Source organism: Candidatus Ancaeobacter aquaticus (assembly GCA_030765405.1).
Classification (GTDB): Bacteria; Auribacterota; Ancaeobacteria; order Ancaeobacterales; family Ancaeobacteraceae; genus Ancaeobacter; species Ancaeobacter aquaticus.
The window spans coordinates 1-57,671 of sequence record JAVCCP010000060.1; the positions used below are offsets into that span (position 1 = coordinate 1).

Below are 57,671 nucleotides of genomic sequence, written 5' to 3' on the forward strand. Positions count from 1 at the left end.
CTTACCATGGCTTCGCATAATTCGTTACCTCCTTATACGCATGGTTTGGTTCCGTGCCGGTGGTTAGCCATTACACGTGCTGGATTGTCCAGCTTGCTTATATTAGCTTTTCTTGGCGCACTCATATACCATCCTTTTTTTATATTACAAAATAGTATCCTACCTGATATTCACCCTTGCTACAAACAAAAAAGAACCGGGTAATCTCACGGATTTTCCCGGTGCTGCATATATTTCTATTCCAACAATCAGCAATACTATTTCCCGTATAATACTTTTAACTGCTGCATTGTTGGATTCTTTTCATAAAACTCGCCCTGAGGACCTATATATCCATTTTCAGTCTTCTGAAGCACGATCGGCGTATAGGTTCCATCAGCACTAGGAACGTTAACAACAACTGTCTGCTGAGAATCAGCAGTGGCAGTTGGCTCTACAACTACTGTTTCAGGAGCAGCTACTACGGGAGGTGAAACAACCATATATCCTGATGGGTTACTTCTATAATAAGCTCCACTAGAATAATAGTATCTGTTATTATTAACACTAAAAGTCCTGTATCCTGCAGGGAGGGTTCTGATAACGGCACCTCGAGGAGGGTTTACCATAACATACCCGCCTACTCCCCTTCTATAATAGCACCCCTCACCATAATAAAAACCCAACCCGCCTATAGAAATATTCACATAATTTTGTGGTATGTTTCTGACGCTTCTATAATGACGTTTGTGGTGTGGATTACGGTGATGACTTTTATGATGTTTCTGGTGTTTTTGAGGTTGATGGTGCGAATGCTGTGAGCTTTTTTTAGACTGCGACCACCCTGCCGCGAATACTGTGTTTGCACCTACAAGAAACGTTGTACTTAATAGTGCAACCGTAAAACACTTGCTTATACACTTTGTCCTGCCGTTCATGTTCGCCTCCTTCTGCTATCAATGCGTTCGGTTACATTATTAGACAAGGATAGATGTTAAAATGTTCCTTTTATTTATTTCTCTACACACTTTCTATTCGCTTCGCAACAACATATCAGATCATCGGTCAAACCATGAAGGCTAATTGATATTTTCTCAGTGCTTTATCCTGTACCTTCGCCTCCTGAACATATGTACTTAATTCAGCCCAGAATTCTTTACTGTGGTTTTTGATACGTGTATGCACTAGTTCATGCAGGATAATATAGTCTATTAATATATCAGGAAGTTTTACCATGTACATATTCAAGCTGATATTATTTTTAGCCGAACAGCTTCCCCATCGCGTTTTCTGTCTGCGTATAGAGACTTTATTGTATTGAAAACCATGAAGGACGGATAATTCCTGCAATCTGCCGATAAGCTTTTCTTTTGCTCTGACCGAATCAATCTCTTTTCTGTCAACTGAGCTTGCTTCATACCCTTCTTTCAGTTTCCTTAGTCTTTCGGAATGTTTTTGTATCCACGGTATCTTTGGTTTAATTATACTTTTCGCGCGAGCAAATGACACCCATACGGGGACAGACACGCGTACCGGCTCATTCGGTTTTACCGCAATGCGGATAACACGCGCTCTTTGACTCTTCTTAAAAACAATCTGTCCTACACCTTCAATTTCAACGCACTCAGATCCCATACATCTCCATCACACTGTTAGTCGACAATTTCTGTCTTCACTTCACCCAAAATACCGCCTGAAACTATAAAAAATGGGGACAGCCCTTTTTTTTAGTCTGTGCTCTCAAAAGTGATTTCCATTCCATCATATGCTAACTCTATATTATCAGGCAACTCGGCATTTGTCTTCTCATGTTCTAATCGATGGCACATATGGATGAAATATGTCTGTTTTGGCCGGAGTTTTTCGACCATTTCTACCGCTTCAGCCACATTAAAATGCGTTGAATGTTTTTCATGGCGCAAGACACCGAGAACAAGGACATCTAAATTCTGTAGTTTTTTTATAGATTCCTCGGGAATACCGCTGCAATCAGTGAGATACGCAAAATTATCGAACCGATACCCATTTATCATGATCTTCCCATGACAAATATCGATCACTTCTATAGATATCCCTGAGATACGCACATTGTTTTCAGTCTCAAAGAACTCAATTTTCGGGACACCACCACCGATCTGTGGCGGATTAAATGCGTAGCCAAAAATCTTGTTCAACACCTCCAGTGATTCTTTCGATGCATAACATGGTATAGGATCAGGTTGCAACTCATTATACCTTCTCACATCGTCCAAACCAAAGATATGGTCTGCATGATGATGAGTAAACAATATCGCATCGATTCTCTCTACCTTATAACGTATCATTTGCTGCCTGAAATCCGGTGTTGTATCAATAAGAATGTTCAACCCGTTAGACTCTACGAGTATTGATGAACGAAGCCTGTTATTCTTTGGATTGTTTGATGTGCATACATCACAATCACACGCTATAACCGGTATACCATGAGATGTGCCGGTACCTAAAAATGTTATTTTCATCGCCATGTCCTCTCGTTTCTTATACACCGCGTCGGTGGAAAATCCCACCTACCACGGTGGGTGAAGGGGGTATTTATATTTTTATTGCCAGAGTTGGGCATATCAACTATCCTTTATTATACTTATTAAGGTAAATAAATCATTAATAATATATGCGGTGTTCGTTTTGCGCATTGCAGTTCTCGTTTTTTTCACAAAACGCTAAGCGCTAAAAGCTAATCGCTATTAAATGGAGGCATTATGTTTAGAATATTACGTGCACACATGAAAAAGGTGTTTTGGGTATTAGTGTTTCTTATTATTCCCGCTTTTGTTTTTTGGGGTGTCGGCGGTATGTTTAATGATGAAAGCCGTAAACCTGTCGGACGCGCATTTGGTAAAAATGTTACGCTTTCATCATACCTTAAAACACGTAACGCGTGCATGCTTAATGCGATTATAGTATATGGCAAGAGGTACAATGATCTTGCACAATATTTTGATTTTAACAAGCAGACATGGGATCGCATTGTCCTCCAAGAAGAAGTAAAAAAACTTGGCATTACAATCAGTAATGATGAACTTGCGCTGCAGCTACAGAAATTATTCAGCGTAAACGGTGAATTTAGCAATGCACGCTACCAGCAGTTTATTAAAAGTACCGGTGTTAATCCTCTTACTCTTGAAAAGAATGTCCGCAGTACCATGGCTATCGGCAGACTAACCAGAACAATCGCTGATACCGCTATGGTAACAAAAGAAGAGGTAAATGAAGCCCTCGGACGCATCAACCAGAAACGTACCGTAGATTACGTTCTCCTCAACGATACATCATATACAAAAGATAATATTTATGTGTCAGTTGATGAAACAGAGCGGTACTACACTGAAAACAAACACGAATTCCGTATACCGGAAAAAATAAAAGCTGAATATATCTTTATCAGTTTTGATGCATTTAAAAAACAACACACAGCAAACAATAACGAAGCACGTACATTCTATGACCGGAATAAAGAAGTGTTCACAGATCAGAAAACAAATAAAATACTGCCGTTTAATAAAGTAAAAAATGAGATCGCCATGCGACTTCTCGAACAAAAAGCTGTTGATAGCGCATTTGAAAAAGCCACTGACATATCTATCACACTTCTCCGCAATCCCGATCTCACAAACGCCGCCTTAGAGCATGACGCTGAGATAGAAGAAACCGAATACTTCACGCTTAACCAGGAACTCCCCGGTGTCCCTTCATCGCGTGATTTTATCACTACTGCTTTTGAAACACCGGTAAAGAAGATGAGCAATGCTCTGCGTACCAAAGAAGGATTCTATATCATTATGCCTATGGAAAAGAAAGCGTCCTATATTCCAAAGCTTGAAGATGTAAAAGAAAAAGTTGCTGAAAAGTTGCAAAACAAGAAAAATACAGAGCTACTTTCCAAGAACGCTCAGAGCATCAGAGATCAGCTCGACGATAAAGTGAAAAAGGAAAAGCTTCCCTTTACTGACGCAGCTAAATCACTTGGACTCAACGTATCAAAAAGCACACCGTTTAAATTAAATGAAGAGGTTAAAGAGCTCACTGCATCAATTAAAGAAAATGCATTTAAGACATATAAAAATACTGTCGGAACGCCAGTGAGGACAAAAGACGGTTATGTTGTCGTATACGTCGATACTGTTGAAACACCCCAACTGAGCACATTAGAAGATCAGAGAAAAACTGTCAAAGACGAGTTATTAAATATTAAACGAGATAAAGTGCTTTCACAGTGGTATCGGTCACTCTACAAAAAAGCAAAAGTCGTTGATCTCACAAAGAAGAGAAAAATTCCTATAAATAACTCGTAATATCTTCGGGATATTTAATGTTTCTCCACCGCCCCGATAAATCGGGGCGGTGAGAGGTGACAAGCAGTGAGGATAATTCAAAGCAACCTATAAGCCAATAATGTCTGCAGTTCTGCCACATTTACTGCAGGCATTTTCTTTTATCCCAATTTTCTCAGCAGCATATCCCGACCGAGATACAAGAAGGCTTGAACAATCCGGACAATAGGTACTATCCCACGAACCACCACCAACGTTGCCAAGATATACATACATCATTTTCTCTTTTGCTATTTTGTATGCCTCTTCCAAAACAGAAACAGGCGTTGGCGGGAGAGATAATTTATAGGTTGGAAAATACCGTGAAAAATGGAGCGGTACAGACGGACTCAAATGATCACATATCCAGTCGCGTAACTTTTCAAAATGCCCCGGGGAATCATTCAGTGTCGATATGACTAAATTGGTTATTTCAACATGACAGCTGTTTGCATAACACATTTCGGCTGTACGGAGTACCGGGTCTCGTGATGCACCACACATATCTTTATAAAAGCTATCGTCCATTGATTTGATATCGATATTTACTGCATCTATATAAGGAAGAAGCTCTAAAAGCGGTTCTTCCTTAACATACCCGTTTGTTACCAACACATTCTTTAAACCTTTGCTTCGCGCAATTTTAGATGTTTCTTTGACATACTCATACCATACAAACGGTTCAGTATAGGTATATGCGATTCCAAAAGATCCTTCTTTTTGTGCGGTTTCCACTATTTTATCCGGCAACACCTCTTCTGAAGGAGCATCAGGATTTTGAGATAATGTCCAATTCTGACAAAACGTACAGGCAAAGTTACACCCCTTTGTGCCAATACTTAAGATCTGATGCCCCGGATAAAAATGATAGAGCGGTTTCTTTTCGATCGGGTCAAGGCCACACGAGGTAATCTCTGCATAGATCGCGCTGTATAACACACCGCTAACATTTCTTCTTACTTTACATAAACCGCTTTTGCCTTCATTAATAACACAATTATGCGGACAGAGCCTACAGCGCACAATCTTGTTATCAGTTTTTTCGTAAAATAGCGCTTCTCTCATAAACTCTCCGTAATGCAAGCAAACTATATTAATTATCAATAACCTCAGGAATCATTAACCCTGCACCAGATAAAACTGTTATCTCAGGTTCTGAATCGAAATTACTTCTCTCTTTTTCTAATGCTTCATCGATTGTTTTAGCGTAGATAAACTCCGTTTTATCGACATCGCTTTTCGGTAAGTCCGAAACAAGATACATCCTTACATCAGTTGGTAATAAATGCCAGAAACCGATCTTACAGGTTATATCATTTACAACACAGAGTCCTCCTATACCGTGAGAACACGCACCCACACAGATGATTGCCCCACCCTTTCGTACAATAAGCGCGGCAGGAGGAATAATTTTTATCAGCTGGTACAAATTAATCGCTTCCGGAAAACCTTCACTCGTTACAACAATATCCGCCGAACTGGTCTTTACATGCCCTATCTCACGACACTGTTCCGATCCGAGACGCTGTGCAAAAACTGGATCTCCCGCAAAAACCCCTGCAACGGTCTTATCAGGATTCATCACCACGTTTACCATAAAACTTTTTCCGCACATTTCGGCAGATTTCTCTATGTGGTCTCTAATAATATTATTTTCATTTTTCCCTAACTGTACGGACGGATGGTTCATCATAAAGTGATTTTTCGCAATACTTGTTATATCGGCACATCCCGGAAAGATCGCTTTAAGACCTCCGGAAAAACCTGCAAGAAAATGCGGTTTTATCTGGCCGATCAGTATGCTTATATCCGCATCTTTTACAACACGGTGTATCTTTATCTTATTTTCTAAAGATGCGCTATATACGCACAGTGCGCGTCCAAGCGCAGTATAGCCAATCAATGCTCTGACACTTTCAATGTCTCCTTTTACAAAAGATAGAATTATTTTGACTATTTTCTCCGGCATTGCCACAAGAGAACGAGCAAAATGCTTTACCGCTTGTTTCAAAAAATACTTTCTCTCTTTTGAAGGAATAAAACCTACAACAGTCAAGCTCTCATTATCTCGTGAATTGTGATTAATAACACGATATTGTTGGCACATCTCTTTATTGATACCGATAGAAGCAGGATCAGAACATTGGTGATTACCATTTGCAATAATAATCGTCACATTACTTATAGGGACATACGAGAGTTCGCTCAACACTGATCGCAAAACCTTCTCCTGCGGAAATAATCGCGCTGAATCACTCACAATGATCGCAACCTTATCGGTCTTTTGCACACATTCTTTTAAAGGAATACTGTTAATAGGATCTTTGAGGCTGGCTATAACATTTTGTTCGATATTTTCAATAGTAGGAAGAGAGTTACATGTGTATATGATGACATTATTTGATGGTGCGGACCATTGTATGTTTTCTTTACCGTACGGTATTGAGAGTTCGCTCATGGGCATTATTTCTTTGCTGTTGCAATGATAAGCATAACCGGCATACCCTTAAAACTTTTCTTATGGGTAATCGGTTCAAACCCGATCTTACCAAAGAGATCTTTGAATTGACGCGAATTAAGATGATGCACATCACCTTCAATGAATGTTACGATACCATCATAAATCATTCCACCAAGAACGTTATCCTTGTACCCGTCAACAATAAGCGCTTTTCCCCCCGGTTTTAAAACACGGTACATTTCTCGGGCAACTTTCTCTTGGTGCGGATAATGATGAAATGAATTCGAGCAGGTAAGGTAGTCAAATGAGTTATCCGCATACGGCAAATGCTCTGAATCAGCTATTTTTATTTTCATTCCTTTAATGGCATCACTATAATGGAGGTGTTCTTCCCTTTTACCCATAGCGTGTTTGATCATTTCATGCGAAAGGTCAATACAGCAACAGGTGCTCTCCGGTGATTCAGCTGCAAACCTAAACGCGAGGACACAGGTCCCGCAACCGACATCAAGTATGTGGTGCGACGCGACAAGATCGATCTCTTTCATGATAAGGTCATGTGAATGTTTAAAAAGTATGTGCTGTAAAATACTGCTATCGTACCCTGCAGCCCAACTGTTAAATTGATCTTTTGCCGCTTTTCTTATATTCTTTGATCGCGTAATATTTTTTTCAGTCATAGGTACTCCCTGCGTAACACTATTACATTATTTTCGGCTATTATGAGATAATATCTTTAAAATCAGTGAGACCACTTCTTCACGTGCAAAGGGTTTCTTTATATAATATTCGTTGCATCCATGCTGAAAAAACTCTATATCACAATACTGCTCGTCCTCATCAAACTGCCCGCTCATGAAAACATATTTTGAATCAGGGCTTATTTTCTTTATTTCTTTGGACACATCGACACCATGCATTCCCGGTAATATCAAGTCGATAAAAATCAGGTCATAATGCACCGTAACTATTTCTTGTTTTTTTCATTCAAGGCTTTCCGTGTAACTTCTAGGAGCTCACCCTTTGCAAATGGCTTATATAGATAATATGTTTTCCCACCTGCTTGAATAAATTCTGCTTCTTTAAATATCGGGTCCGTTTCAAAGTTTCCCGTCATAAATATCTGTATCGAATCAGGACTGATAGCCGTTATCTCTTTACACGTCTGGACGCCATCCATACCCGGCAAAACAAGATCAACAAATATAATGTCATATTTATTTTTCTTTATCTTTGCAAGTGCTGATTCAGCGTCATACACAACATCGATCGCATACCCCTCAGGGCCAAGTTCTTTTTGAAACGCGGTGCCAATAATCGGAGTATCATCAATTACCAGTATTTTTTCTCCAGCCATAACCGTATCTCCCCACATTAGATATCGCTTGATATCGTTTTTTTACCCAACAAAACCCCTGCGGCTCTCGTTAATTCGTCCGCTTCAAGTGGTTTCCTTAACCATGTTTCAACACCGCCCGCAGCAATAAATTCATCTAGATATTTGACTATTTCCCCCGGATAGCCGGAAATGAGCATTACAATAGTTGCCGGCAGGATTTTTTTTACCTTTTTGCACACTTCAACCCCATTTGTTCCCTGCATAACCAGATCAGCAAATACCAAATCAGGTTTTTCTGCCCGAACAATGTTGAGCGCTTCATCTTCGTTTATCGCGGTAAAAACAATATATCCTGCTTTCTCCAGTTCTTTTACTGATGCGCGGAGTACAATCTTTTCATCGTCTACAACTAATATTTTCTTCTTACTCATACACCCCCCTCATTATCACCGACATAACACTATATTAATTCAAAGCAGGCAATCGCACAATAAATACCGTACCTTTACCAACATTACTTTTAACGGTAATTGTCCCGCCGTGATTTTTCACTATAGTATTCGTAACTGAAAGACCGAGCCCAACACCTTTTCCCGGTCGTTTCGTTGTAAAAAACGGATCAAATATCTTATCCAGACTTTCTTTCTTGATACCACTGCCCGTATCTGAAAAAACTAATTCTATATACTTTCTCTTTCCTTCCACAATAACCCGCGTGCAAATAGTAAATATACTTCTTTCTGACATCGCATCACAGGCATTATTTATAATATTTAACACCACCTGCTGCAATTTACTGGTATCCCCTTGCACTCGAGGCATACTTTTACAATATTGTTTTTTTATTTTAATTCCTTTTATTTGTAATTGATGCGAGCTAAAACTTAAGGTGGTATCAATAATTTTATTACAATCCACCTTGCTTTGCGCACCTTTTGATTGCCTGACAAACGCATTCAGGTCACGGATTATCTGCGACATATGTTCGCATGCGTTTTCCATTAGCTTTAAATCTTTATATTCTTCAGAACCCTTATTCTTTTCGTTCATGTACGCTCTTAGAAGGCCAAGGACACCGGTAAGTGGACTATTTAATTCATGGGCAACACCCGCCCCAAGCTGTCCAAGCGCTGCAACTTTCTTTGTTTCTATAAGCTGATCTTGCGTTTCTTTGACCTTTCTGTACGCTTTATACAGTTCCTTCGCCTTTAGCTTCGCTACTTTTGCAGCTGTCACTGTTTCTATGAGCTGCTTATCTTTTTTCTCCAGTTCAAGACGCTCCGTAACATCTCTGAAGAATCCTACCAGATAGTCATGAGTCCCTATATTCACTACCGTACCTGTCACATCGGCATAAAATACCGTACCGTTTTTTCTTTTTACCGGAACATTTGGTGCTGATGTTGTTTCACTGCGGACCATTTTTTCGAACTGATTAATAACATACGGCAGGTCTTTCTTTGGATGCAAGTCTTTTACAGATGTCTTTAATAGTTCATTTTTCGCATACCCGGTCATACTGCACATTGCCTGATTAACGTCAATGTGCTTCTTGCTTGCCATATCAGCGACAACAATGCCCTCTCCGGCACAGTCGAAGAGCGCCCTAAAACGTTCTTCAGAGTCCCGCAACGCGTCTTCAGCCTCTTTTTGTTCTGTTATATCCCTGAAAAAACCTACCATATATTCATTATTGAGAATGGACATAACGGCTCCAGTTACATCAGCATAAAATGTCTTTTTGTTTTTCTTCAATACAAGCAGGTTTCTGGCAATATTTATCTCTCCTGTAGACAGTTTTTCGAACTGTTCCAGCATATACGGCCCATCAACCTTAGAGTGAATGTCCGTAACTTTCATTTTGCTTAACTCTGCGGCAGAATATCCCAGCATTGTGCATATCATTTTATTTGCGGCAATAAACTTGTGTGTTTTTGCGTTTGCAATAAGGATACCTTCTACAGCGCTGTCAAAAAGTGTTCTAAAACGCAATTCTGACTCCCTCACTGCTTTCTGCGCTTCTTTTTCCTCTGAAATGTCACGGACCGTCGCCTGCAGCATTCCTTTTTCTTTATAATCCATCCGCGTCAAGAGCACCGTTGCATAGAATTCTTTCCCGTTCAATCTTTTATGTGTCCATTCAAAGAAATGTGATCCTTTCTTAAGCGCAATTGACATCATTTTCTGGGCTTTTATAGAAGATAACTGACCGTCAGGCTGATATTCTGACGATAATGTCGAGGGATGTTGTTTGGTGAATTCTTTTTCATCCTTACAGGAAAAGATTTCGATCGTTGACTGATTTCCCGACAGAAATCCTTTTTCCGGCGTGAGCGTCATGATCGCATCACGTGAAGAATTAAAAAGTGTTTTATAGCGTATTTCACTGTCAATTAATGCTTTTTCTGATTCTTTACGGAATGTTATGTCCCTCACAATAGCGATCATATATTCTTTATCAAGCACGGTATAACTGACATTGTTCTCTACAGGAAATTCTGTCCTGTTTTTGCGTGTATGGATCCCCTCTATTATCATCGAAGGTTGATTTAGCATTTGTTTTCTCAACGACTTTAGCGCTTTTAGCGAAGGAATCGTTCGGGGAGTAACGTCCATGACTCTTTTCTTTAGAAGCTCATCTCGCGAGTACCCCAAGGATCTGCACGCTTCTTTATTGACATCATAAAATTCAGCGGTACTTGGATTTATTATAAATACAGAGTCATTAGATTGATCAAGAAGATTTTTGAAGAGCAGAAGTTTCTCTTCAGCTTTTTTTCTGAACGTTATATCTTCAAAACTCTCAATACCGCCTATTACCGTACCGTTTTCATCTCGATAGACATCAACATTTTTTGCTATTGTTAGAAGCTCGCCATCTTTTCTTTTTATAATACATTCTTTTCCATAGATCGGTTTTTTTATTTTATCATTTAAGAGGGCACACTCTTCTTTGCAGGGGTAATAGGTAAAATAAGTACACTTTTTTCCAACAACTTCAGAAGCGCTGTATCCGGTAATCTCATGTGCTCTTCTATTCCACGATTGCACCTTTTTATCCAGCCCAACCGTAAATATTGCGCTTGGGGTAACATTGTATAACTGTTCAGCATGCGCTTTTTCTCTTCTCAATTCATTTTCTGCGTGCACCTGTTTTGTTATATCTTCAACCAACTCAATCGCAGCAATGACGGACCCTTTCTCATCTTTTATGGCTGAAGATACAACACGGTAATGACGCATACCTTTGGCGGTCGGTGTATCAGAAATCGCTTCGTGAACTTTCCCGTCCTTGAGCGTTTTATGCGTCGGACAGAAAGAACAGATATGTTTTCTGGGCGGAACATTAAACCCCTCGTAACATAGAGGTCTTTTTGCGACATTTACTTTCGGAAACCACTTTTTCATCTGAGCATTCAGCGTCAGGATCTCCATCTCGGGACTTATGACGGAAACACCAATACCGATATTTTCAACCACATTTCTGAATTTCTGCTCTGATTCCCTTAACTCATTTTCTATCTGTCTCTGTTTGGTTATATCATTGACGATAGTAACAAATCCTAGTATTTGCCCCTTCTTTACTATGGGCATTCTTTCTGTCTCAATAAAATATTCCCTACCTTTGATTCTCAGGTGTTCCTTTCGAATTATGCATTTCTTATTTCTGAGCATTTGACCATATTCGTCGAACACCTTTTTGGGGAGAAATGGAAATACTTCAAATAGAGTTTTCCCGATTGGACTACCGGATAAAAGACCAATCTTCCTGTTATATTTCAAAAATGCACTACTTATGAACTGTATCCTATGATGAGTATCCGTAATGTGGAACATGATCGGAATTACGTGGATGACATCTTGAGCAAACCAATTGGGATGTGCTGTCTTATCTTTCTTTGCCGGTTTTTGTTGCGAAGATCGTTTTACCATAGTAGCTCTTTTACTTTTTATACTGTTTCCGTATATGATCTATGCGGGGAACCACACCACGCATCAAGCGCCCGAGTATATCTGCACCGGTAATAATTCTTTTTTCTTCAAGCCAGTATAAAATCAGATCATTATCGATAACATCGTCTTCCGCATGTTCTTTATGCACCTTAAGCTTTTTTATCACATCGCCTAATTTCATTTGTAATGATTTTACAATTATCGGCCGGTGACAATACCGGTACGGATTAGGTCGATCTTTTTCATACATCGCATGACGTAAAAAACCGTCTGCGTCCAAACACATGAGAGGCTCATTCTCTTCGGTTGTAATAATAACCCATTTCTCTTCTGAGGCATGTATTTTCTGTAAAAATGGATCATTATGTGATTTTTTAAATTCAGGAAAACTCGGTAACCCGTCAACATCAGGAAGACTTATAATACTCTCTGGGTTAATAAATTCCCCTTCCTGCGATGTAAATATATCATCTAATGCGAGGAAATTAATTGCGCCAACACCTTCCATATGACTGATGTCAGATGACTCTGCCTGAGCATGTTTTTTTATTAATATTTTTAACTCTTCTTCCTCAAAGTAATCGATACCTTCTTTACCTAATAGTTTATCCAGTAAAATAGCAGTCGGTCTCGCAACAGGATAGAGAAGTATTTGATAGAAACGAACCATAGGGACAAGAAGCGCTCCAACTCTCAGTGCATGCCGGGTAAGATATGCCTGCGGCATGATCTCACCAAAAATAGTGATGACAAACGTTGAGAAAAGAAACGCCCATACACCGGTAAGCACTGAATCAGTAAATAATGTCAAGAGTACGTTAGCGCTAACATTGCCCCAAAGCAAGGTGCTCAGCAAAAAGTTTGAGTCTTTACGCAGTTGCATTATTTTTATTGCTTCAGGATCTTTTGCTTCAGTCTCAACTTCAAGCTTTAATCTGCTTAATCCAAAAAAACCTATGGTAAGACCAGAAAACATTGCTGATTGAGATAAACAAACAAAAATCCCAATCCATAACATTATCGTCATATATTTCTCTTTCCCTAAATACTTACATTACTATTTTAGCCCAACAGCTTTTTCCCACTCAGTTATGGTCATATCAAGCATGTTTTTAGCTTTCATATTCTTTGGGATAGCGTTTTGTGCAAGCACAACATACGGAGTACACACTATCGCGCACCCGACATATCCTTCAGGAATCCACTCAGTTCTGTATCCGACAAAAATCTCTTTATATTTAACATTATTGTCATCTCCGCATCGTATATTCTATTTCATTAACAGGAATCTATCAAACAAATTAATAGTATTGTTATACCAATGCGATAATGTCCTCTTTTACCAAAGTTAATATTAATATAGAGGGCACTGGAGCAGCTATCCCTGAACCATCAACATTGCTTATACTTTTACCGTTTGGACTATATTTATATTTGAGAAAAAGAAAAGCCATCATCAAAGACTAAGCTTAAATAGTATAACCAGAAGTTCTTGGCAATCGATTGATTAAGATTTAAGAAATAGAAGTATTTTTGGTTCTTCGATCAACATGTTTTATAGTCCCCGCATATATTCGTTTCGTAAGTCTATCTTTCCACTCAACGCATCATCAATAAGAGTAACGAAGTTACCTTTATCATGAGGGAACCGTCCTTCAATGGGTAAATAATTTGACGCGTGATTAGTGCGAAATATTGTTTTCTCTAATTCTAAGCCGGATATTATGTCTCGCGTTTCCCGTAACAATTCCTGCGCATTTAATTCTTCAAACTCTCCGGTTTTCATTTGGCCATAAAGAGATGTGCCCGGAACAAGCATGACAGACAAAAACGAAAGATACCGCGGCTGCATTTTATTTAATGCGATTATGGTATCTCTCGCATGTTGGTTAGAATATTTTTTTCCTCCTAAACCCAAAAGAACAATTACTGAAGATTTTATTTGTGCATCGTTTGCTTTTTTTACCGCTTCAATCATTTCATTTGCCGTTGATTTCTTTTTACAGCGACTTAGAATTTCCTGATTACCGCTTTCTAGTCCAATATATATTAACCTTAATTTATTATCATATAATTCCTTTAATTCTTCGCTACTTCTTTCAGTAATATTATATCCGTTAGCATAACTTGCAATTCGTGTTGTTTTAGGAAACACTTCGTGGATTTTCTTTAAGATAGGCACAAGAACATTATTACCTACAACTAATACATCTCCATCTATCAAAAACACTCTTCGCGTATTCTTATATCTTTTACCACCTTTTTCAATGTCGGAGTAAATTTCATTAAGTGGTTTTAGATGAAATGGTTTTCCAAGGTATGCACCACAAAAAGTACATGTATTTGATGAACACCCTGTTGTTACCTGGAGAAGAAAACTATCCGCTTCTGCAGGAGGTCTTATGATCGGTTCTATTAATGCCATACACATCCTTTTCTGCTATTGTACCATAAAAAAAGAGTCGGGAAATTAATTCCCGACTCTTTTTCACATCTATGTAAATCAACTACTTACTTTTTTTTCTTTGCTGCCGGTTTCTTTTTCGCTACAACTTTTTTCTTTGCTACCGGTTTCTTTTTCGCCACAACTTTTTTCTTCGCTGCAGGTTTTTTCTTTACTGCTGGTTTCTTTTTCGCTACAACTTTTTTCTTTACGACTTTTTTCGCTACAACTTTTTTCTTCGCTGCAGGTTTTTTCTTTGCCTTTGCCTTTGCCATTATAACCTCCTTTATTTGGTTAATGGTTAAAAGGTATTTCCTTTTCCTTCAAAATACATTTTAGCATTGTTACGTATTTTTGTAAATAAATATTAACTTTTTTTGTTTTTATAAAAATATTTTTTGTTTGCAAAATTATTTTTGAAATATTTCTATTATTTTTTAGAATGTTACGCCAACACGAAACGTTAATGCTAACGCATTTGGCGTTTCGCCTGTTCCGCCGGGACGAATAATAAACTGCGCATCAGGCTGCACAAACATCCAGTCGTTAACCATAACACGATACGTGAAGTCTATTGAGATTTCATACGCACGCGGCGTAAGACCAATGTCGCGATCATGATCTCTCAAATCACTACTCCATTTTCCGTACGCAATGTTTACTCCGGCAAGATCGTGATCGCGTGAAGGAATAAGACCACGATATATCACGCCTGCATCAATAAATAAAGGAAACTTGTTTGTGTCCCCAGGTGCGAGCGTTAAAACTGCAAACGGATAAAGCCCTTGATAATTGTGCGGTCCACCTTCACGATAAATCATCTGATCGACATGTATATACATTCCGTAATGTCCCTTATGTTCAGCAGCAGGTAAGGAAGATAGCGCATACGACCCCCCTTTTACATCACGATAAAAATCTTTTGCTGAACCCGTATGCCAGTACCCGCATAATTTATAATGTCCCGGTAATCCTTTTGCTCCTTTTTCCGTGTTCGGATTATAGCTGAGCTCCTGAAGAAAAAGAATTCCGCGATGAAGCCTCAATGAAAAATCCATACCGTGCGCACTTAATCTTCCGACATTCGGGTCACCGTTATAAATACCGCTTAATGATTGTATGTTTTTTGTTACATGCACTTTTGCTCTCGCTCCCCATGTTGCAGTAGGATAAGTTGAAAACGGAAAGTTAATCGGTACAGCGATAGGGTTTCCATCTATTGCATTACTCACAAATATCCAGTAAAGCGGTGATGACGCAAAATCGTCTCCTGCTGCTAAACGGCCAACTTTTACATTTACTTTTTCATCAAACATATCCTGTTCAAAATAGAGCGAATATAACCGCACTTGTTCGCTGCCAAAAATACTTGATACCGTAAATGTATTACCGATAACATCACTTGAAAGGTTTCGCCCCGCACGATAGATTCCTGACACGTGAAACTGCAATCCTTTTAATTGCAATATTTTTTCGAGATCAGCATTAAAGTCCGCTCCGATCGAATGATTATACCGCGCACCTTTCATTCTACCGCCAACAACATTTGAATTCATGTCACCAACATAACTTGAAAGAACAGTAATACCATCTTTCTTGAGCTTGTCCCGAGCGCCCCACCAGTTCCCTGTCATATTCTTCCACTCAAACGCAGGGGTGGTTACCGGGTTGAACCACGGTGACGCGTCTTGTTTTATGTTCGGCACCGTAGGAGACCAGATGAATTCATAATCATCCTCCGCCGGTTTTTCAGCGTCAACACCGTCTATCGAATCATTTACCGCCTCATTCACACCGGTTAATTTGTTCGGCATGGTCTCATCAGAAGCGCTGTCAAATATGTCCTGCATTGTCTCGCTTCCCGTATCCTCTTTTTGTTTCTGAGTATCTACGTGATCACACGCTTCCACAGGACTTTCTTGTGGCTCATATTTTACATCTGCGGATACTCCAGATACTGATACACCTATAAAGCATATGCCCACAAACATCGCACCCAATACATATTTTTTCATTTATGATTCCTCCTGTTTTAATAATTACTATTTCTTCCCGTGTTATTATGTATGCTTAATAGCTCTTTACTAAAATTCTTTTTCGCTATCAGTTTCTCGAGTGATATGTGCATTCTGTATTTCCAGTAATGATGCGGATTTGCCGGGTTGTTTATCTGTTCGGCTTTTGGATCTCCTGGATAACGCAGTTCCTGACTCATAGCAAGAATATCCTGTATGGGAAAGATCGCCCACATTGACGGTGACTCAAGATGTCGCACAATAATATCCTGACTTATCCACGATTCACAGTAAAGCGGTGCTTCACCATGATGCCCTAAAATCTCGTTATAGTATTTTTGAGTTGTTTTACGGTTTTCTTCCCACCATGCGCGTATAGTTGACATGTCATGACTTGACGTTGTGCATACTGTAAGGTATCCATACTCATGCGGATACCCAAACATTCTATCTGATTCCTGAGGCATGCGTTGAATACACAACCCAAGAATATTAAGCTCTCTCATTACGGAAGGAACACAATTCGGTATCATACCTAAGTCTTCACCTGCTATAAGCATTCGGGAAGCATCTTTTATTATCGGTAACTTTATCATCGCCTGCTCACGCCAAAACTCTTCTTGTCGATGATAAAAATAGTCCATGTACAGCTCTTGTAAAATATTTTTCAGCCATACATCTAAACAATTATACGAATACGTGTTCATCATATTTATCCGAGGATGAAAACCGTCTTTGTCTTGATCTTTAAATAGGATTATGTTTGTAACCAGAGCAAAAAGCCCTTCTCTTAACTTTTCTTTTTTATCTTTTAAATCTACGGGGATATCATCCGAGGCGGTAATATGATTTACAATTTTTTTCTGAGAATTGTATTCAGGCTTTAATCTAAAACAATTATTCTTTTCTGTCTCAAGATATTCAGCTTTCACGCGATCAGTATCTTCACCAAACAACTGTCTCAAAAGTTCAGTAGTAATATATGGCTGACACAACCGATTGAAATCCCATATACCCTTGGCTTCCAACTCTTCTCTAAATAACGGTATCGCTGGATTAAAATGTCCCATTATTCCCGTTACCGCATCATGAGGGATTTCCCATATCCTAAAAAACCCGAGAACATGGTCAAGCCTGATCATTTGAAAATAGTTTGACATAAGGGTAAAGCGCCATCGCCACCATATATAATTCTGATATGCCATTTCATACCAATTATACGTAGGAAACCCCCAGTTTTGCCCTATGTCTGAAAATGGATCAGGCGGCGCACCGGCATTTTGTTTGAGATTAAAAAGCGATGGATTCGTCCAACATGAATCACTGCATTTATTTATACCAATAGGAATATCCCCTTTTAAGACCACCCGTTTGCGCTGGGCATATTGCGACGCTTCTAAAAACTGTACATGCAAATGATATTGGACAAAATAATAAAACGCTACCTTATCATACTCTTTAAATCGCGGTGCATTGAGTGCGGTTACCTGCTTTTCATTAATACGCGAGTGATCTCCCCAGGTATTGTAATCGCTCGTGCCCTGTAGATCGCGCAAATAACAAAATGCCGCATATGGTTCCAACCAATATGAATTTTCCCTATAGAATTTCTTAAACCCTGCTGACTGTAAACATTTATTTTTTTCTTTGATAAATATCTCGCGAGCATACCGCAGTTTTAGAGATATCACTTCTTCATAATGCACATGATCGTTTTCATTTAATATTTTCTGATGTTTTTTTATTTCTGCACTCATAGCACTTGAGAGCGTGCCTATAGACTGAATACGTAAATAGAGAGGGTGCAAGGCAAACACTGACAGCCCGGAATACGGGTAGGAATCCCACCAGTTCATATTGACCGATGTATCATTAACCGGTAAGAGCTGCACGAGCTTCATTCCCGATTGAGATACCCAATCAACAAGCAGTTTAATATCAAGAAACTCACCAACACCAAAACTGTTTTTAGTCCTGAGCGAAAACACCGGCACAGCAACACCGGCACCTCTCCAATTTTTTTTGTGTCGGAAATTGTTGTTTGTTACCACTATATATCTTTTAGAATCTTCATGTAATGAAACCAGTGACTGGCGAGATTCTTTTTCTCCGAGACCATGTATGAAATAGATACTGCTCAAGACTCTGTTATCTGACCCTTCTTCATAGACCAGCACTTTCCCCTTTTTATCTTTAATAATATATTTATAGCTAAACGGGATATCTTCATTCCCAAGCACAACATCAACTACCCACAAAGGATAGTGCTCAGCATGTAAGGGTAGTGCTTTTTTTGGATCCCATGAACCCAGAGCAGGTACGCTACCAACCACATATATCGAATGGTCATTATCAACACGTGGTGCAACGACTTGTAGCCTCACAACAATTGCGGGGAGGGGGGTTCCACCCCTTTCATCACCCTTCTGACGAATATGTGATACCCGCTGCTGGTTATGTCTTTTATATAGCACGTCAGTGAATGCTGAGGTAAGCATTATATTCTCTGTATCACTTACATCACGCCATGAGTCACGCATATCAATATAGTGCATGTTTCTCAAAACCACACTGATTTCTTTACCGGATACAAACACGCGGTTATTACTAGCTTCCCATCTCACTGTACCGTTATCACGCCGAATAATATATTTATATTCAAACAATTTGCTGTGTTCTTTTGATAGCATCACTTCAGTCTTCCATTCGTCACCGGGAAAATATGTCATCGCGTTTGCTTTTTTTATGTCCCAACTACCAAGCTCAGGATGTGACCCGACCAAAAATACCTGTTCCCCCCATACAGTGTGACAGGTACAGGTAAAACGCATTTTTATCTTGTTTGATTTTTGCACACGGTTTGAATGTGCTGCACTAGTTTTTTTCTTCATACACATGCCCCAAATTAATATATGGTCTTATGCCGCTATTTGTTCTTTATATTCTTCCGGGCCCTTGTCACATACACGCAACACAAGTATCGCGCTTACGATCATACATATACCCCCGGATACAACTCCAAGAGTACGATTATCACCAAGAATATGACCCATAATCCACCCAAAGAAAAGAGAGATGATAATTTCCGGTATTGTGATAAACAAATTAAACACTCCCATGAATACACCCATCTTTTCTGGAGGTAAAACATCGGCAAGAATAGAATAAGGGATAATCATAACACCAGCGTACATTACACCGACACCAGCCATCGCAAGAATAAGCATATATTGATTTTTTATAAAATAAATGCTGATAAGGCCTGTTGCGCCGCATAAGAGACAAAGAATGAATGTTCCTTTACGGGTCAGTATTTTCGTAATATACGGTATTACCATTGACACAAAAAAACAGACAACACCGTACGCACCAAAACACACGCCTGCCCATTCAACACCTTCTATATATACATGTGACCCCTGTTCGGTCGCACCAAACACATGACGGGCAACAGTTACCGGAAAATACATGAACATACAGAATAAACCCATCCATGCAAATACTTGTACCCAGGCAAGCTGTTTCATCGTTGCGGGCATTTTCCCCAAATCTGATACCATCTCTTTAAAGCCTACCATCATTCCGGTCTTTTCATTTCTCATCTTGTTGAATGCTTCCATATCTTCCGGAGGATATTCCTTCGCGGTAAACACTGTCCACAATATACACACCATAAACACGCCTGCGCCGATATAAAATGAAAGTTTTACCACCCAAGGAACACCATGTGCACCAACTGTCTGCGTAAATCCAAAAACATGCTCCAATACATACGGTAACGTTGACGCCAATACTGACCCCATTGCAATTAAAACACTTTGGACAGCATAGCCCTTTGTCATTTGGTTTTTATTTAAATTGTCAGCGACAATTGCGCGAAACGGGCCCATGCTTACATTCACCGATCCATCAAGTATCCACAAAAGTCCCGCAGCCATCCACAAAGCGGCACTATTAGGCATAAGAACAAGTGCACAGGAAGCGAGTATCGCGCCGACAAGAAAGAACGGTTTACGGCGACCTAATTTACACCATGTACGATCGCTCCACCTTCCAATGATTGGCTGGATCAAGAGCCCGGTCATTGGTCCTGCTAGCCAAAGTATTGGTATTTGAGAAGGACTTGCGCCCAAATATTCATATATCGCGCTCATGTTGGCCATCTGCAAACCCCACCCGAATTGAATACCAAAAAAACCGAAACTCATGTTCCAGATTTGCCAAAAGCTCAAGCGTGGTCTTTCCATCTTCGTCTCTCCCTGTTTTATTTATTGTCCGGATTATTATACTCAGGGAGAGATTTCTCACCCCCTTATAAAAAAAAGGAAGAATCATATAGATTCTTCCTTTTTTTTATTTATGTATTCATCGGCATTCTATGATCGTGCCTCGCGTTATGTTTGTAATATTTATCGCTATTATATAGCAATACGAGTGATTTTACAATACAACTTTTTGATTTAGTAAACGTGTTATGCCTATTCCTCTACTGCTTCAAGCGATACTGTTTGCTCCATGTTCAGTTGTTTAACCATATTCTTTCCGCTTGCTTTTGCTTCATACATAAGCGTATCAGCATGCTTAAGCAGCACATCTAAAGTCAACAAATGGTCTACGTCTGACACTGTCACCGCGCCAATGCTTAACGTTACGCTCATTTTCCTCTCTTGCATTATGTCTTCAAATGCTTTTTTTATCCTTTCAACAGCAATAAACGCTTCATCAAAACTTGTTTCGGGATATAATACGGCAAACTCATCTCCGCCGAGACGACCAACAACATCGGTATTTCTTACCGAACGTTTTATGGCTTCTGCGACATCGCATAAAAGTCTGTCTCCTGTCTTATGACCATTGTCATCATTTACTTTCTTAAAATTATCTACGTCAAGATACACAAGCGTCAGGGGATGATGATAACGAAATGCGCGGTTCACTTCATTCTGTGCCATTTCACAAAAAAAACGCCTATTGGCTAACTGCGTGAGAAAATCTGTACGCGCTTGTACTTTTTCTCTGTCTAAAGATTCTTTAAATTCGGATAGAATACGAATAATAATAAGAAAAAACACACCGTTAACAACTATGTTCCAATAAGGAATGAGTGTGTCAATATATGACCGAGACATGACAACATCGCCAATCACCCATGAGACGATACACAACGCCAAAACAAAAACACCAGCGATTGCATTGATATACCACACGGTAAAAAAGAGCGGTATGAGATAAAATACAGTGAACGCGAGCTGCATGTGGGCATATGCATCCATTATTCCGAGGATAGCAACAAGGAGGGCAGATAAGACTAATATTGAATACGGAGAAAAAGATTTTTCTTCTATGCTATTATCTCGGAGTATGTATTTCATCTCGTTTCAGCTCTTATTGCTTCTTTTTTTTGTAATAGGTATCAAGAAGTTTTAGTAATCGCGCAGGTACCCGATACCCTAATTGCATGGCTTTATCTAAATCTTCTTTACACGCATCAAACTTTTTCTTAACACTGTACGCTACCCCTCTATTATAATACGCTTCGGCAAACTGAGGGTTCAAATCTACCGCCTTTGAATAATCCGCAATCGCTTTATCATAGTCTTTTTTCTTGTAATACGAAACACCTCGATTATGATACACAAAAAATATGTTAGGATCTATTTGTATCGCTTTACTGTAATCTGAAAGAGATTCTTCAATATTACTTTTTTTGTATTCTGCAACACCTCGATTACTATACGCAAGCGCACTCTTGGGATTTGCCTCTATTGCGCTGGTATAAGCAGCATGCGCATCATCAACTTTATTCAGCGCCATACATATGTCACCTTTTCCCATATGCACAAGGCTGTTTCGCGGATCAATGGTAAGTGCCTGTGTATAATCATTAAGTGCATTATCATAGTCTTTCATTCCTGCATACACGCTTGCCCGTCCAATATATGATTTTACATAAAGCGGATTAATTGCAATCGCTTTTGTAAAGTCATTGACCGCTTCTGTTGTGCTCCCTGTTGCTGAATAAGTTAATCCCCTATTGTGGTACAGTATTGCGCGGTTAGGACTGCACTGAATAGCGTTATTAAAATCTGAAAGCGCTTTTTCATACTGGCCGGCGTCAAAATGCATGAGCCCTCGGTTATTGTACGCAAGATCAATTTGAGGATTCAATGTTATCGCTGAGGTATAATCACTCATTGCCTTATCATTTTCACCCCATTGAGTGTACAGTAACCCTCGATTATAATATGCGAGCGCGTTTTCAGGATCGTTCTCTATAATCTCATTAACGTGCGCAAACGCTTCTTCATACATACCTTTTTTATACTTGTCGACAACCTCGACAAGTGATGCGTTGTCACTATCGGCTTGTGTACCGCCTTCACAAGCTGCCGTACCGGCAACGCTGATACATAGTAAGAGACATAGATATACCTGTCTTTTCATATTCTCTCAGAACCTCTTATCCCTGTAACACATTCAGTGCTTTTGCATTATCATTTGTTGATAATACCAGTCGCGATGACGATGCGCTTCCTGCAGTAGTCCCAGACACATGCTGCAGATCTATACCGTTTTGGGCAAGCGTCTCACAAAACTCCTGCAGTATGCCCGTTTTATTTTCTAAGTCAACGATCACCACTTCTTTTTCGCTTATAGCGTCATATCCTGCAGCCTTTAAAGTTTCAGATGCCGCATCATTATTATCTGTCACTATAATTACTTCTGCATCACTGGTATTATCCTTTTTATATCCAGCTATTGCTTCAATATTTATTCCTTTTCCTGCCACTAAAGATGCTATTTTTGCCAGACCGCCAATTTCATTCTTTATGACAATAAGTAACTCTTTTGACAAAACTGCATTCTGTCCCATATATACCTCCCTTATTTCGTGGTTCGGTTATCATCATGATTCGGTTATCACACATGGTTATACGTGCTCACCATCACACAGATGAATTATACCCCTACACTCCATATTCTTGAAGATAAATATTATAGATTTTCCCAGATTGCGTTCATATTGTTGAAAATATTTTTTTGCTTTATCGTTATTTATTGATATACTGTTATATCTTATGAAAACATCTATTCTTACGATAACATTAAATCCGGCTATCGATAAAACACTCATCGTTCCACATTTCAAAATTGGTAATGAATCTCGTGAACAAGGACTTACTCTGAGTGCCGGCGGTAAAGGCCTGAACGTATCGCGCGTATTGAAACATCTTGGATTAGCAAACACTGCCGCGGGCTTTGCGGGCGGGTCTCATGCGACATTCTTAAAAAGACAGCTTACAGAAGAAAAAATACATTACTATTTCTGCCCCATAGAAAATAATTCCCGTACCAGTGTTACGATTATTGATCCATTGGGAAATACAATTACCCGTATCATGGAAAACGGGCCCGTTATATCAGCTAAAGAAGCGGCAGCTTTCATGCAACGGATTAGGGAGATTATTCCCAATTACCACTATATTGTTATATCCGGCAAGAACGCTCCCGGCCTCCCTGATACAATGTACGCCGATCTTTTAGGTGTCGCCAAGAAACACAACTTGTTCACCGTGCTTGATACGAGCGGCAAGCCATATGCATGCGGCCTCAAGAAAAAACCGTTTATGATCGCGCCAAATCTTAAGGAAGCCGAGGAGGCAACAGGAAACACATCGCTTACCCTGAAAAAAATAAAACAGACGTTAGTTGGTTTTCACCGGGCTGGCATTAAGATCGCTACCGTCACTATGGGCCCACGCGGCGCAATGGCATACAACGGAAAAGAAATGCTCCATGCGATTCCTCCCCGCGTAGACAGAAAAAATCCTGTCGGATGCGGAGATGCATTCATCGCAGGATTTATTGCCTCACATGCTGAAGGGAATGACTTTGCTAAAAATGTCCGTATGGCTACCGCATGCGGGACTGCAAACGTGTTGAGCATAAAACCAGGCCTTGTAACACCGCGGGTCGTGAAACAAATCTTTAAAGAGGTACAGGTAAAAGCAGTTACACTATAATCGCATACACGTAAAAGAATACCCCTTTATCCTATCACATATACCAAGCAGCTTCTTTATCTACCAAATAAGTCACTATTCCATCTTGCAGGCGAATCAACGCCGCAGGTAAATCACACGCGGTGTTTTTTAATACTTTTACCACCTGATAAGCTTTATCTTTGCCGCTCATGAGAAAGACAATGTGCTTTGCCTGATTCAGTACCGGAAAAGTAAGTGTAATGCGCTCATGGTTCACGGTATCGTTTTTAACTGAAACGACCCACCTTTTTCGTTCACTAAGTGATGTCAGTCCCGGAAAAAGTGATGCAGTATGTCCATCACCACCAATCCCAAGAAACATAAGATCAAACCGGGGAAACTGTATATTGCGCGCACAGAAAAATTCTTTTATAGCATCTTCATATCCTCGTGCAGCATTTTCAGCAGTATTGTTTTCTACCGGTACGCGCACAACATGTGCAGGAATAATGCCAAGAGGTTTTACCATATTCTCATATATTGATTTATAGTTATTATCATCATGATCAATGCCAACATATCGTTCGTCAACTTGAAAAATATAGGTATCTTTCCAGGGAAGCTCTTTTTTGAGTGTTGCACATTTCTGATATAATGGAATAGGTGTACTTCCGCCGGATAACGCGACAGTGAAATATCCTTTTTCTTCAATTGCTTCTGCAGCCGTTTCTTTCCAGGTGGTAAGTGCCGCATCAATAAGACTATTGCGGTCAGGTACAATTTGAATTATTTTGTTTTCCGCGCTCACAGTGGTCTCCACAGCCGGCCATCTTTCTCTAGCAATTTATCAGCACCTTTCGGCCCCATACTACCGGCAGTATATAACGGGATATCCTCTGCATATGTTTTTTCCCATCGAGCGATGATCGGATCGACAATGTCCCACATAGCCAAAATACCGTCTTGCCGCGCAAACAGCATTAAATCTCCCTTAATGCAATCGATGAGCAACCTCTCATAATCAGGATTTCTTTTTGTATTAAATATTTTTTCATAATTAAAAAGCATATCTACAGGGCAGGTTCTGTTTCCCTGTCCGGGGTATTTCACGCTGAACTGCAGGGATATTTCCTGCTGTGGCTGGATATTAAAGACTAACGTGTTTGGTTCAGTATTGTCACATGTGCGGCCAAATAGTTTTAACGGTGGATATTTAAACTCTATACTGATCTGGGTAGTGCGTTTTGCCAGCCGTTTACCGCTACGAACATAAAATGGCACACCTGACCAGCGCCAATTGTCTATATAGAATGTCCCGGCAAAATATGTAGGCATACAAGAAGATGGAGAAACATTCTTTTCCCGCCGGTACGCGTTTACAGCCTTACCGCTAATATCGCCTTCTGCATACTGTCCCGCGACGGTATGCAGATCAATATAGGAATCATCCATTTTTCGCAATTCGTGAACCACCTTTATCTTTTCGTCTCGAACATAATCCGCCTCCATCCCTACGGGAGGCTCCATCGCAACAAGCGCTATAAGCTGCATCATGTGGTTTTGAATAATGTCCTGAAGGATTCCCGCCTGTTCATAAAACACGCCGCGATTCTCAATACCAATTTCTTCAGCTACTGTTATCTGCACATGATTAATATAATCTCTATTCCACACAGGTTCAAAGATAGTGTTTGTGAACCTAAAAAACAGTATGTTCTGTACACTTTCTTTCCCTAAATAATGATCTATGCGATACACCTGTTTTTCATTAAAAGCTTTTAATATACAGTTATTGAGTTCTTCTGCTGATTTTTTGTCACGACCAAAAGGTTTTTCTATAACGATTTTTGCATTCGCTTTGCTCCTGCACAGGTTTAATTTTGCTAACCGGTCAATGATCGGCGGAACAGCTTCAGGTGGTACTGCTAAATAATATATGAGGTTATCGCATTTATTCCTATTGCACAATTCGGTTACTCGGCAGGACAGCGTGTCATAGGTCCCGTCAACAGTCTCATGAGCCTGTTCAAAGAAAAGATTTTCGCAAAAAGCGCTGCATTTTTCTACATCATACATGTCCGGCGAAAATGTTTTAATGGCATCATGGGCGACTTTTCGATACTCGTCAGTTGATAGTTTCGTTCGCGCAAAACCAAGTATTGAAAAAGACTGGATAAGGTTCTCACAAAACAAATGGTATAGCGACGGTAACAGCTTTCTTGTGCTGAGATCTCCCGCCCCACCGAAAATAACCATGGTAAACGGCCCAACCTTGAAATCATCTAAAGATATGTCACAACTTTGCAAAAACGGGCTTTGCACTTCAGTTGAGATCTTTTTCTCTGCCGTCATAGTGTGTTACTCACATTTTCTTGCTGTTGGCTTATACTTAAGAAAAGAAGCTTCAACACGGCTGATTTCCTGGACATAGGTATTTTCACGCCCATGTTCACTTTTCACATTTTTATTTTTTCTCTGGTACGAATTCCAATCCGTTGATTCGCCTCGCGCAATCTTGCCAAACTGCTGAATAAGTATCGCGTCAGCGCCTCGCATTTTTGCTTCCGCCAGCAGGTTATCCTGTATTGCACTGCCTGAGCCACTTGCAATAGCTTTCCCCATAACAATATAGTCACGAGGAATGTCTTCCTGATTAAAATAATAATCCACATATTGTGTACGAGGATAAGTTTGGCCAACATATTCAACCGTTGCACAGCCTGCCATAAAAACTACACTCAAAAACGCTACGGCCGCACATAGTGATCTTAAACGAAACATCTAATACTCCATCATAAAATATTATTTGTTTTCTATTTTTTTATCTTTTTTAAATGCCCAGTATCCAAGCAAAAACAAATTCACCGGTGTTATTAAAGACAGTATACCGTACAGTATCGGGTTCCTGCCGTTTTTCTCTGCTATCTTACCAAAACATACACCGATATATATCGTAATAACAGTAATCAGTACTCCTTGAAGAAATTCTTCCATATTTCCCTCCTTCATACGTTTTGTATACAGATTTTATTTATTTATATTATACAGCATTGATACTACTGGTGCGAGTTTATTATTCTATAAAGTAACAGAAATAGCTATTCCTATTGTCGCTGGCACTATGGTATTATATCGTTACATTATTCAGTTATCCGTCTTACTCTTAACATAAGGAGATCGTGCACTATGAAAAAGTTTTTATGGATACTCATTGTCATTGCCATTGTTGTCTTAGGAGGATACGTTACCTTTACATGGTTTAATCCTTTTGCTAAAAACACACCGCCTGAAATACAGCTCGGAAAAAAACTTGAAGAACAGTTTTGGGTTGATATGACAACACGTAACTGGGGAGCTATTGAAAATAAGCTCGCAGACGGTTTTCAATCCATACATGAAGATGGCGCCCGTAACCGTGATCAAGAAATAAAACTTATTAAAGGGCTTAAACTCGAAAAATATAAACTCTCAAACTTTAAGATAAGCCGTAACGGACCGATTATAGTTGTTACCTACGAAGTTGCTAGCCATCATGAAATTATTGATGGTGACATTATTCCTAAAACACCATCCACTCGTTCAAGTGTATGGCTCATGACGGATAAAGGTTGGCAATGGATACATCACGCTAATCTCGCACGATTAAAAAAGTAACAATAAAAACAACTTATATACAAAATGAAAAGGTATCCCTATTGTTATGCTTTGGGACCGAAATAACGTAACACCATGAGTGTTATATCATCCGATTGAGGAACACCGCGTGTAAATGTATTTATCTCATCTAAGGTATCTACAACTAACTTTTTGACTGTATCTTCTTTATGTGACTCGATTCCATTTCGTAATCGCTGTTCAGAAAATTGTTGGTGGTCAGCGTTAAATGCCTCTGTGACGCCATCCGTGTACATAAAAAATGTATCTCCCGTCGCCAAGGTTAACGTATCCTTTATATATATCGCTTCTTCTAATACACCAACAACCGTACTGCGTGATCCGTTCAAGAAATCAACACTACCGTTTTCCCGAATCACAACCGGTGGATTATGCCCGCCACATGCATACTCTATCACCCCTGTTCTAATATCCATAATACCGCAAAAAATAGTTACGAAAATATAGGAGTCGTTTTCATGCAACAACTCTTTGTTTACCTTATCAAGTATTTCGCTCGGATCCTGTGTTTCTTTTGCAATAGACTTTATAAGTGTTTTAGCGACAGCCATAAAAAGTGACGCGGGAACGCCTTTGCCTGATACATCACCGATTACAAAACAAAAACGGGTTTCATCAATAAAAAAGAAATCGTAAAAATCTCCGCCAACTTCTTTTGCAGGTTTTAAGACTGCGTAAATATCAAATTCTGGCCGATGAGGAAACGCAGGAAATATCTTTGGCACGATACTCATCTGTATGTCATGTGCGATCTTAAGTTCGTGTTCCATACGTTCTTTTATTGCTGTTGTTTCTTTCAATCGTTGAATGTAATCTTTTAGATCCTTCACCATCTTGTTAAAAGACACGGCAAGATCACCGACCTCGTCGCGTGAAGTGATACGCTGTTCATATGATAAATCTCCTCGTGAAACTTTATCAACACCTTCATGGAGATCATGTAATGGCCGCATCATAACAGTTGTGATCCTCGAAACGACAAAGGCCACCATTATAAGCAAGACCACCATCATTGAGATCAATTTCCATTGCAGTGCCGCAATCGCTTTTTGGGCCTTGTCCATTGATAGACCAATACGAAACGCACCCCAATGTCTCTCTTTTATAATTATTGGAGATGATATGTCCCAGATAACGTCACCCATGTCACGTTCATAAATTTGTCTAAGGTATGATTCTTTACGGTTCTCACATACTGTTTTTGCAACACGATCAGTATATATCCGTTTACACCTGCTGTATGCGCGATCAATCGCAAAATCACCGGTAAGCGGTTTGCTGTAAATTGAGTTGTGCGCTGGCGCATACCCTCGCATATCCATTACTGCCGCATACACGAACTGCGGATCTTCTAAAAACTTATCTTCTATCCCAACGATTTTATCATCTAAATAAGTGTCCAATCCTGTCTGGTAATGATATTTTCTCATCGATGCAATATCTTTTGCTGATTCATTACGGTACCCTTCAATCACTTTTTCTGAAAACATCTCAGCAACTAATGTCTGTTCAAATATTTGATCTTCAGTATACACACCGTTATCAATAAGTTCTTCTAAAATCCTACCAATTGATGTCGCACCTATCTTTGCTGCGGTAACACCTTTTTCAAGTATTCTCTCATATAACTGTGTTGAACGGTCATGGACCAAATAATAGGTAAAGACCCCTATGATCATCGTCATGATGAGGATAGTGACACAGGCTAGTCGAACTGATAATTTTTTAAACATTATATATCCCTAATACATTATATTTATTACTCCAGAATTAACTCCCCTTCAGGGATAATTTCCCCTTCGAGGACCAAATCCTTGGAAACGCTCCTCGTTTCCTAAGGGCGACTATAGAAAAAACAACTATCACCATTTCTATCTAAAATCGCTGTGCGATTTCTTCTTGGCATACATCGCGCACATCCCCCCTAGATTTTCTCGGTCTTCGCCTCCAAAATCGTGAAACAGGGGGGATAGTTCGACTATGGTAAATTCGCATAGTTTCACTTGCGACTTTACCAGTCTCACTAAAACCTTACTTTCCCTTTTACTCCAATAACGGTGACCTTACTTTTATCGTTTACCATACTATCAATGTTCATATTCTCTTTATTATCCCACTTTACCTGTATATTCGGTGCTATCATCAGATAATCATTCACGTTAAAGGCGTAATCAACTTCTATTTCAACTTTTTCATCTTTAAACCATCTATCGTTATCCAATGATTGCGGGACTTCTTTCTTTGCCGATTTTTTCCCGACAATATCACTGATCCGCCCTACCAATTCATCCCAATAACTATTTCCCTCTTGCGCCTGGTCAGCAAGACCACTCCAGGACATTCGCCTTTGATCAGCTATTTCCCATACATAGCCCACTTTTCGACCACTTATAGAAAAACCTATTGCCGCGGGACTACTCGCGTGCCTACGTGTTTCAGTGTCATTATACACACACTTCACTTTATTAAAGAGATTAACGGTATGAACTCGTTGGCTTAGCAAAAAGAATGGTTCGTAAATAAGGGATAAGTCAGTGAATCTAGGATCAACTGTTTCGCGATCAATAGCATAAGTTAACACAACGTCAGTTGTCTTTTTTTGCACCTTCAAAGACTGCTTTTCTGATGAATGGCAATCTCCTACTGATCCAGCAATAATACATACAATCAATACAGCATACTTAAGCATAGCTACTATAATACTCCTGTCTTACTATAATTTGCATATCCCATAGTACTTAAAAATAATTACATTGCCAATACATAATTCTGCTTCTATAATTGATGCATCAAACAATAGGAGGGTATATGAATAGTCTACGACTCATTATTATGTTTGTCTCTATCATTTTTGTGTTTTTTGCTGTAACAGGAAAAAGTTTTTCAGACGGTACCTGGGCCGGAAACAAGCAGAAAGGGGGCTGGGCTGGAAACAAGAATAAAGCTACTACTGACCGTTTCGCTAATGAAAAAGCATCAAATGTATGGGCCGGTAGCAAACAGGATATAAAAACTACCACACAATCATTAGACGATACTGATACCTGGGCAGATAACGAACCACCGTTTGAACCCGCTCCGGCAATATCTGACGGTAACTGGGCTGGAGATAAAAAAGATCAGGAGATCGCAACCGAAACATTAGATGAAACTGATACATGGGCCGAAAACGAACCAACTTTTGAACCGCCTCAAGCGATATCCGGGGGTGACGGTAACTGGGCAGGGAAAAAAGTTTCAAATACGACCGGAAGATTTGAAACACCGCAAAAACCACGCTGGGCAGGTGAAAAAATAAGAAAGCAACAAGAAGAAGCTGAAAATGAGCCAGATTCTGGTGTATCCGTACCAATTGACCAACAATAATGAGAGACATTGCGAAAAAATGAGAAAGGTTGCCTACGGCAATGCCAAAAACTGATATAAACGGCTTTAAACGACGATCGAAGAATGTATTTGATCCTAACGCAACGAAACCGTTCAAACTGAGTCGCACAAAACTAGAAAACTTTGTTTGTTGCCCTCGATGCTTTTACCTTGATCGCCGACTCGGCATTGGTGTTCCTCCGGGATTCCCTTTTAACCTTAATTCCGCTGTTGACCATCTTTTCAAAAAAGAATTTGATTCGTATCGCGCACAGAAAAAACCACATCCGCTTATGCTCCAATACAATATAGGAGCGATCCCTTATCAGCATAAGGACCTTGACACATGGCGAGAAAATTTTGTGGGGGTCCAATACTATCACGAGAAAACTAATTTTTTATTATTTGGTGCAGTTGACGACATATGGGAAAAACCAGATGGAGAGCTGATCGTGGTAGATTATAAATCTACCAGCATTAACGGAGAGATCACCTTACATGACGAGTGGAAAGATTCATATAAACGGCAGATGGAAATATACCAGTGGATCTTAAGGAGAAATGGTTTTGCCGTATCAAATACCGGCTATTTTGTGTATGCAAACGGACTCAAGGATCCCGATGGATTTAATGATACTTTGCTATTTAAAACAACCGTGCTCCTCTATACCGGGAACGACTCGTGGATAGAAGATACATTGATCCGTGCGCACGAATGTCTCTCAAGCAACACTATCCCAGAGTACAACTCCGAATGCAGTTTTTGCGCGTATCAAGCACTCACTCATAACGTATAATTATTTTCTGTTTACCAGCGCTATCACACCAAATGCTATCGTAAAAAGTAAACATGTATTCGCAAAACGTAAAAATCCTAGTGGCATAAGACCCATTACAGTTGAAGTGCTGAATATTCTCAGTACCATACCTACAACAAGACTGATCAAAGCAATAACAAGTGCTGCCATTGCGGCTGACTTCATACCTGCCTCCTTTTAACATTATTTCATTTACTCCTGTTAGTAATTGATTTTTTACACTTACCGTCTACTGGGCCCACTGTTTCTTCATCGTGTTGTACACCTTGCGGAAAACTGTTTTATACCAATCACCTTCAGGCTCGATCGCTACTATCCCAAACCATTCTTCGACATCGCTTGGATCGTGCTCTAAAGAATCTTCTTTACCAAATTTCCACCATGAATCCAAATACTCATGGATACACATACCAGCTAACGGTACTTTTGCGGCAATCAATTCTTTCCATGTTTCCTGCAAATACTCTGCATGCTCGTCTTCCGTATTACCGCCATATCCATAATGCGGCGGACCGGTATGTTGAGCGTTCGGAGATTCTGAGAGACCTGTTTCAGTAATAAGAAGCGGTTTATCAGGATATTCTTTCTTAAAGTGTTCGGTCCACATTTCAAATAACGACTTGTTCCTTTTATCTAAATCAATTCTTGATTCTTCCCATATGCCGTACGGATAAATATTATAGCTCCTAAAATCCAAAAAGGGTGTGTCCAATATGTCTTCAGTTCTTACTTCATTCGAATATGAAACTAAATGTGATTGCCCATAATGCACCATTTCATATTCTTTAGTATAATCTGCCATTTCAGCCAAAAAACATTCTGTTGGCGTTGCTCCTTCCTGAGCCGAGACATAGGCACCTTTGTAAGATTTGATCTCGGGATGCAACGTGTCAGTTTTTAACACATTTCTTCGATACAATTCATTACCCACAAGAAATGCAACTATCGGTGGAGGATCGTCCTGTGAGTACACTGAATAAATACGATCAATTGCTATTACTATATTCTTCTTACACTTTTCCTTATATGCCGAGCTCTGATAATCATTTTGAGATGCATCAAACCATACCGTTTGTATAAAACATAACCCGCCAACATCTTTAAGTGCTTTATAGCAAAAGGCGGGAACATCCCAAAACCGAATGGTGTTTGCGCCCATTTCTTTTATATCTCTAATGTCTTTTACTATGCTTTTTTTAAGCTTTTCAGGAAGATCTGTTCGAGGGGATAATTCCCATGGAAGAAAGCCGGGATAAATTGGCACATACACAACACCTTTAATAATTAATGGTGTGCCGTTTTTGAGGATATAATTTTTGCCGGCTGTATAGGTATCTGATGATGTTGTTTTCTGAGCACTGCAATTAATAGAACTAAAACTACTCATCAATATCGCGAGAATTAATATAGTTATACGTTTAGTCGTCACGCAATCGCCTTTCAGCTACAAACAATCAATATGGAACACGTTCATCCTAATACAAAAAGAGCGTGTAAATAAAAAGCGCTATAAATGCTGCCGGAAAAAGAACACGAGACCGTTTATCAATAGATAAAGCGAGCATATCCTTACCTCTCTTTGCTAAGACACTTGTTGTAATAGCTTCGACTAACGCAAAGAAAACAAGCATAGTTGAGCCAAGCATGTACAGATCAAGCCGCGTCAGATAATAGATACGCGGTAAACTATTACTCACCGCATATTGGAACGCTATAATGGTAAGCATTGATGTCGCTGCAACACCGAGCTGAGGCCCTAATTCTTTCGGATCAACCCAGAAAACGATAAAAGACATAAAGACAATAAATATAAGCGGTATAATAAGTCTGAATATATAAAAGCTAGAATATCGTTTTACCGGCACGGTAAAATCTACCGATGTTAATTTTCTGTTTTTCTGATAATCTACAGTGAGGGTCCCAATCTCTGCGGTTAAATCACCCACTTCCCAGTCAGCAATAGATACAGTTTTGCTTCTTCCGGTACCGACTTTCTTGACAGAAAACTTCACTTGCTCTGGAGTATATCCTGCTGCAATAATTTTTATAGGTAGAATATCTTTATCAAACGGAAATTTCTTGAGTTCCATAGGAAGTGAGAAATCCCCAATATATGATTGGAGATAAATAACCTCACCATCTGGTGTAACGGTAACAGTATCTTTAGGATTATATATTTTCTTAAGATTCTTTTGATTGAACACAAATAAACGAGGGTTCCAATGATCACGGAGTGGAAATTTCCGATACGTACCTTCACTCGTTTCAGTCTTATTAGCTAACCGCTCATCTTTCCACTGTGCTGTTATAAAACAGTTTGCTGAAAAGGACTGTTTCATACTGTCTATCTCAAATATATCTACGATATACGCATCAAGTAATACTTCTGTAGGCGTCCCCTTCGGATCGGGACGAACATGGGTCCTTACAATTTCAGCAGATACATAAGATGCGCTCATACATGATACAATAAAAATTAAAAGACTCATTAGTCTTAGTGTTTTTTTGATCATAATTCACCTTTATTGTATTAGGTTATGTGTTTAATACCCCGTCAGACTTTTTTTATATTGTAATCATACACTGTATCAATAATCCACACATACACACAGCCAATAAGGAGAGCTACTTCAATCCATAATGATCCCCATGTACGTATATGCTCTAGATCGATTTTTGTCGTAAAACATCCGCAGTTCAATTCTATACCGCGCACTAATGCTGATATCAATGCCAGAATAAAAAGAAAACACAATCCAGACAGTAGTAGTGCACATGCGCGTGCCCATACATTGAATATAAGAAGTATCCCGACAAATAGTTCTAACCATGAGAGCCACAAAGCTGAAAGCACCGATAGCTCCCATGATAACAGATCAAACTCATTAATGATCTCGGCAAATTGTGCGGGATATAAAATCTTGTCTATACTTGCATATACAAAGAGCCCGCCAATCACTATTCGTGCAATTATCGATATCAAGGATTTAGGATCGCTTGCATAAACAAAGAATCTTTTCATGTGATACATTCCTAGAAAAAGTTAATGTGCACACCACGAAAATGGAACATATTTACCAATATTCCCGTAAGAAGCGAGATAACAAGAAGTATTAATATCTTCAGTGTGTCGTTTGCAATAATTTTTATAAGAAATTTATAATTCATTTTTCCACAATAATATCTTTTAATGTTCTTTTCGGTACATGATGAACGTTTTTATCGTCACGCCAGTATTCAATCTTGCCGTCACTAGGAAGCTCTTCAATAATGACTTCTTCTTTTGGTTTTCCTAACGCTAAAACCATAAAAATGTGATGTTTAGATTTAATATCGAGTTCTTTGCGTAACTCGTCCCTATGTACGGCTGCTATAATGCATCCTCCATAGCCAATCTCAGTCGCTCCAAGCATAATGCTCTGAGCTGCAATACCCGCATCGTGCGGGGACATTCGTGAGACAGGATTATTTGCGAGTATAATGATATACGCTGAGGGCTTCTCGCCAACGTCAGGACCTTTCCATTCTTTGAGATATCCTGCCCACGTCAAATGTGGAAATATCTTTTCATTCATTTCAGGGGTATTTGAAAGAATATATCTCAGAGGCTGCGCATTTGCCGCTGACGGCGACAAACGTGCTAGATCAACGAGATCCTTAAGTGTATCTTCGGAAATTTTTTCATCTTCATAAAACCTTCTGCAACTTCGATTTTTTAAAATAAGATCTTTGAGCACAATGCCCCCTGTTTTTTTATTATATTACACCTTATCGTGCTCATTTGCACTTTTTTATTGCTAATAATCTAATACATATTAAACTATTTTGGGTTATGAATAACAGTAATAAAGTTATGCAACAACTTATTGACGAGTTCTACAAGAAACGAGTATTTTGCAAAGTCAAACTATCCCCCTTTAGAGGCGAAGTTCGAGAAAATCTAGGGGGGATAATATAGTAATAATTGTACCTTTTAAACTCTCTAAAAAATAGGAGGAAAAAATGAAGAAGATAGTACTGTTAACCGTAACATTCTTGATGATCTTGACAATAAACGGCACGAAGTGCCATGCGGGATTTGGCTGGCTTACTGATCTATTAAAACCACTCTCAGAAACAAAGCTCAGTGAAACAAAAATTGCTTCTGGCCTTAAAGAAGCGCTAAAAGTAGCTATTGATAACACAGTTAAAATCGTAGGTAAAACAAATGGCTATCTTGGCAATAATGATATAAGAATACCTGTTCCGGAAAAGCTTCAGATTATTGAAGGACCGCTACGAAGCTTCGGGTTCGCAGAACAGTTAGATGAGTTCACCTTAAGCATGAACCGCGCAGCAGAAAAAGCCGCCCCGTATGCACGTGATGTCTTTATTGATGCCATTATGGATATGTCTGTTTCTGATGCGCAAGGCATACTGAACGGTGGCAATACCGCTGCAACGGATTACTTCAAAACAAAAACAAAACAAAAACTGGTTGATACCTATAGCCCAATTGTGGATAAAGAAATGGATAAGTTTGATGTAACACAAAAGTTTAAAACAATAACCGGTTTTTACGATTCACTGCCAATCAAGCAATCTATTCAAATACCAAATATTAACGATTATGTTGTCGGAAAATCTCTTGATGGCTTGTTCTTTATCATGGGTCAAGAAGAAACAAATATCCGCACTGATCCAAAAGCGCGGGTAACATCACTTTTAAAGCAAGTATTCTCAAAACAAGAATAGAAACGGGATTTTTAGGAACTAATAAAAAAGGAGGAGCATGAAAGCTCCTCCTTTTTGTCTTTACCGCTTTACTCCAAATATTAAAAGGGATACACCCTCTTTGCTTTCGGCAAATCATCATTGTTTTGATTCTGGCTGCCTTGTCCCTGTTGATGAGTTTGTGGCGGCGGAACGTATTGTGGTGTACTCACCGTCGATTTTGGACTCGTGAATGTTGAGTACTTTGTGGAGGTCACTCCGTATCCGTGCTGCATATATACCTTACGTGTTGCAGATTGTGGCTGCATCTGTGTATTCTTTACTGGCGGCGAATAGTACTCTCTATGGTCATCAAGCCATTTACCGATCATGGGATATACTTCCCTTGCCGCTCTACGGCTGATCAAAGAATCATTATGCCCGTACGGGTACATGCCGACAGACGGCCCTAAGAGCACAGCTTGGCAATCAGTTGATCCTACATTATCACGTAAGAATAAAAGATCTTTCGGATTAACAAACGCGTCCCTCTGTCCTGCACACGCTAAAAGGGGCACTTTAATATTCTGAGCTGACCGGGCATAGTTATAACTATTATCCGCTGTTTTAAATTCACCTGAACCAACAAGCTCAAGATATTGCCCCAAAACACCGACTGCAGGTGTGTCTGTACCACTGATTTCAAGACGCCCAATAACATCTCTCTCCATATTTCCTTGATTAAAAAGTAAAGCTCGTCCTTGCTCTTGTGCCATTCGCTTGGCTTTTTCCGCTTCTACCCCACCCTGCAATTCCAACAATCTCAGCCATTGAAGTGTATTAATATATTCATTAACAACATGACCGTCTGCCATGGTAAGTTGCGATCCGATCGTTACAACACCTCGTATATCTCTCCGTTGATATTTTGCCAAATGTGCAAGAAGTATGTTTCCTCCCATACTGTGCCCTACCCAAAAAATGTCCGGTGATCCGGTTTTCTGTTTTACGAACTCTATCGCCGTCGGGACATCATAATTTACGTAATCATCAAACGTCCAGTTTATAAACTTCGGATTTATCGACGCATTAGTCATTTTCGCCTGAGACAACTTAAAAAGCATACCCACACCGCGTATAGCAAGAGAAGTATAATCTTCATTATCAATATTATCTAATATTGCCGGTGTTTCCATGCCCATCTCAGCGATCTTATAGACCCACTTAGTGCTTTTTCCTGCACCGCGCAGTGACATTATCCATACATCATATCCTCTGTCGGCCAGATATTGGGCGAGATTCATCTCACGTGAAAGCATCCAAAAATCGCCGTTGTAGCCTAACCCGTGGCAGAGAATAACCGGCGGATTATCATTTGCTATACCACGTGATGACACATGCTCTATTGCAATCTTCCACCCATCAGGTGTTGCAACATAGTGCGGCTCACTTTTTGTATCATTCTGATCCCCGCCTAGAAAATCAAAAATGAAGGCATGCGCGGATAAAGGATTAAACACTAATCCAAAAGATATAATAAGTATTGAAAATAGTTTCATCATAACTGTACCTGATAGTTTGTTATTCATTTCAGACGTATATATTATACAAATGTTTCATATAGTAGCCAATAGGTATAAAATATAATTAGAGGGTTTTCTGTAGTTCGAAAAGGAAAAAGATGTGCGGAGCTTGTTTTTAAAAGTTCCGCCAAAAGCAGTTAGTTAAAAAGGCGACTCTTTTTTAGCGTTGCGCGGTTATCGTGGTGTACGGCTAGCGTATTCTTTAAAACATTTCCAATACGAATCACAATTTACGAGACACAAGTCGTTTATTTCTCCCGCGAAAATAGGCGAGTCCAAAAAGCCCGAGACCGAAAAGCGCGTACGTAGACGGTTCTGGAACACCGTTGATAGATATCTCATTAAAGTTGGTATAGGTACCAGTATTTCCCTGCACCAAATTCAAAGCTTTAAAATTAGAAATATCAGCGTTATTATAAAATTTGAAATCAGTCTTCGCTAATTCAGCATCCAATTGTGCGGTATATGTACCTTCGCCAAAATCTACGTCTGTTATTGTAATGGTATGGAACTCTCCAGTGGTAACAACATCTGCCAGGTTCTTTCCGGTCCCTGAAGGATATGTATAAGTTTCGAAACCACGTAGATTTAGATTAGAACTCGCGCTATAGAAGGACATCCAAATACCAACGACGCCTGTATCTGAAGCTAATTGAAATCCACCGTAGAATCCACCTCCAGCAGAAAATGCACTTTGTTTCATTTGAATGCTAATACTATCAATAGACGTTAACGTAGTATTAAAGGTTCTATGCGCATCGGTTACAGAGGTACTTGTAGTTAGCTTTCCTGTCTCTAATCCGGCGTCTGTTACAAATGTTATGTTATCATGACCTTTGACCCAATCATCATCCCAATTTGTCCCGCCACCGGAAACACCTATTATATTGGCACTATCCCCGTAAAAACTGAAATCTTCTGTTATTGTGATAGCATAGAGTGGGGAAGTAATACCCACAAAAACAGCCATTGAAATCAGAATAAACAATTTCTTCATATTGTCCCCCAGTAACATTTTTCAATTAAATCGTATGGGGACTTCCTTTTTGGCTTCCCAGTAACGAAAATAATATAAATCCACCTGCTCGTACGCTAAACGACAACCGCTCAACGCCCCTTTGTCATTATCATGCAAAACTATATAATGTCAAGTTTAGAATATTAAAGAATCTCTTGCGTAGTGATAAAGTGAAAAATAATCATACCGATACATTGCAAGTGCGTGGATAAGAATGCTCCTCTTATAATGGGAACATTATAAATATGGAAAAGATATCGTACAATAAAAGTTATTTGCAGAAACAGGATGAACAGCTCACGCTTTACCAGAATACACTTTCGTTGTGCTTGACCTTACCAGATCTTCAATTTCTTTTTTATATTTTTCGTATTCTTTGGATTTAAACGGACTGTAATTCAAATTTTTATAAAGTCCCGTTACCTGTGTAAAGAACTCACGTACTACGTCTTTGTTCTCAAATGAATACTCGTAATAAATTATATATTTTAAAAACGAGAAACTCTCGAGCTGGCGTTCACGGGAAACTGATACATCCACAGGATCGTACGCATCTTGCTGAAGATAGACTATATCCACCAGAGTTGATTTTTGTAACAGCAAATAATCCTCAACTGTTATACCTTCTTCTCCTGTCACCTGCATAAGCTGATTTATATTATCAGCCTGAACGAACAAGTCATACATATCTTTTATGTCCTGCACCCACGTATGACCGAGGTTTTTTGTAAACCAAGGCTCAAGCTGGTGGAGATAACGGGACCAAGAGATTAGCGGATTAATGGCCGGGTAAAACCGCTTGTATGCACGGTCATATGAAAGGCCGAGAAATGTTTTCACTGTCGACAGTGTCGCCTGAGTAACCGGTTCTTCAAAATTACCTCCGGCAGGAGAAACAGTCCCAACCATCGTTAAACTTCCGACCGATCCGTCAGCCGTACGGATAACACCCGCGCGTTCATAGACATTTTTAACAGAGGAGTCAAGATACGCAGGAAATGCCTCTTCTCCCGGGATCTCTTCCATACGTCCAGATGTTTCACGCATCGCCTGCGCCCATCGTGACGTTGAATCGGCTATCACAAGGACATTATACCCCATCTGGCGATAATACTCGCCCATAGTAATGCCTGTGTATAGTGATGACTCACGGGCAGCAACAGGCATAGAAGATGTGTTGCATATAATTATCGTCCTGTCCATGAGAGACCCTCCTGTCTTTGGGTCCTTCATGCTTGGATATTCTGTAATGGTCTCAACCACTTCGCCGGCACGTTCACCGCACGCGATGATGATGACAATATCGACTGTCGAATAACGTGCCATGAGACCCTGCAATACTGTTTTACCGGCACCAAACGGTCCTGGAATACATGCTGTACCACCGCGCGCAATTGGGAAAAAGGCATCAACAATCCTGATTGTAGTAGTCATAGGCTCTTCAGGATAAAGACGTTCAACAAAACGTTCACGCAATAGCCGTTCGGGTATTGCTTTACGCACTGGCCATTTCATTGTAAGCGTGACATCTTGTTCTTTTCCATCAGTGGTTTCAATTTTGGCAACCTTGTCATCAAGCGTAACCTCGCTTTCCTTCTGAATCCATTTAACCGTAACAGGTTCTTTCAGTTTGAATGGCACCATTATCTTGTGAACAAAAATCCCTTCCATCGTTGTACCGATAACACCGCCGGGCTTAACAGTCTCACCAACTTTCACTGACGGTGTAAACCGCCATTTCTTATTTGTATCGAGTGCTCGAACATCACGGCCGCGCGGCAAGAAAAATCCATACTCTTTCGCAAAAATATTTAATGGGTTCTGAAGCCCGTCGAAAACCTGTCCTAAAAGACCCGGTCCCAGCTCAATAGAAAGCATTTGACCTGTCATCTCAACAGTGTCTCCTACGCGAACACCTCCCGTATCTTCGAATACCTGCATATCGGCCTTTTTCCCTGTAATTCGCAGGACCTCTGCGCGGAGACGTTCATCACCGACACATACATAGCCTACCTCATTTTTTTTGATCGAACCTTCAAGAACTTCAATCTGGACAATATTGTCCCGCACAGTAACTACACGCGCGGAAACACTTTTGCCCAGACCATGACCATTATCATTTTTCTTATTGTTCATATTCACTACACACCTCCGCTACAATTTCTTCAAACTTCTTTTCCGCCAACTGGCTGTTAAACGACAACCAATATGCAACCATATTCCATTTAATTACATACCCAAAAACTCCGATAAAACTAAACTCTTCTCCAAACACCAATTCATCAACAACACGCCATATATAGAGCCCGCCATGTTTATCAAGTCCAACAACATCACCGGCCGCAAGAAGTTCTCGCGCGCGCGGTATATATGGAAACGTGGCTGCCATCTTGAAATCAGGATCTGACCAATTCTTTTCAATATTATGAACAAGCGGCCCTAATCCCCACAATTCACCTGATATCGGCGGCGGTAGACCATGCTGTCTACGCCGTAACCAAACCATTACAGTTCGCTGCGTCATTATTGTCTGGATGAATCTTTTCAAATCATTAGACATAGAGAGTGCCATAAGGTCTTCATATTGACGCATGAGCTCTTTAGGACTCTCTTTTACAACCTGCCTTTTCCAAAAAAGAAAAGCTTCGATCCGGGACAGTATATGCGCGTCAGAAGACTCAAGCATCTTCAGCCGCTCATAGAGTCTTTCCTGCGAAATCGGCAGACGGATCGCTTTGTCAAACCGCGGCAAAAGCGGTAAACTGCCAATCAAAGTATAATAATCATTATTCATTCCTTGCATTCCATGTCTTTTTTAATACCTCGCTTCTCTATATTCTCCCTAATAAATCAGATCAGTTTTCCTATACAAAATCATTCCTCGCCCGTCATTATCTTCCTGAACCGCGGCATAAGGTGACGGACAAGAAGACTGGATATAGCTTGATCAGTGAGTTCTATTACAATATTTTTCTCTTTAAGCTGCACCTTTATACCGGCAAATTTATCATCGCTTACCTTGACGTCGATCCCTTCGCGCAGAAAACCAGCGGTCGATTTTAAGATAAATTGACGGAATTTCTTTTCGGTTGCATCGAGGGAAGCTTTCCCTGACACTTCCGGATCTGCCGACAAAATCACTAATAATTGCTCTTCCTCAGGCAGCAGCATCGCATTTTTCTTGGCAATAGCAATGATAAGATCTTTTAAAAAACCCTCATCACTTAATTGCTCTGTGACAAGCCGTTTGACATATCCCTCAAATGCTGACCTGACCTCATTACTTAGCCGTATTATTGTGTCACGAGCCGCAATTTTCAAAGCTTCCTGTGAAGCTGTCTTTTCAGTATGTATTTCAGCAATTGATTTGGATTTAAGTTCATGCACCTCTCTACGTGCTTTTTCAAGCAAATGAGCAGCTCGTGTTCGGGCATCTTTAATTATTTTTTCAGCCTCCTCTTGAGCCGCCTTAACCCCATCGTCACGCAGCTGTGCAATCAATTCTTCCACGCCAGCAGAAACTTTTACAGGCTCAACCATATTATTTCCCTCCCGGTATCGAACCTGCTAATATCAGAGCAAAAACGAATACAAACACTCCGAATCCTTCAACAATTGCAGCCGGAGCAATTGACATACCAAAGATCTCAGGCTTGCTTTTTGACGCGTTTATAGCGGACGCGCAACAATTTCCCTGAAAAATACCGCCACATAACAGCGCAAGTCCTGATAGAAAACCTATGCTAAAAAGCGCTGTGGCACATTCCTGCGTAACCGTGCGATTTAATGTTATCATGATAACAATGCCAAATATCATCATAGAAGACGGTAAAACAGACACGCCTATATACTTACCATAGCCGCTTTCGGTATCGAGCATAGCACCGCATGCGGTCTGTCCCGCGCGAGTGCATCCTATCATGCTTCCTACCGCGCTCATTGCAAGCGGGGAAAATATACCTATCCAACCTAAAAGAATCATCACCTGTTCCAAAAAACACCTCCTTGTTTTATACTACCTATAAAAAATAGCTTATTATTTGTTTATAGCCGTCCAAAAAAACCATGCCACTACTTACCAATAAATCCCGCATCCCTAATTAATATATCGGTCATTTGCCAAGTTTTCGTTTTGCAAACGTTTTAAACGGCCTTCCCTCTTCGTGCATACTCCAGTTAAAAAACTCTATAAAATTGAGTCTCAGCCCATGAACAAAACCGCTTACTATTCCCAGAAGGAAATTCAGCGTGTGGCCAAACAAAAGTATCAAGATAGCAAAGAATATACCAATAACAGGTAATGCGTCTGCAACCTGCTTGCTGAGTTTATTAAAAGTAAGTGCCAATGAAACAGCGGCAAGACCAAGCGCAAAAATTCTCATATAACTCAATATATCTCCGAAGACTGCACTCACACGTGTTAAACCTTCAGCGCCTTTTAACAGACGCTTTATTGTAATCTTTCCTTCACCTGTAAATAAAAGTATCATCAACGCACCTGCACCAATCAATATCCATCCACAAATATGCATGGGTACTTTATAAGCGTGCATCATACTACTGACATAGAACATACCACCGCCAAAGATTAATGCAGCCCATCCGATAGGTGCATACATCTGGGACATTCCCCTCTTACGCCATGCATCACAGAAATTTGACAGGATCAAATGCAGCATTCCTATAATAATAACCAGAGGCATCATTACATGGACATTATTGACGTCAAATATTTTTAAATGTCCCAGAAACGAATTTTCACCGAGGGTCAATCCAAAATAACTTCCCACGATAATTCCCCATACAATTGTTGTTGCGGTTAACGCCAAACACAGTATGCGAAAATTTTTCCCGCGTTCACTCTTTGAAAACGCCTTCCATTTCCATAAAATTATCGCTCCCATTACCAAACCGTATCCCGCATCCGAAATAATCATTGCAAAGAAAATTGCAAATGAAACAAAAACGATGGCCGAAGGATCCCACAATTTGTATGAAGGTGTCATATAAAAACTTACAAGGTCCGCGCCGCCTGCAAAAATGTTGCTGTTACGCAAAAGCGTGGGAGGGAGTTCATCAGGATGAGGTTCCTCAATAAATATCGCTGAACAGGCAGCACGTGCAAAATCCTGCAGTTTTTTAACGGAATCTTGCGGCGCCCATCCCCTTAATGCGAAAAGTTCCTCCTGATCCCGTGTCTGCCAGCTGACTTCTTCGACATCCGCTTTATTCTCCAACCTCCACATTTCACTCATGTATAGATCACACCACCGTGTAAGATCCTTCCTTTTTGATTGCAGGTCCGCCGCTTCATTCATCAATAAAGTCTCTTTTCTTTCAAGTTCGCTTAGTGAATGCGTTCCTGCATGGGTCCGTAAAACCGGAATCCCGTGGGGTTCATCATTAGAAATAACGATAACAAAACAATTTGATTGGTCACGATAGACCGTCTTCCACACAAGCGGGAGTGTTTGAACGATACTCATAAGAGGATGAGGGACAACATAGAACCATAACTTCATTCCATTTAATTCATTCTCGGACGGCAGCCTGAAATCTCCCCATGGTTTCATTCCTGCAATACGGCCACGGATACCATCAAGCTGTATTTCCAAATCATGAATTTTTGTTTTTATTTCCAGTGCCTGTTCCTTAACGAGGTCCGGATCAAACCCTTTATCAGAGCATTCCTGGCGTAAACGCTTAGGACAGCTAAGGAGAAAACGGAGAGCATCATATGCCTCTTTCTCAGGGGCAGAAGTCGCGTGGAATCCCTGCTGTTGACGCAAGGGCTCGACATGAACACAACCAATATCCTGAAGACCCGCAAGGATCTTTTCCTTGTCATTCAAGAAACCAATAAGTGTGATCTTCGTTAGCGGAACAATGCTCATACGGGTTCTTCCACTCTCTGTAAATTCTCTTTAAGGTGTTTTTGCTTGGCGATCTTGGCCCTGACAACAGCAGATCTCTCGGCATCATCAAGGAATATTTTTATCCGGAATATCGTTTCTTTCGCTTCGGGAATAAGGATCTTTTCAAACAGATTTACCCTCTGCGTAATATGCTTGACGCCCTTACGCAAGAGCTCAACGCGCTGGCCGGCGATCTTCACCTTAAAACACAGCGTGAGCATATCTCTGACCTTCTCCACAAAAAAGTCAACCCACTGCGGTTTAACGAACATCGAATAATCCACGATTTCGCACACTACCTCGCGTAAGACAGGCAGCCGTATCCCCACGATATTTTCTTCTTCTATCTTAAGAGTGGTAATCTTGACAAGATCCCTGAGATCTATCTGCGTTCTGGCAAGCATAGGCAGTTGAACGCCTATTGTTTCTGCAAGTTTTTTCTTCTGTGTGCTAAGTGCCTCATGCATTTTCTGCTCACGGACGCGCTCAAAGGTAAGCTGGCGGCGTTTCAGGTCAAGCGAAGGCAGAAGCTTCCGATAAAGCTTGAGCTGTTCGTTCTGTTTCTGCAAATAACTCTTATTGTAAGATATCTTTGCCATATTTATAATGTTCCCATTATCAGAGGAGCATTCTTATACCCGCCCTTGCAATGTATAGGTATGATTATTTTTCACCTTATCACTACGCGGAAAATTTTCTCTTCGGATAATACTTATCTATTAAATTCTGTTTCATCAACAGTTCAGACGGTTCAAAGCACTCGGCAAGCGTTTGCCAGCACAAGTCAAGCGCGTCATTAAGAGGCATTGATACGTTTATATCAAGGAAACGTTTTTTGAAAAGCGTATCGTATTTCAGCAGCTTTTCGTCAAACGCAGACAACTCAAACGCCATAGCCTTTTTGCGCTCAGCCTCTTTACCGCTCGCGTAGAATCTGATCATGGTATTCATTATATGAGGATGGTCTTCGCGGGTAACCTTTCCGACAACATGTTGTTTCAAGCGGGACAGTGAACCAAAAGGATCGATCATCTTATCGTGCAGGTAAAACTGCCCTTCGGTAATATAACCGGTATTGTCAGGCACGGGGTGTGTCAGGTCGTTTCCCGGCATCGTAGTTACCGTGAGAATCGTGACTGATCCGGCCCCTTTAAAATCACATGCCTTTTCATAACGCTTCGCAAGCTGAGTATACAGGTCCCCCATATATCCGCGTGTCGCGGGGATCCGTTCCAGCGCGATACCGAGTTCTTTCATAACATCAGCATAAGCGGTCATGTCTGTCAAAAGGACCAATACCCTCTTGTTCTCCTCAACTGCAAACTTCTCAGCAACCGCAAGGGCCATGTCAATCACAAGCAGTCTCTCCACTATCGGGTCAGAGGCAAGATTGACAAACATCGCCGTCTTATGAAAAACACCGTGTGATTCAAACGCGTTTCTAAAAAAATAGTAATCGTCAAAGATAAGTCCCATCCCCCCAAATACAACGATGTCCGCATCCGCTTGAAAACCTATGCGCGCAAGCAGTTCGTTATAAGGCTCACCAGCGACAGAGAAGATAGGTATCTTTTGACTTTCAACAAGACAATTAAAAAGGTCGATCATTGGAACACAAGTCTGAATCATCTTATTCGGCAAGACACGCATCATCGGATTTACCGTAGGTCCACCTACAGGTATCATAGGATCACCCTTGAGAAGCGGTCCACCGTCAATAGGTTGACCGGACCCCCCAAAAATACGTCCAAGAATATTGTGAGAATAAGTTACTTCAAAAGGATGGCCGAGGAATCGTATCATTGCATCGGTGGAAAGACCTTTTCCTCCGGTAAAAACCTGTAGACTTACCATATCACCGTTAAGTTCCACCACCGTGGCAAAAGATTTCTCACCGTCAACATTTTCAACAACGGCTATATCACCAAAGGCCACGTTATCCGCTTTGACCCTGATCAAATCGCCAACGATATCACAAATACCGGTATAACGTACAAGCACATCCGTCATAAAATTTCACCTCTGTTTTTAATGAGAGTTATACTCAAAGTAATGTAATGCTAAACGCGGTATTAATTCTAAATGAAAGGATGACTTTTGTAAACGATATTCCAAAGTTTTGCAAGGGGTAAAAAGGACCACTGCAACTCAAAAAAGTAGTTTTGCAACTACAATCTTAGGCTTGACCTTGATTTCGGAAAACACAAACTGGTTCTCTACCATTTCTAAAATCCCTTCGGCTTCACTTTCATAACTTAAAAATTCAAAATTGTCTCTCTGGGCATAGTGCAGTAAGGTAGTCTTAATGCAAATATTAACTGAGGCAACAAATAACTCTTCCAGTGTCCACATACCTTCATGTCCTTTAAATTCCGGAGGAGTAGATACTTCAATCGCTGGTTTACCGGATGAACATAAAATCCTTTTCTTTTCTTCAGTCTAGGATACTGTTGTTCTATAAATAAATTTTTAGCTTTTCTGTCTCAGATTTTCCATTTCACGACTTCCTTAAATCTTTTTCATTTTTTAAATTTTTCTAAAGATTACATGTTCCATCAGGACAACTTGGCCCGGAAGAACCGGACCCGCCGCCAGAACTTCCCACACTAAATGCTCCCGGTATCTTTTCAATATTTTTACTGCCGCACTTTTTGCATTTAAGCTCTGTTTTTTCAGCGGTTACTCCTACCAATAAGTCAAATTTCTCTTTGCATTCCCTGCATATATAGGTATATATGGGCATATTACACTCCCTGTCTTTAATCAATAAACTGCTTAATCTTTATTTCAATATTTTGCTTAGGTGCAATACCTATAATACTTTCCACTATCTTACCCTCTTTAAAAACTGCCAATGTAGGAATGCTCATTATTCCATAACGAGATGCCGTATTAGAAGCCTCATCCACATTTATCTTGCATACTTTTAATTTGCCCTGATACTCCCTGGCAATTTCTGGAAAAATATCATAATAATTATACCTGAGGCTACGCCAAATATAGCAATAAAACCTTCATACCGTAATCTCACTGCCCGCGCCGCCCTCTATAAATTTTTCCGGATAAAGCTTTTTTATCCTTTCTTTATGTTGAGTGCAATGGGTAGCGCAGATTAAATCTAAATCCTTAATCAAATCAAAATCATTGAATCCATGCAGCCCTCCGATTAAGGCAATTACTTTTCCATACTGTTTTGCACTGTTCAGGATATTTCCAACACCCGGGTGGGAACAGCCAACAATGACAACTAAACCTTTATCAGTTTTTACTATCATGGATTGTTCTATCCCGTTAAGCTGGCCTGTCGAGAAAATGTTTTCATACATTTTTACAGTGTCTTTAACCCTGATTACTTCCCTGGCTTTGGGTTTGGTAAAAGAAAAAAAGGAATCAGGAAGATACAATTTAATATCATCATTAAGCTTTAAAAATGCTTTCAGACCACCGGTATGATCCCAATGATCATGGGAGATAAAAACACAATCTATATTTTTGGGATCAATATTTAATTTTTCTATATTATGCAAAAGAACTGAACCCCTTGCTCCTGCATCAAAAAGAATTCCAGGGGTACGTTCGGTTTCTATCAGACAGGAAAATCCCCATTCCTTCCTTAATTCCGGCTTGTGTGCCGTGTTATCGGAAATTATGGTAATTTTCATTCTCTCCTCCTTTTTAAATTAAGCATTTCAACAATTATCTAAATAAGAGCTTGTTTCCTGAAATTTAATATACAGCCTTCATTATAATTTTCATCGTGTAAAAGCCTTTTTGAAGATTTATGTTCGAGAACAAAACCTGCCCCCTCTATTTCTTCTATAACCTTTTCCAAATCAACATTAGCTAATTCCATTAAGGGATAATCTTCCTTATGATGCTTGGGATAAACGGAAAAAAGGCCTTCCTTCTTTAAGATGTTGTGAACTTCATTATAAATCGCAATTCTTTCTTTTCTGTTTCCGTAATGAATAACGTCATAACATAAAACCACATCAGCAGAATCACCTTTTAAAATGACTTTTGAATTTTCGCTTATTCCCTCAATGTTTTTTATATTGCCTTGTTGTATCAACTTTTTCAATTGATTAAAACTGCTCATATCTTTATCCAGCGCATACACTTTACCACGCCTACCCACCGCTTTTGATGCAGGGATGGTATAATGACCAACTCCCGAGCCAAAATCTAATACAGTATGGCCCTTCTTAACGCCAATTTCCCGTAAAAACTTCAGCCCGTCTTCTTCCATCCACTTTTTTAGCTCTGTTTTCATTTTTCCGTATTATTATGAAGAGTTTCAAACGCCTTTTCCGCAGCTAAAGATAACGGTTCAATGCCGGGGTTAGATGATAATTCCGGCTGTCCGGCACATCTTAAAGTCATCAAATCTAAAGCAGTCAGACCGCTCCTTATTGCCAACGCTATAAGATCTATATGCTTAACAGGGCACTCACTATCACTAACTATCTGGCCGCCTATAATCTTCTCTGTTTGTCTGTTAAACAGGAGTTTAATTACATAAGGTTTTTTGCCTATCATCTCAGAATGTTTGCTTATTGAATTCTGCCTTGCGCTAATTATATCGATCCCATTTTCTTTTGATTCTGATTCCGTAATTCCCGTTCCGGCAATCGACTTATTGTAAAACTTCGTTGTAAAACTGTTAAGCAAAGGCGGAAATTTTAGCTTATATCCTAAAATATTCCTGGCAATTATTCTGCCGGCAATTACCGCATTTGGACGTAATTGTCCAAGTATGGGTTTGCCGGTAATATGGCTTTGATACTGGACGAGATCCCCTCCGGCATAGATATCGGGGTCAGAGGATTGCAGGTAATTATCCACCCGCAATCCTAATTTTCCCATATCAAGACCTGCTTTTTCCGCTAATTCACTATTTGGCTTAGCTCCGGCTGAGATGATTACCATTTCCGCTTTTACCTCTTTACCTGAAGAAAACAACACTTTCTCTACTTCGCTTTTACCTTCAATTGCCTTTACCTGTTGGCTTAACTGCAAATCAATGTCCTTTTCTCTCATATATGTCTCTACTTCTTCACTCATATCCGCATCTAATATATTCTGCATAACGTGTTCAAACATTTCAACCAATATAACGTTTACACCATGCCGGGAAATTAAATAAGCAATCTCTATTCCTATAGCACCGGCACCTATTAATACAAGGTTCTTTACCCGCCTGGAATTTATCCAATGCAGAATATTGACAGCATCCGCGCTTGTCCGCAAGAAGAAAACCCCAGGTAGGTTAACACCTGGAATAGGCGGAATTACCGGCTTTGCCCCTACTGCTAAAACAAGCTTATCATACGAATAATCTTTTCCATCGGCAGTTGTCACTGCCTTTTCTCCTCTGTTTATACCCACCGCTTTGACATCTACCAATTGTATCCCCTGGCTTATGAAAATATTATCATCTTTATATGAAGGCTCTACCATAACGTTTCCGCAACAGATATAAGGTATCACACACCTGGTCAAAAGCCCCTTTTCCTCCTGTTCCCTAATTATGGTTACATGTAAAGAGGGGTTTAATCTCTTTAAGGTTCGCGCTGCTAAAGCACCGCAACCTGAACATCCTATGACTACTACTTTGTTCAATTGACTCATTTCTGCCTCCAAGCTATTCTTTTAATAAACGTCGCAGTCCGCCATAACTTTGTTTTCAGCTAAGGCGGAAAACGCGTCTGTAATTACCGTTTTCCGGTTCCGACTTTTCCACTGGCAATTGAAATAATCATACAATTAGATGAGCCGATGATACGCTATTCCTATTTCTTGATATCTACCATTATGCCTATCTATATTAAACCCCTTGCCCTGTAAATATCTCATTATGTTATCCAAGTCAACATCGCCGCATTGATGCACCCGTCCTTCATGTTGATGAACCTTGTTTGCTACTTCTAATCCTTCTTTACTAAAATCGCTTAAAATAATTTTACCTTCAAAAGAAACAATTCTTATTAACTCATCTATCACTTTAAGCGGATTCATAAGATGGTGCATCATGTTGACTGAAAATATTATATCAAAGCTTTCATTTTCAAAGCTTAAATGTTCGGCGTTTTCTATCTTAAAATCCACTTGTTTCTCAAAACCAAAATATTTTACGTTCTGGCGGGCAAGATTTTGTTCTTCTTCTAAAATATCAATGCCGGTAAATGTATATCCTTCTTTTGCTAAAGCAACCGTTAAATAACCTTTTCCTGTTCCAACTTCCAATATGTCACCATATAGAGGTTGGGCCTCTTCTATAATAAAGTTACGTTCCTTCTCAACGTCATAACTAAATTTCTTGAAGAGATTTATTCTTCCTGAATATCTTTTGTAGTTTTCAGCTGCTTCTCTTTCCAAATTTACTACCTGCCCATCCGTGTTCCACATTTAGGGCAATTCACGTTATAACAAGGAACACCTACCTGATGCGGAACTTTTGCTCCACAACTCGGGCAAATACAATTTCCAGCGGGCCCGGCTCCGGGACGATTTCCACCCATTCTACCCTTGCCGCCGCCACGGCCCATACCCCTTCCTGTTCCCGGGCCTTGTCCAAGCAGTCCTGCTCCATCTCCAAACGGCATCTTACACCTCCTTTCTGTTTTTAATTGTTAATGATAACCATTATCAATAATATTCATGATCATATTTTTGTCAAGTTTTTTTCTAAGGAGATACACGAAACTCTCTTTTTAACGTGAGTAGATGTAAATATCTCATGCTCGCCAGTGATAATTCTATATTTCCGAGCATTGTTAAGAACCTGGACGATACAAACGGTGCAAAAATGATCTACTCGATGTGGAAAGGGTATCTAACCGAAAAGTTAAATGGATATTGCAACCAGGAGAAAATAGAGATTGAAGACGTTCACACGAGCGGACATGACTCCGTGGAAGATCTGCAGGCTTTTGCAAAAGCCATTAATCCGAAGATGCTTGCCCCAATCCACACCTTCTCAGCTGATAAGTTTGTCGATCTGTTTGATAATGTTAGACTTGTTAATGACGGGGATGTTATAATTATATAGTAGTTGTTAAATTGCATATCCGTTGGGTGTAGGAAACCTGGACCAAAAAAGAGAGAGAATTAAGTGTTCCGTCCCCAGAACTATAGATGAATATAGAAATAACAAAGTAAAATACGCTTTTGATAAGATTAAAGACAGATCAAAAGATAATCCTAAAAGAAGCATTGCTTATGTGAAGGGTATATTAAGGATGAGGGTAAAGAAATGATAATCGGTGCATATATTTTAATTATTTTATTATGTGTTTTTATAGCATGTTTTATTCATTATAAATTATGGAGGTCTCATCTTGTTAAAAGACTGGAACAAAGGAGCAGTATTATTAAAACAGCAATGGGCGAAGTTGAATATATAATTATAGGCCCTGCCGATGGACCAATATTATTAATCTCCCACAGCGGCGGAAGCGGTTATGATAATGTCTTTTTGTATGATTTTCTGGTAAATGAAGGATTCAGGATAATCTGTCCGTCAAAACCAGGTTATCTTAGAACCTCTTTAAAAGTCGGAAAGACTTTTGAAGAACATGCTGATATGTTCGCATCTTTGCTTGATTGCCTCGGTATTCATGAAAAAGTAGCGATTTTAGGTGTATCGTTAGGAGGACCCGCTGCATTGCAATTTGCCCTGAGGCATCAGGAACGTACAGCATGCCTGATTATGCAGGATGCAGTAAGCCACGAATATCATGCAAGCAAAGAGGCAGAAAATTCTATTTTAGGAAAACTTTATCTCTCTAGTTCAGGTAGAAAGTTTTTAAGCTGGCTGATGAGTGTATTCACATATTTATGGCCAAAACAAACCTTTGCAACATACCTAAAGGTAGAGACACTTTATGATAGAAAACAGATAAAAGAGATAGTAAATGAGATTATGAAGAGCCATAAGGAGACAAAAAAATTCAAGCAATTTGCGGATATGTCAGCCCCTTTAGATTTGCGCGCAGTTGGAATGGACAATGAAATGATTTATGCCTCAAAATTGCCGAGGTATCCTCTTGAGAATATTAAAGTCCCTGTTTTGGTTACTCAAAGCAGGATGGATAGAGATGTGGCTAAATCACATGGCGATTTCGTAGGAAAAACCGTAATAAACGCAGAGACTTATTATTTTGACGGATGTGGACATATGTTTTGGTTTGGCGATGAGTGGCCTAAGATAAAGACAAAACTTATCGAGTTTTTGAAAAAATATATGAAATGAATAATTAAAAAATGGAAACCTAATTATGTTCACTGGCAATCGCCTAACCGAAGTATTCAAATCATCAAAGGAAATTCTATTTGATGATTCATCTAAATTTATTTTATTTAGTGATTGTCACCGAGGTGATAATAGTTTGGCAGATGACTTTGCTCATAATCAAAATATCTTTTTTTATGCATTGAATTACTACTATAACAACGGATTTGCCTACATTGAAATCGGAGATGGAGATGAGCTTTGGGAAAACAGAAGATTTACTACTATAAGAAATGCATATAGCCATATATTTAAGCTAATGAGTAAGTTTCATCGGGATAATAGATTTTATTTTATCTGGGGAAATCACAACAGAAAATGGAAAAATCCGAAGAACGTCAAGAAACACCTTTACAGCTATTATAACGAGCGCAAAGATTGCCATGAACCGCTATTTGAAGGTATTGAAACACATGAAGGTTTAATCCTTCAATATTCGGATACAAAAAATAAAATATTCCTGACACATGGACATCAGGGACAAATTTTAAATGACTTTCTTTGGTGGTTTGGAAGGTTTTGTGTTAGTACTATCTGGAAACTTCTTCAGTCAATCGGAATTGAGGACACTACCAGCCCGGCAAAGAATTTCAAAACACGTATAAAGATTGAAAAAGAAATCAGTAAATGGGCAACGAATAACAATCAAATCATAATAGCAGGTCATACTCACCGTTCAGTATTCCCTAATCCTACCGAACCACCATATTTTAATACCGGCAGTTGTGTACACCCACATTGCATCACAGGGATTGAGATACAAAACGGTAAGATTGTACTGATAAAATGGTCTATCAATATCAAGCCTGATGGCACAATGTATATTGATAGACAAGAGTTAGTGGAATCAGAGAAATTGAATAAATATTTTTGGAAAAGGGATCAGCTCAGCGCTCCCATTTTCCCTCCGCTGAATAACTGATAAACGTCTAAAAAGTAATATAATGTGTCTGTCCCTTTTTATATTTCTTAGCATAAATAGAATTTTTCTCCGCTTGCTCAAAACTCATAAATAACTCCTTTTCAACTATTAAATGTATTAATTCTTTTTTAAACCTTCATTGCATTCAGCAATTAAATCTTCATAAAAATCCTTATTAGTTTTTTCTTCAGCTAGATTAAGCGCTGCTTTTAACATCTTTATCGCTTCATCCGGAAAATTCTTACAATAAGCCATTTGTCCGCAAATAAAGAAAAATTCACCTAGTTCACTTTTTGATAATTTCTTTAAGTCTTCTTTTTTAATCGAATTCATTAACTTATCTACCTTATCTAACTTTTTATCGCTGCCATCCATCATTAAATCGTAAACTTTCTGAACTGTTTTCATTACATTCATAAAACATCTCCCTACTTATCAGTTCTCAACTGATCCGCAAAATCCACAGCCTATAATAAAGGGGACGCTCACCTTTTAAGAAATGATCTGTCCTATGACAAACCTCATCGAGGTAGAGATAACGTACTATTGCTTCTTAAAAACTAGGTGTGACCTTTCTTTTTCTGTTTATTAAAATAAACTTCATCTTCTTTGCAATCTTTAATCAATCTCTTAATGTATCCTTTATCTTCCTTGCTTTTAGCATATTTTAACGCTTCTTTATATTTTTCAATTGCTGTTTTAAAATCTCTATCATTTTCCCAACTCATATGACCTAAATACATATATACACGCCTAACAACCCAATTTGGTGCTTTCTTGGCTTTTATTACTTTATTAGCATATTCCAATGCCTTGGATTTTTTACGCAATTTCCAATAACATATTACTAAATCAGACAATGTCATATAATAATATATATCTAAATTTGAATTATTCTTATACATATACATATACATATTCATAATCTTACCGCACAAATGAATAGATTCTTTATATACTCCCAAATCATTAAAGCAAATAACTAACTTAGCCAATATTTTTAAACGTCTTTGTTTTGTTATATTCTTAACATTTAATCCATCAATTAAATACTCTTTTGCAGTATTATAATCTTCTTTATCAACATATGACGATCCTATGTAAAATAATGCATCCGCTTTTTTCTCTTCATCAATCAATTTAAGTGCTGTTTTTAACATCTTTATTGCTTCATCTGGGAAATCTTTATAATAAGCCATTTGTCCGCAAATAAGGGAAAATTTACCTAATTCAGTTTTTGATAATTTTTTTAAGCCTTCTTTCTTAATCGAATTCATTAACTTATCTGCCTTATCTAACTTTTTATCGCTGCCATCCATCATTAAATCGTAAACTCTCTGAACTGTTTTCATTACATCCATATAACATCTCCCTACTTATCATTCCTTAACTGATCCACAAAATCTGTAGCCTGATCCATTATTTTAACAGCATTATTTATTGCTCGACCTGTTTTTGTCTTGTACTTATCCTGTTGTGGATTTATCTCATTAACTTTTTTATCTATGTAATCACGATTTTTCTATGGAGATACTGGTTTGGGATGAAGAAACAGATAGCTATCAGCCAAAGCTTCTGTTTCGACTGATAGCCATCGAGGCAGGAATATTATTTACTTGCTTTTATATCTTCTTTACAATTTTTAATTAAGTCTTTATCGTGTTTTACTTCATCTTTACCTTTAGCATATTTTAAAGCTTTACGATAACATTCTATTGCTTTTCCATGTTCTTTTTTCCACCAAAACCTATGCCCTAATATATTATATGTAATTCTGCGAATACTTTGAGGAACTTTCTTCATAGATAAAAGTTTGTTAGCATATTCATCCGCTTTTTTTTCATCCTGTAATTTCCAATACACGGTTACCAAATTAGAAAGAGCCAAACAATAATAATATTTATCAAATTCCGAATTTGGATTATTTTTATATATCTCTATTATCTGATTGGCATACTGACGTTCTTTATTGAATTCATCTAAGTTTTCGCATGAAATACATAATTCGGTTAATATTTTTATTTTTAATTCAACAGATGTGTTATTGCAATTCAGAGCATTGTTAAGATATTTCATCGCTAATTTGAATTTTTCTTTATCACTATATGAAGATGCTATATAATACAGAACTTCAGATTTCTTACTTTTACTTCTTAGTTTTAAAGACGTCTTTAATAACTTTATCGCTTCATCTGGAAAATCTTTTAAATAAGCTAGTTTTCCATAAAGGAAAAAAAATTCACCTAATTCAGTTTTTGATAATTTTCTTAAGTCTTCTTTTTTAATCGAATTTATTAATTTAGTAGCTTTATCCAAATTTTCATTACCACCATCCATCATTAAATCGTAAACTTTCTGAACTGTTTTCATTACGTTCATAAAACCTCCCTACTTATCAGTCCTCAACTGATCAGCAAAATCCATGGTCTGACCTATTGCTTTAACAGCATTATTTATTGCTCGACCCGTTTTCGTCTTGTACTTATCCTGTTGTGGATTTATTTCATTAACTTTTTCATTTATATAATCACGATTTTTCTCCGGTGATACTAGTTTGGGCTCATCTCTATCTTTTGATTTTTGAACTTTTCTATCATTTTTTTCTTTTTCTCTTTCATCACTCTTATTCCAATCTTCCTTACCACCTTTCCCTTTTTCGCTTTTATTAATAAAATCATCCGTACTTGGCCTGTCTATCGGCACTCCTTCCTGCTCATCAGGGATATCCGGTACCGGCTCGACTATCATCAGTGGTGCCGGTTCTTCTATTGGTATACCTTCATCCTGTGGCGGCGGCTCGTATATTGGTTCAACTATCCTTGGCGGGCTAGGCTCATCTGTTGGAATACCCTCCCCTGTATCAG

Annotated in this window: 61 protein-coding genes (1 of these 61 running past the window's edge); 9 read left to right on the forward strand and 52 right to left on the reverse strand. The window is 39.3% G+C overall.

All coding sequences use genetic code 11. The features are described 5' to 3' along the window. Positions 1–257: 257 nt before the first annotated feature. From P9M13_07900 to P9M13_07910, 3 genes are all read right to left on the reverse strand, one after another. On the reverse strand, positions 258–917 hold the full coding sequence (locus tag P9M13_07900) for a DUF6515 family protein (GenBank protein MDP8263209.1): 660 nt from the start codon (positions 915–917) through the stop codon (positions 258–260). A gap of 127 nt (positions 918–1,044) precedes the next feature. After that, positions 1,045–1,614 (reverse strand): M48 family metallopeptidase, encoded by a 570-nt coding sequence (locus P9M13_07905; GenBank protein ID MDP8263210.1) that lies wholly within the window; start codon positions 1,612–1,614, stop codon positions 1,045–1,047. A 92-nt stretch (positions 1,615–1,706) separates the two neighbouring features. Next, a complete protein-coding gene (locus tag P9M13_07910) occupies positions 1,707–2,477 on the reverse strand; it encodes an MBL fold metallo-hydrolase (GenBank protein ID MDP8263211.1) in 771 nt (256 codons plus the stop codon). Between the two features lie 240 nt (positions 2,478–2,717). On the opposite strand from P9M13_07910, the gene P9M13_07915 reads away from it, so the two are divergent. Next, positions 2,718–4,310: a SurA N-terminal domain-containing protein gene (locus P9M13_07915; protein ID MDP8263212.1), complete on the forward strand. Its 1,593-nt coding sequence runs from the start codon at positions 2,718–2,720 to the stop codon at positions 4,308–4,310. A gap of 87 nt (positions 4,311–4,397) precedes the next feature. On the opposite strand, the gene amrS is transcribed toward P9M13_07915, so the two are convergent. From amrS to P9M13_08000, 17 genes are all read right to left on the reverse strand, one after another. Beyond that, the gene (gene amrS, locus P9M13_07920; GenBank protein MDP8263213.1) at positions 4,398–5,393 is read right to left on the reverse strand and encodes an AmmeMemoRadiSam system radical SAM enzyme; all 996 of its coding nucleotides are present in this window, start codon (positions 5,391–5,393) and stop codon (positions 4,398–4,400) included. A gap of 28 nt (positions 5,394–5,421) precedes the next feature. Continuing rightward, positions 5,422–6,786 carry a lactate racemase domain-containing protein gene (locus P9M13_07925; GenBank protein ID MDP8263214.1) on the reverse strand — a complete coding sequence of 455 codons (1,365 nt, stop codon included), beginning with the start codon at positions 6,784–6,786 and terminating at the stop codon, positions 5,422–5,424. 5 nt (positions 6,787–6,791) lie between these two features. Further along, positions 6,792–7,469, reverse strand: a complete 678-nt coding sequence (locus P9M13_07930; protein ID MDP8263215.1) for a methyltransferase domain-containing protein — start codon at positions 7,467–7,469, stop codon at positions 6,792–6,794. Between the two features lie 27 nt (positions 7,470–7,496). Continuing rightward, positions 7,497–7,751 carry a response regulator gene (locus tag P9M13_07935; protein ID MDP8263216.1) on the reverse strand — a complete coding sequence of 85 codons (255 nt, stop codon included), beginning with the start codon at positions 7,749–7,751 and terminating at the stop codon, positions 7,497–7,499. Positions 7,752–7,756: 5 nt separating this feature from the next. Next, positions 7,757–8,146, reverse strand: a complete 390-nt coding sequence (locus P9M13_07940) for a response regulator (GenBank protein MDP8263217.1) — start codon at positions 8,144–8,146, stop codon at positions 7,757–7,759. Positions 8,147–8,163: 17 nt separating this feature from the next. Beyond that, positions 8,164–8,559 (reverse strand): response regulator, encoded by a 396-nt coding sequence (locus P9M13_07945; GenBank protein ID MDP8263218.1) that lies wholly within the window; start codon positions 8,557–8,559, stop codon positions 8,164–8,166. 34 nt (positions 8,560–8,593) lie between these two features. Then, positions 8,594–12,061, reverse strand: a complete 3,468-nt coding sequence (locus P9M13_07950; protein MDP8263219.1) for a PAS domain S-box protein — start codon at positions 12,059–12,061, stop codon at positions 8,594–8,596. Positions 12,062–12,071: 10 nt separating this feature from the next. Beyond that, positions 12,072–13,109: a DUF21 domain-containing protein gene (locus P9M13_07955; protein ID MDP8263220.1), complete on the reverse strand. Its 1,038-nt coding sequence runs from the start codon at positions 13,107–13,109 to the stop codon at positions 12,072–12,074. A gap of 30 nt (positions 13,110–13,139) precedes the next feature. Further along, on the reverse strand, positions 13,140–13,349 hold the full coding sequence (locus tag P9M13_07960) for a histidine decarboxylase, pyruvoyl type (protein ID MDP8263221.1): 210 nt from the start codon (positions 13,347–13,349) through the stop codon (positions 13,140–13,142). A gap of 288 nt (positions 13,350–13,637) precedes the next feature. Continuing rightward, a complete protein-coding gene (locus tag P9M13_07965) occupies positions 13,638–14,507 on the reverse strand; it encodes a radical SAM protein (protein ID MDP8263222.1) in 870 nt (289 codons plus the stop codon). 86 nt (positions 14,508–14,593) lie between these two features. Further along, a complete protein-coding gene (locus tag P9M13_07970) occupies positions 14,594–14,800 on the reverse strand; it encodes a hypothetical protein (protein MDP8263223.1) in 207 nt (68 codons plus the stop codon). A gap of 162 nt (positions 14,801–14,962) precedes the next feature. Beyond that, positions 14,963–16,540, reverse strand: a complete 1,578-nt coding sequence (locus P9M13_07975) for a carbohydrate porin (GenBank protein ID MDP8263224.1) — start codon at positions 16,538–16,540, stop codon at positions 14,963–14,965. A 17-nt stretch (positions 16,541–16,557) separates the two neighbouring features. After that, complete coding sequence (locus tag P9M13_07980; GenBank protein ID MDP8263225.1) at positions 16,558–19,431, reverse strand: 4-alpha-glucanotransferase; 2,874 nt, start codon at positions 19,429–19,431, stop codon at positions 16,558–16,560. Positions 19,432–19,458: 27 nt separating this feature from the next. Continuing rightward, positions 19,459–20,787, reverse strand: coding sequence for an MFS transporter (locus tag P9M13_07985; protein MDP8263226.1), 1,329 nt, complete (start codon positions 20,785–20,787; stop codon positions 19,459–19,461). Positions 20,788–21,018: 231 nt separating this feature from the next. After that, a complete protein-coding gene (locus tag P9M13_07990; GenBank protein ID MDP8263227.1) occupies positions 21,019–21,912 on the reverse strand; it encodes a GGDEF domain-containing protein in 894 nt (297 codons plus the stop codon). A 13-nt stretch (positions 21,913–21,925) separates the two neighbouring features. After that, the gene (locus tag P9M13_07995) at positions 21,926–22,984 is read right to left on the reverse strand and encodes a tetratricopeptide repeat protein (GenBank protein ID MDP8263228.1); all 1,059 of its coding nucleotides are present in this window, start codon (positions 22,982–22,984) and stop codon (positions 21,926–21,928) included. A 16-nt stretch (positions 22,985–23,000) separates the two neighbouring features. Continuing rightward, positions 23,001–23,414 carry a hypothetical protein gene (locus tag P9M13_08000; protein MDP8263229.1) on the reverse strand — a complete coding sequence of 138 codons (414 nt, stop codon included), beginning with the start codon at positions 23,412–23,414 and terminating at the stop codon, positions 23,001–23,003. A gap of 205 nt (positions 23,415–23,619) precedes the next feature. On the opposite strand from P9M13_08000, the gene P9M13_08005 reads away from it, so the two are divergent. Continuing rightward, positions 23,620–24,564 carry a 1-phosphofructokinase family hexose kinase gene (locus P9M13_08005; protein MDP8263230.1) on the forward strand — a complete coding sequence of 315 codons (945 nt, stop codon included), beginning with the start codon at positions 23,620–23,622 and terminating at the stop codon, positions 24,562–24,564. 34 nt (positions 24,565–24,598) lie between these two features. Here P9M13_08005 and pgl read toward each other — a convergent pair whose 3' ends face one another. Genes pgl through P9M13_08025 form a run of 4 tightly spaced genes read right to left on the reverse strand, consistent with a single transcriptional unit; the run spans position 24,599 to position 27,519 of the window. Further along, positions 24,599–25,333: a 6-phosphogluconolactonase gene (pgl, locus tag P9M13_08010; protein ID MDP8263231.1), complete on the reverse strand. Its 735-nt coding sequence runs from the start codon at positions 25,331–25,333 to the stop codon at positions 24,599–24,601. Continuing rightward, positions 25,330–26,877: a glucose-6-phosphate dehydrogenase gene (zwf, locus tag P9M13_08015; GenBank protein ID MDP8263232.1), complete on the reverse strand. Its 1,548-nt coding sequence runs from the start codon at positions 26,875–26,877 to the stop codon at positions 25,330–25,332. Before zwf ends, pgl begins: the two co-directional genes overlap by 4 nt. Positions 26,878–26,883: 6 nt before the next feature. Continuing rightward, positions 26,884–27,306, reverse strand: a complete 423-nt coding sequence (locus P9M13_08020) for a hypothetical protein (GenBank protein MDP8263233.1) — start codon at positions 27,304–27,306, stop codon at positions 26,884–26,886. Positions 27,307–27,327: 21 nt separating this feature from the next. Beyond that, entirely contained in the window at positions 27,328–27,519 is a 192-nt protein-coding gene (locus P9M13_08025; protein ID MDP8263234.1) for a hypothetical protein, read from the reverse strand. Between the two features lie 192 nt (positions 27,520–27,711). On the opposite strand from P9M13_08025, the gene P9M13_08030 reads away from it, so the two are divergent. Continuing rightward, the gene (locus tag P9M13_08030) at positions 27,712–28,179 is read left to right on the forward strand and encodes a nuclear transport factor 2 family protein (protein MDP8263235.1); all 468 of its coding nucleotides are present in this window, start codon (positions 27,712–27,714) and stop codon (positions 28,177–28,179) included. A gap of 44 nt (positions 28,180–28,223) precedes the next feature. Here the strand turns inward: P9M13_08030 and P9M13_08035 are convergent, their stop codons facing one another. Next, positions 28,224–29,933: a SpoIIE family protein phosphatase gene (locus P9M13_08035; GenBank protein MDP8263236.1), complete on the reverse strand. Its 1,710-nt coding sequence runs from the start codon at positions 29,931–29,933 to the stop codon at positions 28,224–28,226. A 290-nt stretch (positions 29,934–30,223) separates the two neighbouring features. After that, the gene (locus P9M13_08040; protein ID MDP8263237.1) at positions 30,224–30,889 is read right to left on the reverse strand and encodes a hypothetical protein; all 666 of its coding nucleotides are present in this window, start codon (positions 30,887–30,889) and stop codon (positions 30,224–30,226) included. A 119-nt stretch (positions 30,890–31,008) separates the two neighbouring features. On the opposite strand from P9M13_08040, the gene P9M13_08045 reads away from it, so the two are divergent. Continuing rightward, positions 31,009–31,566 carry a hypothetical protein gene (locus tag P9M13_08045; protein MDP8263238.1) on the forward strand — a complete coding sequence of 186 codons (558 nt, stop codon included), beginning with the start codon at positions 31,009–31,011 and terminating at the stop codon, positions 31,564–31,566. A gap of 41 nt (positions 31,567–31,607) precedes the next feature. Next, the gene (locus P9M13_08050; protein MDP8263239.1) at positions 31,608–32,363 is read left to right on the forward strand and encodes a PD-(D/E)XK nuclease family protein; all 756 of its coding nucleotides are present in this window, start codon (positions 31,608–31,610) and stop codon (positions 32,361–32,363) included. On the opposite strand, the gene P9M13_08055 is transcribed toward P9M13_08050, so the two are convergent. The 5 genes from P9M13_08055 to P9M13_08075 all read right to left on the reverse strand — a co-directional run bounded on the left by P9M13_08055 (position 32,364) and on the right by P9M13_08075 (position 36,121). Beyond that, on the reverse strand, positions 32,364–32,549 hold the full coding sequence (locus tag P9M13_08055) for a hypothetical protein (GenBank protein MDP8263240.1): 186 nt from the start codon (positions 32,547–32,549) through the stop codon (positions 32,364–32,366). It abuts the gene before it with no gap. Between the two features lie 64 nt (positions 32,550–32,613). Beyond that, positions 32,614–33,813: a hypothetical protein gene (locus P9M13_08060; protein ID MDP8263241.1), complete on the reverse strand. Its 1,200-nt coding sequence runs from the start codon at positions 33,811–33,813 to the stop codon at positions 32,614–32,616. Positions 33,814–33,859: 46 nt separating this feature from the next. Then, positions 33,860–34,897 carry a hypothetical protein gene (locus tag P9M13_08065; protein MDP8263242.1) on the reverse strand — a complete coding sequence of 346 codons (1,038 nt, stop codon included), beginning with the start codon at positions 34,895–34,897 and terminating at the stop codon, positions 33,860–33,862. Positions 34,898–34,938: 41 nt separating this feature from the next. Beyond that, positions 34,939–35,406 carry a MauE/DoxX family redox-associated membrane protein gene (locus P9M13_08070; protein ID MDP8263243.1) on the reverse strand — a complete coding sequence of 156 codons (468 nt, stop codon included), beginning with the start codon at positions 35,404–35,406 and terminating at the stop codon, positions 34,939–34,941. A gap of 142 nt (positions 35,407–35,548) precedes the next feature. Next, the gene (locus tag P9M13_08075; protein ID MDP8263244.1) at positions 35,549–36,121 is read right to left on the reverse strand and encodes a nitroreductase family protein; all 573 of its coding nucleotides are present in this window, start codon (positions 36,119–36,121) and stop codon (positions 35,549–35,551) included. A gap of 265 nt (positions 36,122–36,386) precedes the next feature. On the opposite strand from P9M13_08075, the gene P9M13_08080 reads away from it, so the two are divergent. Further along, the gene (locus P9M13_08080) at positions 36,387–37,118 is read left to right on the forward strand and encodes a DUF4197 domain-containing protein (protein MDP8263245.1); all 732 of its coding nucleotides are present in this window, start codon (positions 36,387–36,389) and stop codon (positions 37,116–37,118) included. A gap of 80 nt (positions 37,119–37,198) precedes the next feature. Here the strand turns inward: P9M13_08080 and P9M13_08085 are convergent, their stop codons facing one another. From P9M13_08085 to P9M13_08165, 17 genes are all read right to left on the reverse strand, one after another. Further along, positions 37,199–38,638 carry an alpha/beta fold hydrolase gene (locus tag P9M13_08085; GenBank protein ID MDP8263246.1) on the reverse strand — a complete coding sequence of 480 codons (1,440 nt, stop codon included), beginning with the start codon at positions 38,636–38,638 and terminating at the stop codon, positions 37,199–37,201. Positions 38,639–38,882: 244 nt separating this feature from the next. Next, positions 38,883–39,656, reverse strand: a complete 774-nt coding sequence (locus P9M13_08090; GenBank protein MDP8263247.1) for a PEP-CTERM sorting domain-containing protein — start codon at positions 39,654–39,656, stop codon at positions 38,883–38,885. A 318-nt stretch (positions 39,657–39,974) separates the two neighbouring features. Beyond that, the gene (locus P9M13_08095) at positions 39,975–41,813 is read right to left on the reverse strand and encodes a V-type ATP synthase subunit A (protein MDP8263248.1); all 1,839 of its coding nucleotides are present in this window, start codon (positions 41,811–41,813) and stop codon (positions 39,975–39,977) included. Continuing rightward, positions 41,803–42,471, reverse strand: a complete 669-nt coding sequence (locus P9M13_08100) for a DUF2764 family protein (GenBank protein MDP8263249.1) — start codon at positions 42,469–42,471, stop codon at positions 41,803–41,805. The genes P9M13_08095 and P9M13_08100 overlap by 11 nt, the downstream gene beginning before the upstream one ends. Positions 42,472–42,551: 80 nt before the next feature. Beyond that, positions 42,552–43,217, reverse strand: a complete 666-nt coding sequence (locus P9M13_08105) for a hypothetical protein (GenBank protein ID MDP8263250.1) — start codon at positions 43,215–43,217, stop codon at positions 42,552–42,554. 1 nt (position 43,218) lies between these two features. Further along, a complete protein-coding gene (locus P9M13_08110) occupies positions 43,219–43,662 on the reverse strand; it encodes an ATP synthase subunit C (GenBank protein MDP8263251.1) in 444 nt (147 codons plus the stop codon). A gap of 127 nt (positions 43,663–43,789) precedes the next feature. Continuing rightward, on the reverse strand, positions 43,790–45,571 hold the full coding sequence (locus tag P9M13_08115) for a V-type ATPase 116kDa subunit family protein (GenBank protein MDP8263252.1): 1,782 nt from the start codon (positions 45,569–45,571) through the stop codon (positions 43,790–43,792). Beyond that, positions 45,568–46,191 carry a V-type ATP synthase subunit D gene (locus P9M13_08120; GenBank protein MDP8263253.1) on the reverse strand — a complete coding sequence of 208 codons (624 nt, stop codon included), beginning with the start codon at positions 46,189–46,191 and terminating at the stop codon, positions 45,568–45,570. The genes P9M13_08115 and P9M13_08120 overlap by 4 nt, the downstream gene beginning before the upstream one ends. An 82-nt stretch (positions 46,192–46,273) precedes the next feature. After that, positions 46,274–47,602 carry a V-type ATP synthase subunit B gene (locus P9M13_08125; GenBank protein MDP8263254.1) on the reverse strand — a complete coding sequence of 443 codons (1,329 nt, stop codon included), beginning with the start codon at positions 47,600–47,602 and terminating at the stop codon, positions 46,274–46,276. A 138-nt stretch (positions 47,603–47,740) separates the two neighbouring features. Continuing rightward, entirely contained in the window at positions 47,741–47,944 is a 204-nt protein-coding gene (locus tag P9M13_08130; GenBank protein ID MDP8263255.1) for a hypothetical protein, read from the reverse strand. Between the two features lie 184 nt (positions 47,945–48,128). Beyond that, a complete protein-coding gene (locus P9M13_08135) occupies positions 48,129–48,335 on the reverse strand; it encodes a zinc ribbon domain-containing protein (protein MDP8263256.1) in 207 nt (68 codons plus the stop codon). Positions 48,336–48,351: 16 nt separating this feature from the next. Beyond that, entirely contained in the window at positions 48,352–48,546 is a 195-nt protein-coding gene (locus P9M13_08140) for a thioredoxin domain-containing protein (protein MDP8263257.1), read from the reverse strand. Positions 48,547–48,606: 60 nt separating this feature from the next. Then, positions 48,607–49,254 (reverse strand): MBL fold metallo-hydrolase, encoded by a 648-nt coding sequence (locus P9M13_08145; protein MDP8263258.1) that lies wholly within the window; start codon positions 49,252–49,254, stop codon positions 48,607–48,609. A 38-nt stretch (positions 49,255–49,292) separates the two neighbouring features. Beyond that, entirely contained in the window at positions 49,293–49,865 is a 573-nt protein-coding gene (locus P9M13_08150; GenBank protein MDP8263259.1) for a class I SAM-dependent methyltransferase, read from the reverse strand. Then, on the reverse strand, positions 49,862–51,223 hold the full coding sequence (locus P9M13_08155) for an FAD-dependent oxidoreductase (GenBank protein MDP8263260.1): 1,362 nt from the start codon (positions 51,221–51,223) through the stop codon (positions 49,862–49,864). The genes P9M13_08150 and P9M13_08155 overlap by 4 nt, the downstream gene beginning before the upstream one ends. A gap of 135 nt (positions 51,224–51,358) precedes the next feature. Further along, positions 51,359–51,970, reverse strand: a complete 612-nt coding sequence (locus P9M13_08160) for a class I SAM-dependent methyltransferase (protein ID MDP8263261.1) — start codon at positions 51,968–51,970, stop codon at positions 51,359–51,361. 5 nt (positions 51,971–51,975) lie between these two features. Beyond that, positions 51,976–52,197 carry a hypothetical protein gene (locus P9M13_08165; GenBank protein ID MDP8263262.1) on the reverse strand — a complete coding sequence of 74 codons (222 nt, stop codon included), beginning with the start codon at positions 52,195–52,197 and terminating at the stop codon, positions 51,976–51,978. 134 nt (positions 52,198–52,331) lie between these two features. Here P9M13_08165 and P9M13_08170 point away from each other — a divergent pair, with 134 nt between their 5' ends. The 3 genes from P9M13_08170 to P9M13_08180 all read left to right on the forward strand — a co-directional run bounded on the left by P9M13_08170 (position 52,332) and on the right by P9M13_08180 (position 54,807). Then, the gene (locus tag P9M13_08170) at positions 52,332–52,643 is read left to right on the forward strand and encodes an MBL fold metallo-hydrolase RNA specificity domain-containing protein (GenBank protein ID MDP8263263.1); all 312 of its coding nucleotides are present in this window, start codon (positions 52,332–52,334) and stop codon (positions 52,641–52,643) included. A 204-nt stretch (positions 52,644–52,847) separates the two neighbouring features. After that, complete coding sequence (locus P9M13_08175; GenBank protein ID MDP8263264.1) at positions 52,848–53,846, forward strand: alpha/beta hydrolase; 999 nt, start codon at positions 52,848–52,850, stop codon at positions 53,844–53,846. A 25-nt stretch (positions 53,847–53,871) separates the two neighbouring features. Beyond that, entirely contained in the window at positions 53,872–54,807 is a 936-nt protein-coding gene (locus tag P9M13_08180; GenBank protein ID MDP8263265.1) for a hypothetical protein, read from the forward strand. Positions 54,808–54,924: 117 nt separating this feature from the next. Here P9M13_08180 and P9M13_08185 read toward each other — a convergent pair whose 3' ends face one another. The 4 genes from P9M13_08185 to P9M13_08200 all read right to left on the reverse strand — a co-directional run. Then, positions 54,925–55,224, reverse strand: coding sequence for a hypothetical protein (locus tag P9M13_08185; GenBank protein ID MDP8263266.1), 300 nt, complete (start codon positions 55,222–55,224; stop codon positions 54,925–54,927). Positions 55,225–55,367: 143 nt separating this feature from the next. Continuing rightward, on the reverse strand, positions 55,368–56,168 hold the full coding sequence (locus P9M13_08190; protein MDP8263267.1) for a hypothetical protein: 801 nt from the start codon (positions 56,166–56,168) through the stop codon (positions 55,368–55,370). 247 nt (positions 56,169–56,415) lie between these two features. Then, positions 56,416–57,186 (reverse strand): hypothetical protein, encoded by a 771-nt coding sequence (locus P9M13_08195; GenBank protein ID MDP8263268.1) that lies wholly within the window; start codon positions 57,184–57,186, stop codon positions 56,416–56,418. Between the two features lie 9 nt (positions 57,187–57,195). Further along, on the reverse strand, positions 57,196–57,671 hold part of the coding region annotated (locus tag P9M13_08200; protein ID MDP8263269.1) for an RHS repeat-associated core domain-containing protein (this coding region is incomplete at its 5' end). 3,210 nt of the annotated region lie beyond the right edge of the window; 476 of 3,686 annotated nt are visible.

Bases quoted from the DNA above. Each gene is read 5' to 3' on its own strand.
- P9M13_08125 (MDP8263254.1), bottom strand. From the start codon at position 47,602: ATGACGGATGTGCTTGTACGTTATACCGGTATTTGTGATATCGTTGGC.
- P9M13_07925 (MDP8263214.1), bottom strand. From the start codon at position 6,786: ATGAGCGAACTCTCAATACCGTACGGTAAAGAAAACATACAATGGTCC.
- P9M13_07945 (MDP8263218.1), bottom strand. From the start codon at position 8,559: ATGAGTAAGAAGAAAATATTAGTTGTAGACGATGAAAAGATTGTACTC.
- P9M13_08030 (MDP8263235.1), top strand. From the start codon at position 27,712: ATGAAAAAGTTTTTATGGATACTCATTGTCATTGCCATTGTTGTCTTA.
- P9M13_08115 (MDP8263252.1), bottom strand. From the start codon at position 45,571: ATGAGCATTGTTCCGCTAACGAAGATCACACTTATTGGTTTCTTGAAT.
- P9M13_08045 (MDP8263238.1), top strand. From the start codon at position 31,009: ATGAATAGTCTACGACTCATTATTATGTTTGTCTCTATCATTTTTGTG.
- P9M13_07965 (MDP8263222.1), bottom strand. From the start codon at position 14,507: ATGGCATTAATAGAACCGATCATAAGACCTCCTGCAGAAGCGGATAGT.
- P9M13_08100 (MDP8263249.1), bottom strand. From the start codon at position 42,471: ATGAATAATGATTATTATACTTTGATTGGCAGTTTACCGCTTTTGCCG.
- P9M13_07950 (MDP8263219.1), bottom strand. From the start codon at position 12,061: ATGGTAAAACGATCTTCGCAACAAAAACCGGCAAAGAAAGATAAGACA.
- P9M13_08080 (MDP8263245.1), top strand. From the start codon at position 36,387: ATGAAGAAGATAGTACTGTTAACCGTAACATTCTTGATGATCTTGACA.
- P9M13_07905 (MDP8263210.1), bottom strand. From the start codon at position 1,614: ATGGGATCTGAGTGCGTTGAAATTGAAGGTGTAGGACAGATTGTTTTT.
- zwf (MDP8263232.1), bottom strand. From the start codon at position 26,877: ATGACGGCAGAGAAAAAGATCTCAACTGAAGTGCAAAGCCCGTTTTTG.
- P9M13_08085 (MDP8263246.1), bottom strand. From the start codon at position 38,638: ATGATGAAACTATTTTCAATACTTATTATATCTTTTGGATTAGTGTTT.
- P9M13_08050 (MDP8263239.1), top strand. From the start codon at position 31,608: ATGCCAAAAACTGATATAAACGGCTTTAAACGACGATCGAAGAATGTA.
- P9M13_08000 (MDP8263229.1), bottom strand. From the start codon at position 23,414: ATGGGACAGAATGCAGTTTTGTCAAAAGAGTTACTTATTGTCATAAAG.
- P9M13_07980 (MDP8263225.1), bottom strand. From the start codon at position 19,431: ATGAAGAAAAAAACTAGTGCAGCACATTCAAACCGTGTGCAAAAATCA.
- P9M13_07915 (MDP8263212.1), top strand. From the start codon at position 2,718: ATGTTTAGAATATTACGTGCACACATGAAAAAGGTGTTTTGGGTATTA.
- P9M13_08195 (MDP8263268.1), bottom strand. From the start codon at position 57,186: ATGAACGTAATGAAAACAGTTCAGAAAGTTTACGATTTAATGATGGAT.
- P9M13_07985 (MDP8263226.1), bottom strand. From the start codon at position 20,787: ATGGAAAGACCACGCTTGAGCTTTTGGCAAATCTGGAACATGAGTTTC.
- P9M13_08145 (MDP8263258.1), bottom strand. From the start codon at position 49,254: ATGAAAATTACCATAATTTCCGATAACACGGCACACAAGCCGGAATTA.
- P9M13_08180 (MDP8263265.1), top strand. From the start codon at position 53,872: ATGTTCACTGGCAATCGCCTAACCGAAGTATTCAAATCATCAAAGGAA.
- P9M13_08185 (MDP8263266.1), bottom strand. From the start codon at position 55,224: ATGAATGTAATGAAAACAGTTCAGAAAGTTTACGATTTAATGATGGAT.
- P9M13_08135 (MDP8263256.1), bottom strand. From the start codon at position 48,335: ATGCCCATATATACCTATATATGCAGGGAATGCAAAGAGAAATTTGAC.
- P9M13_08020 (MDP8263233.1), bottom strand. From the start codon at position 27,306: ATGTTTCGTTTAAGATCACTATGTGCGGCCGTAGCGTTTTTGAGTGTA.
- P9M13_08165 (MDP8263262.1), bottom strand. From the start codon at position 52,197: ATGCCGTTTGGAGATGGAGCAGGACTGCTTGGACAAGGCCCGGGAACA.
- P9M13_08070 (MDP8263243.1), bottom strand. From the start codon at position 35,406: ATGAAAAGATTCTTTGTTTATGCAAGCGATCCTAAATCCTTGATATCG.
- P9M13_08095 (MDP8263248.1), bottom strand. From the start codon at position 41,813: ATGAACAATAAGAAAAATGATAATGGTCATGGTCTGGGCAAAAGTGTT.
- P9M13_07970 (MDP8263223.1), bottom strand. From the start codon at position 14,800: ATGGCAAAGGCAAAGGCAAAGAAAAAACCTGCAGCGAAGAAAAAAGTT.
- P9M13_08065 (MDP8263242.1), bottom strand. From the start codon at position 34,897: ATGATCAAAAAAACACTAAGACTAATGAGTCTTTTAATTTTTATTGTA.
- P9M13_08025 (MDP8263234.1), bottom strand. From the start codon at position 27,519: ATGGAAGAATTTCTTCAAGGAGTACTGATTACTGTTATTACGATATAT.
- P9M13_08150 (MDP8263259.1), bottom strand. From the start codon at position 49,865: ATGAAAACAGAGCTAAAAAAGTGGATGGAAGAAGACGGGCTGAAGTTT.
- amrS (MDP8263213.1), bottom strand. From the start codon at position 5,393: ATGAGAGAAGCGCTATTTTACGAAAAAACTGATAACAAGATTGTGCGC.
- P9M13_08130 (MDP8263255.1), bottom strand. From the start codon at position 47,944: ATGTGGACACTGGAAGAGTTATTTGTTGCCTCAGTTAATATTTGCATT.
- P9M13_08005 (MDP8263230.1), top strand. From the start codon at position 23,620: ATGAAAACATCTATTCTTACGATAACATTAAATCCGGCTATCGATAAA.
- P9M13_08120 (MDP8263253.1), bottom strand. From the start codon at position 46,191: ATGGCAAAGATATCTTACAATAAGAGTTATTTGCAGAAACAGAACGAA.
- P9M13_07990 (MDP8263227.1), bottom strand. From the start codon at position 21,912: ATGAAATACATACTCCGAGATAATAGCATAGAAGAAAAATCTTTTTCT.
- P9M13_07930 (MDP8263215.1), bottom strand. From the start codon at position 7,469: ATGACTGAAAAAAATATTACGCGATCAAAGAATATAAGAAAAGCGGCA.
- P9M13_08105 (MDP8263250.1), bottom strand. From the start codon at position 43,217: ATGGTTGAGCCTGTAAAAGTTTCTGCTGGCGTGGAAGAATTGATTGCA.
- P9M13_08035 (MDP8263236.1), bottom strand. From the start codon at position 29,933: ATGTTTAAAAAATTATCAGTTCGACTAGCCTGTGTCACTATCCTCATC.
- P9M13_08040 (MDP8263237.1), bottom strand. From the start codon at position 30,889: ATGCTTAAGTATGCTGTATTGATTGTATGTATTATTGCTGGATCAGTA.
- P9M13_08055 (MDP8263240.1), bottom strand. From the start codon at position 32,549: ATGAAGTCAGCCGCAATGGCAGCACTTGTTATTGCTTTGATCAGTCTT.
- P9M13_07955 (MDP8263220.1), bottom strand. From the start codon at position 13,109: ATGACGATAATGTTATGGATTGGGATTTTTGTTTGTTTATCTCAATCA.
- P9M13_08170 (MDP8263263.1), top strand. From the start codon at position 52,332: ATGCTCGCCAGTGATAATTCTATATTTCCGAGCATTGTTAAGAACCTG.
- P9M13_07910 (MDP8263211.1), bottom strand. From the start codon at position 2,477: ATGAAAATAACATTTTTAGGTACCGGCACATCTCATGGTATACCGGTT.
- P9M13_07940 (MDP8263217.1), bottom strand. From the start codon at position 8,146: ATGGCTGGAGAAAAAATACTGGTAATTGATGATACTCCGATTATTGGC.
- P9M13_07995 (MDP8263228.1), bottom strand. From the start codon at position 22,984: ATGAAAAGACAGGTATATCTATGTCTCTTACTATGTATCAGCGTTGCC.
- P9M13_08175 (MDP8263264.1), top strand. From the start codon at position 52,848: ATGATAATCGGTGCATATATTTTAATTATTTTATTATGTGTTTTTATA.
- P9M13_08090 (MDP8263247.1), bottom strand. From the start codon at position 39,656: ATGAAGAAATTGTTTATTCTGATTTCAATGGCTGTTTTTGTGGGTATT.
- P9M13_07975 (MDP8263224.1), bottom strand. From the start codon at position 16,540: ATGAAAAAATATGTATTGGGTGCGATGTTTGTGGGCATATGCTTTATA.
- P9M13_08190 (MDP8263267.1), bottom strand. From the start codon at position 56,168: ATGGATGTAATGAAAACAGTTCAGAGAGTTTACGATTTAATGATGGAT.
- P9M13_08155 (MDP8263260.1), bottom strand. From the start codon at position 51,223: ATGAGTCAATTGAACAAAGTAGTAGTCATAGGATGTTCAGGTTGCGGT.
- P9M13_07900 (MDP8263209.1), bottom strand. From the start codon at position 917: ATGAACGGCAGGACAAAGTGTATAAGCAAGTGTTTTACGGTTGCACTA.